This window comes from Streptosporangium heterodermiicola, from assembly GCF_051390675.1.
In the GTDB taxonomy this organism is placed as follows: Bacteria; Actinomycetota; Actinomycetes; order Streptosporangiales; family Streptosporangiaceae; genus Streptosporangium.
Genome location: NZ_JBPJSR010000019.1, coordinates 1 through 56,106, shown reverse-complemented (window position 1 = coordinate 56,106; position 56,106 = coordinate 1). Strand labels below are relative to the sequence as shown.

Annotated in this window: 52 protein-coding genes and 1 pseudogene (1 of these 53 only partly in view); 27 read left to right on the top strand and 26 right to left on the bottom strand. The window is 71.0% G+C overall.

What is annotated here, in order from left to right:
- Positions 1-613 carry the 5' portion of a cytochrome P450 gene (locus tag ACSC1Q_RS32725; RefSeq protein ID WP_436762564.1) on the bottom strand. Its footprint begins 596 nt before the window's first position, so 613 of the gene's 1,209 nt are visible here — the first part of the coding sequence; the start codon lies at positions 611-613; the stop codon falls past the left edge of the window.
- 104 nt (positions 614-717) lie between these two features.
- Here ACSC1Q_RS32725 and ACSC1Q_RS32720 point away from each other — a divergent pair, with 104 nt between their 5' ends.
- Together ACSC1Q_RS32720 and ACSC1Q_RS32715 are read left to right on the top strand one after the other, a co-directional pair.
- The gene (locus tag ACSC1Q_RS32720; RefSeq protein ID WP_436762563.1) at positions 718-1,341 is read left to right on the top strand and encodes a TetR/AcrR family transcriptional regulator; all 624 of its coding nucleotides are present in this window, start codon (positions 718-720) and stop codon (positions 1,339-1,341) included.
- Between the two features lie 128 nt (positions 1,342-1,469).
- The gene (locus ACSC1Q_RS32715; protein WP_436762562.1) at positions 1,470-2,801 is read left to right on the top strand and encodes an MFS transporter; all 1,332 of its coding nucleotides are present in this window, start codon (positions 1,470-1,472) and stop codon (positions 2,799-2,801) included.
- On the opposite strand, the gene ACSC1Q_RS32710 is transcribed toward ACSC1Q_RS32715, so the two are convergent.
- The 5 genes from ACSC1Q_RS32710 to ACSC1Q_RS32690 form a co-directional block, all read right to left on the bottom strand.
- Entirely contained in the window at positions 2,753-4,159 is a 1,407-nt protein-coding gene (locus ACSC1Q_RS32710; RefSeq protein WP_436762561.1) for a cellulose binding domain-containing protein, read from the bottom strand. The two genes, ACSC1Q_RS32715 and ACSC1Q_RS32710, sit on opposite strands and share 49 nt — an antisense overlap.
- Positions 4,160-4,276: 117 nt before the next feature.
- Positions 4,277-5,572 (bottom strand): beta-N-acetylhexosaminidase, encoded by a 1,296-nt coding sequence (locus ACSC1Q_RS32705; protein ID WP_436762560.1) that lies wholly within the window; start codon positions 5,570-5,572, stop codon positions 4,277-4,279.
- A gap of 176 nt (positions 5,573-5,748) precedes the next feature.
- Positions 5,749-6,609: a carbohydrate ABC transporter permease gene (locus ACSC1Q_RS32700; protein WP_436762559.1), complete on the bottom strand. Its 861-nt coding sequence runs from the start codon at positions 6,607-6,609 to the stop codon at positions 5,749-5,751.
- Positions 6,606-7,652, bottom strand: a complete 1,047-nt coding sequence (locus ACSC1Q_RS32695) for a carbohydrate ABC transporter permease (protein ID WP_436762558.1) — start codon at positions 7,650-7,652, stop codon at positions 6,606-6,608. The genes ACSC1Q_RS32700 and ACSC1Q_RS32695 overlap by 4 nt, the downstream gene beginning before the upstream one ends.
- Positions 7,653-7,839: 187 nt before the next feature.
- Positions 7,840-9,096, bottom strand: coding sequence for an extracellular solute-binding protein (locus ACSC1Q_RS32690; RefSeq protein ID WP_436762648.1), 1,257 nt, complete (start codon positions 9,094-9,096; stop codon positions 7,840-7,842).
- Between the two features lie 167 nt (positions 9,097-9,263).
- Here ACSC1Q_RS32690 and ACSC1Q_RS32685 point away from each other — a divergent pair, with 167 nt between their 5' ends.
- Entirely contained in the window at positions 9,264-9,998 is a 735-nt protein-coding gene (locus tag ACSC1Q_RS32685) for a GntR family transcriptional regulator (RefSeq protein ID WP_436762557.1), read from the top strand.
- Between the two features lie 107 nt (positions 9,999-10,105).
- Here ACSC1Q_RS32685 and ACSC1Q_RS32680 read toward each other — a convergent pair whose 3' ends face one another.
- Positions 10,106-11,323 carry a TolB family protein gene (locus tag ACSC1Q_RS32680; protein ID WP_436762556.1) on the bottom strand — a complete coding sequence of 406 codons (1,218 nt, stop codon included), beginning with the start codon at positions 11,321-11,323 and terminating at the stop codon, positions 10,106-10,108.
- Complete coding sequence (locus ACSC1Q_RS32675; RefSeq protein WP_436762555.1) at positions 11,320-11,820, bottom strand: SigE family RNA polymerase sigma factor; 501 nt, start codon at positions 11,818-11,820, stop codon at positions 11,320-11,322. The genes ACSC1Q_RS32680 and ACSC1Q_RS32675 overlap by 4 nt, the downstream gene beginning before the upstream one ends.
- A 180-nt stretch (positions 11,821-12,000) precedes the next feature.
- Between ACSC1Q_RS32675 and ACSC1Q_RS32670 the strand changes: the two genes are divergently transcribed.
- The gene (locus ACSC1Q_RS32670; protein WP_436762554.1) at positions 12,001-12,687 is read left to right on the top strand and encodes a nucleoside/nucleotide kinase family protein; all 687 of its coding nucleotides are present in this window, start codon (positions 12,001-12,003) and stop codon (positions 12,685-12,687) included.
- A 61-nt stretch (positions 12,688-12,748) separates the two neighbouring features.
- Here the strand turns inward: ACSC1Q_RS32670 and ACSC1Q_RS32665 are convergent, their stop codons facing one another.
- From ACSC1Q_RS32665 to ACSC1Q_RS32655, 3 genes are read right to left on the bottom strand one after another with little or no spacing between them, the layout of a single operon-like run.
- A complete protein-coding gene (locus tag ACSC1Q_RS32665) occupies positions 12,749-16,024 on the bottom strand; it encodes a helicase HerA domain-containing protein (RefSeq protein ID WP_436762553.1) in 3,276 nt (1,091 codons plus the stop codon).
- Complete coding sequence (locus ACSC1Q_RS32660; RefSeq protein ID WP_436762552.1) at positions 16,021-16,710, bottom strand: hypothetical protein; 690 nt, start codon at positions 16,708-16,710, stop codon at positions 16,021-16,023. The genes ACSC1Q_RS32665 and ACSC1Q_RS32660 overlap by 4 nt, the downstream gene beginning before the upstream one ends.
- Positions 16,700-17,809, bottom strand: coding sequence for an endonuclease domain-containing protein (locus ACSC1Q_RS32655; protein ID WP_436762551.1), 1,110 nt, complete (start codon positions 17,807-17,809; stop codon positions 16,700-16,702). The genes ACSC1Q_RS32660 and ACSC1Q_RS32655 overlap by 11 nt, the downstream gene beginning before the upstream one ends.
- A 229-nt stretch (positions 17,810-18,038) precedes the next feature.
- On the opposite strand from ACSC1Q_RS32655, the pseudogene ACSC1Q_RS32650 reads away from it, so the two are divergent.
- The 3 genes and pseudogenes from ACSC1Q_RS32650 to ACSC1Q_RS32640 form a co-directional block, all read left to right on the top strand.
- A pseudogene (locus tag ACSC1Q_RS32650) lies at positions 18,039-18,500 on the top strand (LCP family protein); the annotation flags it as partial.
- 163 nt (positions 18,501-18,663) lie between these two features.
- Positions 18,664-18,903: a hypothetical protein gene (locus ACSC1Q_RS32645; RefSeq protein WP_436762550.1), complete on the top strand. Its 240-nt coding sequence runs from the start codon at positions 18,664-18,666 to the stop codon at positions 18,901-18,903.
- A 406-nt stretch (positions 18,904-19,309) separates the two neighbouring features.
- The gene (locus ACSC1Q_RS32640; RefSeq protein WP_436762549.1) at positions 19,310-20,173 is read left to right on the top strand and encodes a TIGR04282 family arsenosugar biosynthesis glycosyltransferase; all 864 of its coding nucleotides are present in this window, start codon (positions 19,310-19,312) and stop codon (positions 20,171-20,173) included.
- A gap of 130 nt (positions 20,174-20,303) precedes the next feature.
- On the opposite strand, the gene ACSC1Q_RS32635 is transcribed toward ACSC1Q_RS32640, so the two are convergent.
- Entirely contained in the window at positions 20,304-21,590 is a 1,287-nt protein-coding gene (locus ACSC1Q_RS32635) for an endonuclease Q family protein (RefSeq protein ID WP_436762548.1), read from the bottom strand.
- A gap of 111 nt (positions 21,591-21,701) precedes the next feature.
- On the opposite strand from ACSC1Q_RS32635, the gene ACSC1Q_RS32630 reads away from it, so the two are divergent.
- From ACSC1Q_RS32630 to ACSC1Q_RS32590, 9 genes are all read left to right on the top strand, one after another.
- On the top strand, positions 21,702-22,517 hold the full coding sequence (locus tag ACSC1Q_RS32630) for an SAM-dependent methyltransferase (RefSeq protein WP_436762547.1): 816 nt from the start codon (positions 21,702-21,704) through the stop codon (positions 22,515-22,517).
- A 589-nt stretch (positions 22,518-23,106) separates the two neighbouring features.
- A complete protein-coding gene (locus tag ACSC1Q_RS32625) occupies positions 23,107-24,426 on the top strand; it encodes an ABC transporter substrate-binding protein (protein WP_436762546.1) in 1,320 nt (439 codons plus the stop codon).
- Between the two features lie 128 nt (positions 24,427-24,554).
- Entirely contained in the window at positions 24,555-25,544 is a 990-nt protein-coding gene (locus ACSC1Q_RS32620; RefSeq protein ID WP_436762545.1) for a carbohydrate ABC transporter permease, read from the top strand.
- Positions 25,537-26,379, top strand: a complete 843-nt coding sequence (locus tag ACSC1Q_RS32615) for a carbohydrate ABC transporter permease (protein ID WP_436762544.1) — start codon at positions 25,537-25,539, stop codon at positions 26,377-26,379. Before ACSC1Q_RS32620 ends, ACSC1Q_RS32615 begins: the two co-directional genes overlap by 8 nt.
- A gap of 11 nt (positions 26,380-26,390) precedes the next feature.
- Positions 26,391-27,296: a carbohydrate kinase family protein gene (locus tag ACSC1Q_RS32610; protein ID WP_436762543.1), complete on the top strand. Its 906-nt coding sequence runs from the start codon at positions 26,391-26,393 to the stop codon at positions 27,294-27,296.
- 46 nt (positions 27,297-27,342) lie between these two features.
- Entirely contained in the window at positions 27,343-28,281 is a 939-nt protein-coding gene (locus tag ACSC1Q_RS32605) for a hypothetical protein (protein ID WP_436762542.1), read from the top strand.
- Positions 28,278-29,111: a DeoR/GlpR family DNA-binding transcription regulator gene (locus ACSC1Q_RS32600; RefSeq protein ID WP_436762541.1), complete on the top strand. Its 834-nt coding sequence runs from the start codon at positions 28,278-28,280 to the stop codon at positions 29,109-29,111. Before ACSC1Q_RS32605 ends, ACSC1Q_RS32600 begins: the two co-directional genes overlap by 4 nt.
- Positions 29,108-30,277 carry a tartrate dehydrogenase gene (locus ACSC1Q_RS32595; protein ID WP_436762540.1) on the top strand — a complete coding sequence of 390 codons (1,170 nt, stop codon included), beginning with the start codon at positions 29,108-29,110 and terminating at the stop codon, positions 30,275-30,277. Before ACSC1Q_RS32600 ends, ACSC1Q_RS32595 begins: the two co-directional genes overlap by 4 nt.
- Positions 30,278-30,317: 40 nt before the next feature.
- Complete coding sequence (locus ACSC1Q_RS32590; protein WP_436762539.1) at positions 30,318-31,739, top strand: aldehyde dehydrogenase family protein; 1,422 nt, start codon at positions 30,318-30,320, stop codon at positions 31,737-31,739.
- Positions 31,740-31,852: 113 nt separating this feature from the next.
- Here ACSC1Q_RS32590 and ACSC1Q_RS32585 read toward each other — a convergent pair whose 3' ends face one another.
- The 4 genes from ACSC1Q_RS32585 to ACSC1Q_RS32570 form a co-directional block, all read right to left on the bottom strand.
- A complete protein-coding gene (locus ACSC1Q_RS32585) occupies positions 31,853-32,860 on the bottom strand; it encodes a sugar phosphate isomerase/epimerase family protein (protein ID WP_436762538.1) in 1,008 nt (335 codons plus the stop codon).
- A 31-nt stretch (positions 32,861-32,891) separates the two neighbouring features.
- The gene (locus ACSC1Q_RS32580; protein WP_436762537.1) at positions 32,892-33,353 is read right to left on the bottom strand and encodes a VOC family protein; all 462 of its coding nucleotides are present in this window, start codon (positions 33,351-33,353) and stop codon (positions 32,892-32,894) included.
- Positions 33,350-34,078, bottom strand: coding sequence for an orotidine 5'-phosphate decarboxylase / HUMPS family protein (locus tag ACSC1Q_RS32575; RefSeq protein ID WP_436762536.1), 729 nt, complete (start codon positions 34,076-34,078; stop codon positions 33,350-33,352). Before ACSC1Q_RS32575 ends, ACSC1Q_RS32580 begins: the two co-directional genes overlap by 4 nt.
- Before the next feature lie 148 nt (positions 34,079-34,226).
- Positions 34,227-35,204 carry a sugar phosphate isomerase/epimerase family protein gene (locus ACSC1Q_RS32570; RefSeq protein ID WP_436762535.1) on the bottom strand — a complete coding sequence of 326 codons (978 nt, stop codon included), beginning with the start codon at positions 35,202-35,204 and terminating at the stop codon, positions 34,227-34,229.
- A gap of 202 nt (positions 35,205-35,406) precedes the next feature.
- Between ACSC1Q_RS32570 and ACSC1Q_RS32565 the strand changes: the two genes are divergently transcribed.
- Genes ACSC1Q_RS32565 through ACSC1Q_RS32555 form a run of 3 tightly spaced genes read left to right on the top strand, consistent with a single transcriptional unit; the run spans position 35,407 to position 38,876 of the window.
- Positions 35,407-36,570, top strand: a complete 1,164-nt coding sequence (locus ACSC1Q_RS32565) for a zinc-dependent alcohol dehydrogenase (protein WP_436762534.1) — start codon at positions 35,407-35,409, stop codon at positions 36,568-36,570.
- A 12-nt stretch (positions 36,571-36,582) separates the two neighbouring features.
- Positions 36,583-37,797, top strand: coding sequence for a Gfo/Idh/MocA family protein (locus ACSC1Q_RS32560; RefSeq protein WP_436762533.1), 1,215 nt, complete (start codon positions 36,583-36,585; stop codon positions 37,795-37,797).
- Positions 37,794-38,876, top strand: a complete 1,083-nt coding sequence (locus tag ACSC1Q_RS32555; RefSeq protein WP_436762532.1) for a Gfo/Idh/MocA family protein — start codon at positions 37,794-37,796, stop codon at positions 38,874-38,876. Before ACSC1Q_RS32560 ends, ACSC1Q_RS32555 begins: the two co-directional genes overlap by 4 nt.
- A 73-nt stretch (positions 38,877-38,949) precedes the next feature.
- On the opposite strand, the gene ACSC1Q_RS32550 is transcribed toward ACSC1Q_RS32555, so the two are convergent.
- The 3 genes from ACSC1Q_RS32550 to ACSC1Q_RS32540 all read right to left on the bottom strand — a co-directional run bounded on the left by ACSC1Q_RS32550 (position 38,950) and on the right by ACSC1Q_RS32540 (position 42,439).
- The gene (locus ACSC1Q_RS32550; RefSeq protein WP_436762531.1) at positions 38,950-40,056 is read right to left on the bottom strand and encodes a Gfo/Idh/MocA family protein; all 1,107 of its coding nucleotides are present in this window, start codon (positions 40,054-40,056) and stop codon (positions 38,950-38,952) included.
- Positions 40,053-40,802 (bottom strand): sugar phosphate isomerase/epimerase family protein, encoded by a 750-nt coding sequence (locus ACSC1Q_RS32545; protein ID WP_436762530.1) that lies wholly within the window; start codon positions 40,800-40,802, stop codon positions 40,053-40,055. The genes ACSC1Q_RS32550 and ACSC1Q_RS32545 overlap by 4 nt, the downstream gene beginning before the upstream one ends.
- Positions 40,803-41,197: 395 nt before the next feature.
- Positions 41,198-42,439, bottom strand: coding sequence for an NsdA family TPR-like regulatory protein (locus ACSC1Q_RS32540; RefSeq protein WP_436762529.1), 1,242 nt, complete (start codon positions 42,437-42,439; stop codon positions 41,198-41,200).
- A 180-nt stretch (positions 42,440-42,619) separates the two neighbouring features.
- Between ACSC1Q_RS32540 and ACSC1Q_RS32535 the strand changes: the two genes are divergently transcribed.
- From ACSC1Q_RS32535 to ACSC1Q_RS32520, 4 genes are all read left to right on the top strand, one after another.
- Positions 42,620-43,309, top strand: coding sequence for a hypothetical protein (locus ACSC1Q_RS32535; protein ID WP_436762528.1), 690 nt, complete (start codon positions 42,620-42,622; stop codon positions 43,307-43,309).
- Positions 43,306-43,752, top strand: coding sequence for a hypothetical protein (locus ACSC1Q_RS32530; protein ID WP_436762527.1), 447 nt, complete (start codon positions 43,306-43,308; stop codon positions 43,750-43,752). The genes ACSC1Q_RS32535 and ACSC1Q_RS32530 overlap by 4 nt, the downstream gene beginning before the upstream one ends.
- Before the next feature lie 87 nt (positions 43,753-43,839).
- Positions 43,840-44,169 carry a hypothetical protein gene (locus tag ACSC1Q_RS32525; RefSeq protein ID WP_436762526.1) on the top strand — a complete coding sequence of 110 codons (330 nt, stop codon included), beginning with the start codon at positions 43,840-43,842 and terminating at the stop codon, positions 44,167-44,169.
- A 20-nt stretch (positions 44,170-44,189) separates the two neighbouring features.
- A complete protein-coding gene (locus ACSC1Q_RS32520) occupies positions 44,190-44,513 on the top strand; it encodes a hypothetical protein (protein ID WP_436762525.1) in 324 nt (107 codons plus the stop codon).
- Between the two features lie 176 nt (positions 44,514-44,689).
- Here the strand turns inward: ACSC1Q_RS32520 and ACSC1Q_RS32515 are convergent, their stop codons facing one another.
- From ACSC1Q_RS32515 to ACSC1Q_RS32485, 7 genes are all read right to left on the bottom strand, one after another.
- Entirely contained in the window at positions 44,690-45,970 is a 1,281-nt protein-coding gene (locus ACSC1Q_RS32515) for an MFS transporter (RefSeq protein ID WP_436762524.1), read from the bottom strand.
- 100 nt (positions 45,971-46,070) lie between these two features.
- Positions 46,071-46,826, bottom strand: coding sequence for a winged helix-turn-helix domain-containing protein (locus ACSC1Q_RS32510; RefSeq protein ID WP_436762523.1), 756 nt, complete (start codon positions 46,824-46,826; stop codon positions 46,071-46,073).
- Between the two features lie 167 nt (positions 46,827-46,993).
- Entirely contained in the window at positions 46,994-47,428 is a 435-nt protein-coding gene (locus ACSC1Q_RS32505; RefSeq protein WP_436762522.1) for a MarR family winged helix-turn-helix transcriptional regulator, read from the bottom strand.
- Positions 47,425-49,149, bottom strand: coding sequence for an MFS transporter (locus tag ACSC1Q_RS32500; RefSeq protein WP_436762521.1), 1,725 nt, complete (start codon positions 49,147-49,149; stop codon positions 47,425-47,427). The genes ACSC1Q_RS32505 and ACSC1Q_RS32500 overlap by 4 nt, the downstream gene beginning before the upstream one ends.
- Positions 49,150-49,399: 250 nt before the next feature.
- Positions 49,400-49,936, bottom strand: a complete 537-nt coding sequence (locus tag ACSC1Q_RS32495; RefSeq protein WP_436762520.1) for an NUDIX hydrolase family protein — start codon at positions 49,934-49,936, stop codon at positions 49,400-49,402.
- 272 nt (positions 49,937-50,208) lie between these two features.
- Complete coding sequence (locus tag ACSC1Q_RS32490) at positions 50,209-50,727, bottom strand: flavin reductase family protein (protein ID WP_436762519.1); 519 nt, start codon at positions 50,725-50,727, stop codon at positions 50,209-50,211.
- Positions 50,728-50,730: 3 nt separating this feature from the next.
- Positions 50,731-51,771 carry a MupA/Atu3671 family FMN-dependent luciferase-like monooxygenase gene (locus tag ACSC1Q_RS32485; protein ID WP_436762518.1) on the bottom strand — a complete coding sequence of 347 codons (1,041 nt, stop codon included), beginning with the start codon at positions 51,769-51,771 and terminating at the stop codon, positions 50,731-50,733.
- 570 nt (positions 51,772-52,341) lie between these two features.
- On the opposite strand from ACSC1Q_RS32485, the gene ACSC1Q_RS32480 reads away from it, so the two are divergent.
- The 4 genes from ACSC1Q_RS32480 to ACSC1Q_RS32465 form a co-directional block, all read left to right on the top strand.
- Positions 52,342-53,859, top strand: a complete 1,518-nt coding sequence (locus ACSC1Q_RS32480) for an acyl-CoA carboxylase subunit beta (RefSeq protein ID WP_436762647.1) — start codon at positions 52,342-52,344, stop codon at positions 53,857-53,859.
- Complete coding sequence (locus ACSC1Q_RS32475; RefSeq protein WP_436762517.1) at positions 53,859-54,050, top strand: acyl-CoA carboxylase subunit epsilon; 192 nt, start codon at positions 53,859-53,861, stop codon at positions 54,048-54,050. The genes ACSC1Q_RS32480 and ACSC1Q_RS32475 overlap by 1 nt, the downstream gene beginning before the upstream one ends.
- Before the next feature lie 16 nt (positions 54,051-54,066).
- The gene (locus ACSC1Q_RS32470; RefSeq protein WP_436762516.1) at positions 54,067-54,810 is read left to right on the top strand and encodes a thioesterase II family protein; all 744 of its coding nucleotides are present in this window, start codon (positions 54,067-54,069) and stop codon (positions 54,808-54,810) included.
- Positions 54,811-54,846: 36 nt separating this feature from the next.
- Positions 54,847-56,106, top strand: a 1,260-nt coding sequence (locus tag ACSC1Q_RS32465; protein ID WP_436762515.1) for a type I polyketide synthase, incomplete at its 3' end; no start/stop codon positions are given.

Here is a 56,106-nt window from a genome sequence, read left to right as displayed (position 1 = left end):
CGATGAGCCGGAGGAAGAAAGCCCTGAAACTGGTGATCGTCGCGTGGATCTCCTCGACGGAGGACTCCAGGTTCAGCAGCACCGCGGTGGACCGCTGGAACTCGTCGCGGTCGGTGTACGGGACGCCGAGCAGCTCGCAGATCACCAGCGAGGGGATGGGCAGCGCGAACTCCCGTACCAGGTCCTGGGGAGGCCCGGCCTTCTCCATCGCGGCGAGCCGCTCCTTGGTGATCTCCTGGATCCTGGGCTCCAGCTGCTTCATCCGCCGCACCGTGAACTGCGCGGTGAGCGGCTTGCGGTAGCGGGTGTGGTCGGGCGGGTCCATCCGGATGAACAGGCCGGGGTCGGCCGGGCGGCGCATCTCCTGCATCAGCGGGAAGGGCACCGGGACGTTCAGCAGCTCGCGCCGGGAGCTGAACCGGGGGTCGGCCAGGATCGCCCGTACGGCGGAGTAGCCGGTCACCAGCCAGCCCGTGGTGCCGTCCGGGTAGGCCATCGGGGTCACGGGCCGCTCCTCGCGCAACGAGGCCAGGCGCTCGGGTGGTTCGAACGGGCTGGGGCGCCCGAAGGGGAAGGTGACCGCTTCCGGATGGGCCTGGTGGGGCTGTGTCATCTCGCGCTCCTCTGCGGTGATGCGCTCCGTCCCATCCAGAAAACTACATCAGATGCAAAATTACAACACGTGCAAAGTATGACCGGATGGATTAAGCTGCCCGCATGAGTGAGGTCCTGGGGCTGCGCGAACGCAAGAAGATCCGCACCCGGCACGCGCTCATCGCCGCCGCGCTGGAGCTCTTCATGGAGAAGGGCTACGAGGAGACCACCGTCTCGGAGATCGCCACGGCCGCCGACGTCTCGACGCGCACCTTCTTCAGCTACTTCGCGAGCAAGGAGGACGTGATCTTCCACAACTCGCGCGACGGCATCGAGCGCGTGCTGCGGGTGATCGCGGAGGCCCGTCCGGGAGACCGGGCGATCGACCTGCTGACCCGCGCCGTCGCCTCCGGCTTCGCCATGCTCGCCCTCGACGAGCAACTCCAGAGCGAGATAGGCCCGGCCAACTACCTCGTCATGACGGTCCCCTCGCTGCGGGCGCGCGGCCTGCTGCTCCTCTTCGAGAGCCAGCGGGAGCTCGCCGAGGCCCTGCACCGGGCATGCCCGGAGGAGCTGACCCTCGTCGAGGCGTCCGCGCTCGTCGGCGCGGTGGTCGGCGGGGCCAAGCTCGCCGCCTTCGTCAGCATGAGTAACGGCGCCTCACAGGAGGAGATGCTGGCCGCCGGTCGCCAGGCCACCGAGTTCGCCCTCTCGGCCCTTCGCGCCGCCGCCTCACAGCCCTCCTGAACGGGCCCTCCTCTCCACCTCTCCTCCGTTCGTGCTCCGTCGCGTGCGGCCGTGCCGGTCCATACCTCCGGTCGGGCGGTCATCCTGGTATGCCACGGGCGGCGTTTTCGCGTCTACGCTGACGTGACATGGCGACGTCCTCTCCCACCCGGGTCCTGCTGGGAGAGCGGCGCTTCGTCCTGCTCGCCTCGGCTCGGACGATCTCCGTGCTGGGAGACGGTTTCGCCCGGGTGGCCCTGGCGTTCGGCGTGATCGCGATCCCCGGGAGCACCCCCGCGCAGCTGTCGCTGGTGCTGGCCTGTCAGGCCGTGCCGCAGTTGCTGCTCATCCTCGTCGGCGGCGTGCTGGCCGACCGGTTCTCCCGGTCCGGGCTGATGGTGATCGCCGACGTTCTGGGCACCGTCGCGTACGGCGGGCTGGCGGTGATGTTCCTGACCGGTGACACGCCGATCCCCGCGGTGGCGCTGCTGGCGACCCTGGCGGGGGTGGCCACCGCACTGTTCATGCCGGCGATGACCGGGGTGGTGCCGGAGGTCGTCCCCCGGGAGCGGCTGCAGGAGGCCAACGCGCTGCTCGGGGTCGCGAGGAACGGCGCCATGGTGCTGGGGCTGGCGCTGTCCGGTGTCGCCGTCGCACTGGTCGGCGCCGGGTGGGCCCTCGCGCTCAACGCCGTCTCGTTCCTCGCCAGCGCCGCGCTGATCCGCGCCATGCGCCTGCCCCGCCGCCTCCGGGTGTCCATGGGATCCGGCTGGTCCGATCTGCGGCACGGCTGGCGGGAGTTCGTCTCACGGCAGTGGCTGTGGGTCGTGGTGGTGCAGTACGCGTTCGTCGTCGCCGCCGTCGGGGCCAACGTCGGCGTGCTCGGCCCCCTGATCGCCGTACGGGACCTGGACGGGGCGAGTTCCTGGGCGCTGATCGTCGCGGCCCAGGCGCTGGGGACCGTCGCGGGCGCGGGTCTCGCCGCGCGCCTGCGGCCCCGGCGGCCCATGCTCCTCGCCGTCCTGGTCACCTTTCCCACGGCGCTGCCGATGGCGCTCCTCGGGGCCGGGGCGCCGCTGTGGACGATCGTGGCCGCGATGTTCGCCGCCGGTGTGGCCGGGGACGTGTTCGGCGTGCTGTGGACCACCACCATGCAGCGCGAGGTGCCTCCCGACGCGCTCTCCCGCGTCAGCTCCTACGACTGGTTCGGGTCCCTCGCGCTGGCGCCCCTCGGCATCCTCGCGGCCGGTCCCGTCGCCGCCGCGATCGGTCCCGGTACCGCGCTTCTCGGCTGCTCCGGTCTCGTCGTGGCCGCCACGCTCGCGGCGCTGCTCTCCCCTCAGGTTCGCACTCTCCGGGCACCGGCCCCGGAGGAAGTCGTACGGCCCGCGTCTGGGGAGACCGCGGGCCGTACTCACTCACAGGAGGGTGGTCAGGGGTTGGGGACGGTGTCGACCCAGGCGGTCGACGCGGAGCGGTAGTTGTTGACGCGGCTCAGGACGGTGGCCGGGGCCACGACCTCGTTCTTGGAGTGGTAGAACCAGTCGACCTGCTGGACGTAGTTACGCGAGGTCGAGCTGCCGACCAGGCCGCCGCTGATGAACCAGAGGTTGAAGTTCACCGACTGCACCGTCTCCGGGTAGTACTCGCCGCCGTGCTCGGCGAAGAGGGCGCCGTCGATGTAGTACCTGATCTGGCCGCCGGAGACCTGCAGGACCAGGTCGTGCCAGCCCGCGTAGCTCTGCCTGACCTCGGTGTGCACGTTCACCGCCTGCCAGGGCTCGTTGCGGTAGGTCTCCCACGAGGTGGCGTACATGATGTTGGCGGGCTCGCCCCAGCCGCCGTTGGGCAGGTACTCGAAGTCCTGCTCGCTGTAGTTGGGGTCCAGGTCGGCGGCGAGCGGGGTGATCGTGAAGAAGGTCTGCACGATGTGGTCCCCGTCGGGACCGCTCACCGGGGCGTCGGAGAACTTCACCCGGGCGGCGTAGGTTCCCTCCAGGAACTTGCGCTGGTGCAGCACCTCCGACTGCTGGGTGCCCGAGGAGGTGCCGTCGGTCACGGCCTTGAGCTGCAGGGCCTTGTTGGTGCCGGAGACCGTGGGGAAGGTCACGTTCTGCTTGGGCCAGCTGGCGCCGGGCACGCCGGGGCCGCCGCTGTTGGTGCGCACGGTCCAGTTGTGCGCGGAGATGTTCGGGTCGTCGGCGTTGTTGTACGTGAAGTCGTCGAACACCACCCCGCTGCCCCCGGGAGGGTTCGAGATCGTCGGGGTGGGCGTCGGGGTCGGGTCGCCGCCACCGCCCGAGGGCGAGGTGCCCCAGACCAGGGCGCCGTTCTGGTAGACGGTCACCTTGGTCCAGTCGGCGTACGTCGTGCGGGCCGAGCCGAAGGAGTAGTCGTCGCTCTGGGTCAGCCGCTGCCAGTCGGCGCGGTAGAAGCGCAGCTGCAGGTCACCGGTCTGCGCCCCGACCGCGAGGTTCCCGGAGGTGAAGCCCACCTCCAGGTAGCGGTCGGCGGTGGCCGTACCGGGGGAGAGCGTCCCGAAGGTGCCGGTGACCGTGGAGCAGGAGACCACCGCCCACGAGCAGGCGAAACGGTACTGCGGCGATCCGGCGTCCGCCTTGAAGTAGTAGCGGATCCTCACACCGCTCAGCGGCACGGCCGAGGTGCCGCCGTTGACCAGGTTGAACCACGGCTCGACCTGGTCGGCGGTCGCTCCGGTGGCGCTCGTCTTGTACTGGAGCCTGAGGGACTGCTGGGCGCTGGCCGGGTTGGCCGCGACGCCCACCAGCGCGAGCAGCATGGCGGACACGAGCCCGCCGAGTAACAGCTTTCTGCGCACTTTCTTTCCTTTCGTGGTGCTTTCCCGGGGCTTACGGGTTCTGGGGGGATTCACGGGATGAGCGGGCCGCTTCCGGGGCGCTTCGGCGAGCCGCTTTCGGAAAGGTTCGGGGGAGGTTCAGGGAATGAGCGGGCCGCCGCGGACGCCCTGGGCGCTGAGCCGGGCGAGGTGCGGGCCGAGCCGCCGGAGGAAGTCGGGGTAGTCGCCGGGCGAGCCCCAGGCGACCTCGGCGAAGGCGCACATCCTGGGCAGGGCCATGAACTCGACCCGCTCCGGCGTGGGCATGTACTCGGTCCACAGCTGGCACTGCACGCCCCGCGCGGCCGGGTCGGGTGCGAACGCGTAGGTGTCGGCCAGGGTGAGGACGCTCTCCTGGACGGTCGGCCGGTCGGGGTCGGCCGGCTGGTCGTCGAAGGGCGCGGCCGAGGGGCGGTAGTCGAAGTAGGTCCGCGTGTGCGGCGCCAGGATGATGTCGTTGCCGCCGCGCTCGGCCTGCTCGTCGCGCCAGACCATCACGGTCGTGCCGGGAGTGGGCTCGCGGTCGGGCTCGTCCCAGCAGACCAGCTTGCGCGAGTGCTTCTCCAGGTGCGCGGCCATCCGGCCGATGAACCAGGCGCAGGCGTCCTGGGGGCCCGCCAGCCCCAGCTCCGCCAGCCGCCGCCGCGCCCGGGGGTCACGCTCCCACTCGACGGTGGGGCACTCGTCCCCTCCGACGTGCAGGTACGGGCTCGGGAAGAGTTCCATGACCTCGTCGAGCACGTCCTGGAAGAAGCGGACGGTGGACTCCTCAAGGTTGAGGACGTGCTCGCTGATCCCCCACTCCGACCAGACCTCCACCTCGCGGGACGGGTCGTTGCCCAGGTGCGGGTAGGCGGCGACGGCGGCCTGGGCGTGGCCGGGCATCTCGATCTCGGGCACCACGGTGACGAAGCGCTCCGCCGCGTACGCGACGATCTCCCGCACGTCCTCCCGCGTATAGAAGCCGCCGCGCCGCGCGCCGACCTCGGTGAGCAGGGGGTAGCGCTCGATCTCCAGGCGCCATCCCTGGTCGTCGGTGAGGTGCAGGTGCAGCACGTTGAGCTTGTGCTCGGCGAGCAGGTCGACGAGGCGCAGGACGAACGCCTTGGGCATGAAGTGCCGCGCGACGTCCAGCATCACCCCGCGCCAGGCGAACCTCGGCCGGTCCTCGATGGTCCCGTACGGGATCAGCGGCCCCAGCTGGGAGAGGGTCCGCGAGCCGTAGAAGCGCCCGGCCGGGCCTCCGGCGGTGAGCTCGACGCCGGAGGGGGAGGCGTCGAGGCGGTAGCCCTCCTCGCCGAGGGACGGGTCGTCGGGCATCAGCCGCAGGAGGTCCCGCCGGAACGCGACGGAGCCCCCGTCGACGGCCACTTCCCGTGGCCTCGGAATGATCACGTTGCTCTTCCCTTCGCGGCGTCGCGGGAGGCACGCCTGTGGACGGTGAGCCCTCTCGGGAGGGCACGCGTGTGGACGGTGGGTCTTCTCGGGGGGCGTGTGTGGACGTGAACCCTCTCGGGAGGGCACGCCTGTGGACGGGCGGAGGGCATGGTGGTGTCGGGAGGGGGGTCCGCTCAGCCCTTGACGGCGCCGGCGATCATTCCCGAGGTGACCCTGCGCTGCAGGACGAGGAAGATCAGCAGCACCGGCAGCATGAAGAGGGTCGAGGCGGCCATGGTGGCCCCCCAGTCGGTGCCGAAGACGTTGCTGAAGGAGGAGAGCCAGACGGGCAGGGTCCGGTCGTCCTGGTTCTTGATGATCAGCGCGTTGGCGAAGGCGAACTCGTTCCACGCGGTGATGAAGCCGAACAGGGAGGTGGACATCAGGCCCGGGGCGAGCAGCGGCAGGACCACCCGGCGGAAGGCGGCCGCCCGGTCGCACCCGTCCATCAGCGCGGCCTCCTCCAGTTCCGGGGGGATCGCGGCGAGGAACCCGCGCAGGGTCACGATGGTGAACGGCAGCGTCGTCATGAAGTAGATCAGGGTGAGCATCGACAGCTTGTCGAGCATGTTGGTGTCGCGGGCGATGATGAACATCGACACCAGCAGTGCCTCCCAGGGGGCCATCTGGGCGACGAAGACCATCAGGATGAACGCCTTGCGCCCGCGCCAGCGCATCCGGGCCACCGCGAACGCGGCGAGCAGCGCGACCACCAGGGCGAGCAGCACCGCGCTCGCGGTGACGGTGAGACTGTTGCGCCAGAACGTCCAGAAACCGTCCGCGCTCACCGCGGTCGCGAAGTGGTCCAGGGTGGGGTCGGCGGGCCAGAAGGTCGGGGTCTGCGACTGGATGTCCCGGGTGGGCTTGAACGCGGTCAGCACCATCCAGTAGACGGGGAAGACCGAGACGGCCAGCACGGCCAGGGCCGCCAGGTTCAGCGGCGCGCGACGCAGCAGGCGGCCGGGCAGTAAGCGGCCGGGCGTCAGGGTTGTCACAGTTCCTCCCCTTCGTGCTTGAGCATCCGCCGGAGGTGGGTGATCAGCAGGACGATCAGGATCAGCACGGTGAGGGTGGAGATCGCCGAGCCGAGGTCGTACTTGTGGAGCGACTGCGCGACCTGGAACGCGTAGACGGGAAGGGTGGTGGTGGCCTCCCCCGGGCCGCCCTTGCTGATCGCCCAGATCTGGGCGAAGCACTTGAACACCCAGATCACCTCCAGCGAGGTGATCAGGCCGAAGAGCGGTCGCAGGATGGGGAAGGTGACGGCGGTGAAGACCTGCCGGCCGCTCGCGCCGTCGATCCGCGCGGCCTCGTACAGCTCGGAGGGGATGGTGGTCAGGCCCGCGTAGAGGGTGAGGGCGGCGAACGGCACGGACTGCCAGACGACCAGGGCGACCAGGATGGCGAAGGTGGACGTGCCGTCGGCGAACCAGGTGTAGTCCCTGAAGGACTCGAACCCCAGCGTGACCAGCAGCCAGTTGACCACCCCCAGCCGCGACTGGAACAGCCACTGGAAGATCGTGGTGGCGGCGAGGACGGGGGTGGCCCAGGTGAGCACCAGGCCGCCCATCACGGCCAGGCGCATCCCCCGGCCCAGACGGGCGATCATCAGGGCCACCGCGGTGGAGATGACCATGATCAGGACGACGTTGACGGCCGTCCAGACCAGGGTCCTGCGCACCACGGCCCAGAACTCCGCCCCGCCGAGCACCTCCGCGTAGTTGCCCAGGCCGACGAACTCCGCGCCGCCCCGGATGAGCTCACCGGTCCTGAAGTGCTGGAAGGAGATGACGACGCTGCGGATCAGCGGGTAGAGCAGCAGGTAGGCGGTGCCCGCCAGGGTGGGCGCGATCAGCAGGTAGGGCCAGAGACCGGCCAGCCGGGACGGCCGCGCCCCGGATCGGGCTCCCGGTGGTCCTGGCTGTCCGGGGGGTTCAGGTTGTCCGGGATGCTCTGGGTGCTCGGGGGCGGGGGCGTCCCGGTCGCGGGCGCGCCGCCGTGTCGGGCGCCCGGTCGGGGCCTGGGGGGCAGCGGGCATGGCACTCCTCGGAGCGGGCGAGCGGGTACGGGTGGGTGGGTGGGTGGGTGGGGATCCGGTCAGGATTTCTCGCGGGCCGGTACGGGGCCTGGCTTCGTGCGTGCCGGTTCGGCTGTTCGCGGGGCGGCACCGGCTCCCGCGGCCGGTGCGGGGGCCCGCGCCGTGGGCCCGGCGTACCGGGCGGGGGTCAGGACTTGGTGTTGAGGATCTCGGCGATGCCCTGGTCCACCGTGGCGGCCTCGGTGGCGGGGTCGCCCCCGGTGAGCACCCTGGTCAGATACTCCTTGATCAGGTTCTTGGCCTCGACCGCCGCCCAGTTGGGGGAGTTGGGGGTGGCGTGCCCGTTGGCGGCGCCCGCGGCCATCGCGGCCGTCGCCTCGTTGTCGCTCAGCACGCCGGCGAGGGAGACGCGGTTGGGCACGTAGCTCATCTCCTTGGCCATGTCGGTCTGGAACTTCTCGCCCGCGAGCGCCTTGACCACCTCGTACGCCGCCTCGGGGTTCTTCGAGGCCTCGGGGATGACCAGGTCGGAGCCGCCGGTGAACACCGCGCCCGGCCTGTCGGCGGTCTTGCCGGGGATGGGGAAGAACCCGAGCTTGCCCTTGAGGTCCGGGTTCGCCTTCTCGATCGCCACCGCGCCGCCCGGCGCGGAGATGAGCTGGGCGACGTCACCCTTGGCGAAGACGTCGGCCTGCGGCGGTTTGGCCTCGTCGGAGTCCTTGGGACCCTTGCCCAGCGCCTGGAGCTTCCGGTAGAACTCGACCCCGGCCAGCGCCTGGGGGGTGCCGAGGCCGCCCTTCCAGGTGCCGCCCTCGTTGACGGCGAGGTCGCCGCCCTCGTCCCAGACGAACCCCGAGAGGGTGTACCAGTTCTGGCCGGGCAGGTAGATGCCCTGGTCACCGCCCTTGTTGAGCTTGGCCGTGACCTCCAGCCACTCGTCCCTGGTCTTGGGCGGCGAGGTGATCGAGGCCTTGGCGAACAGGTCCTTGTTGTAGATGACCACCCGGTTCGCGGCGTACCAGGGGATGCCGTACTGGCGTCCGTCGATCTTGCCCGGCTCCGCCAGGCCGGGCAGCCAGTCGCCGCCGGCCAGGTCGGTGACCTTGTCGGTGAGGTCCTTCACCCCGCCGCTGGCGGCGTACTCGGCGACCTGGGTGTTTCCGACCTCGATGACGTCCGGGGCGTCGTTGCTGGCCAGGGCGCTGGTGACCCGCTGGCCGATGCCGTCCCACTCCTGGATCTGGATGTCGAGGGCGACGCCGGGGTGGGCCGCCAGGTAGTCGGTGCGGAAGCGGTCGAGCAGGGCGTCGGAGAAGCTGTCGCGCATGACCCACACGGTCAGGTTCGTGGAGCCCTGCCCGGTACCGGCCGAGCCGGGCGAGTCCGCGGAGGGGGACGGCTCGGAGGAGCCGCATGCGGTGAGGCCTGCGGCGAGTGTCAACACTGCCGCGGTGGCGCGGAGGCGGTACCCCATCGGTACTCCCAGAGGTCAGATATTGGTAAGTAATTGGCCTGCTCCGCATAGGGTGGCTCTTACCACTTCTGACGTCAAGACCTGTTTTTTCCAGGACGAGAGGTAACAAATAGGTAAGTTCTTGGTAAGCTGAGGTAGTGACTCTAAACATGAGGTCCGGGCTCAAGCGCGACCGGGTGCGCGATGTCCTGCTCGACTTCATCGCCGACATGAAGCCGGGTGAGGCGATCCCCTCCGAGCGGGATCTCTGCAAGGAGCTCGGGGTCTCCCGGCCCACGGTGCGCGCGGCGATCGACGATCTGGTCATGTCGGGGCTGCTCGTCCGCGAGCACGGGCGCGGCACGTTCACCGGGCCGCACCGGGTCACCCAGGCGCTCGCCTCGACCACCGGCAACTCGTTCTACGCGCCGCCCGCCGAGGGCAACTGGCTCAGCCGGATCCTGGAGTTCGGCTCCACCCCCGCGGGCGCCCGGCTCGCCACCCGGCTCCAGCTCTCCCCCGCCGACCCCGTCCTGCGGGTCGTACGGCTGCGCGTCGTCGACGACGAGCCCATGGCGATCGAGCGCATCCACCTGCCGTACGCCCTGGTCGACGGCCTCGTCCCGGCCGACATGGAGTCGGGCTCGTTCTACCGGCTGCTGCGGGAACGTTTCAACGTCGACGTCCGCGGCGCCGTGCAGACGATAGAGCCCACCGTCACCGACGAGACCGAGGCCGAGCTCCTCCACGTCCCCCAGCACGCCCCGGCCCTGCTCTTCGAGCGCACCACCCGCGACGTCGGCGGCCGGATCGTCGAGTTCACCCGCTCCATCTACCGCGGCGACCGCTACCGGGTGACGTCGGAACTGTCCTTCAACGCCGACTCCGGCTGACCTCCGGCGGGTCCCCGGATCCACCGCGGCGACCGCGCCGACTCCGGCCGGTCCCCGGCCGATCCCCGCCGGGCCGGGCCAGCCCGGACCGATCCCCGGCCCCTCCCTCACTTGATCGCGGCCAGGTCCACGACGTACATCCTCGTCCCGACCTGATAGGCCATCAGCCGGCCCAAGCCGCCGTTGGGGATGCCACTGCCCTGACGCACGCCCAGATCGGCGGACGTGCCGGTGACCCGGTCGTAGAGGGCGACGCCCTCCATGAGAACCCTCTTGTAGAACCGCTCCAGGCCGGGATCGTCGCCCGTCTGGACCTCGGGAGGCAGCGCCCGCTCCCGGGAACCGTCGCGCTCGCGGACGAAGACGCGCGGGCCGGACCCGTCGGCCGGGCCGTGGCCGTAGCACCTGTCGACGCCACACCTGACGCCGTTCTCGCCCGGTTTGATCACGGCGTCACGCCGCTTCCTCGTCTCGACGTCGACCAGCTCGGCGAAGGCGGCCCGCTTGGTGTGACGGCCCGCCCAGGGCCACTTCAGGAGGTGCTGTCCCGCGGTCCCCGGCACCGCCCGCGCCGTGCCGCCACGCAGCGGCACCCGGTACACGCCGCCGCTCTCGCGGGAGAAGGCCACGTCCCGGCCCACCACCTCCAGCGCCCTGATGTGGCCCTTCTTCATGACGTTCTCCAGCGGGACGTCGGCCACCTTCCGAGGGGCGCCGCCGCCGACGGGCACCGCCCAGATCCGGGCGACCCGCTGCCTGCCCGGTTCCTTGTACGACGCCCACCAGACGATTTCTCCGCCGCCTGTGGTGACGTCGTTGGCGTAGAGCGTCGAGTTCCGGGTCGGGATCTCGGTGATCCGCCGGGGCTTGCCGCTCTTCAGGTCGTAGCTCCACAGGAACTGTCTCCTCCCGTCGCTCGCCCCCGTCATGACGAGCAGCGTGCGGTCGTCGAGAAGCGACCGCGGGTAGTAGGCGCGGCCGTCGGGCAGCTTGGCGGGGATCTTGTGCAGGGCCCGCGGCCACACCTTCTCGATGGGCGGCGGCAGCTTCTCCTCCGGTACCGGGGGCGGCTGCGGCGTCGGTCCCTGCGTACCCGTGGCGTTCGCCGCGGGCTGTCGCACGGCCGACGAGCCCAGGGTCCGCACCGCCGTACCCGCCCCACCGGCCACCACGACCACGGCCATCGCCGCGAGCAGCGCGGCGGGCGCCCGCCGGGGGCGGCGGCGTGCCCCGACCGCCGCGGACAGCCTGACCCGCGCCCGCTCGGGCACCTGCTCCGCCGCTCCGGCCAGGACGCGGATCAGCTTGTCTTCGATGTCGGTCATCGCGTGCTCCCGTGGGCCGCCGGTGAGGTGGAGAGGGAGGACCGCAACTTGTCCAGGCCGCGGGAGGCCTGGCTGCGCACGGTCCCCGGGGAGATGCGGAGCACCTCGGCGATCTCGGCGTCGGTCAGCTGCTCGTAGTAGCGGAGCACCAGCACGGCGCGCTGTCTGCGGGGCAGCGCGGCCAGCTCGTGCCAGAGTCCCCGGTCCTCCTCGGAGGGGAAGACCGCCTCCCAGGTCCGCTCGGGAGGCTCCCCGGTGAGATGCTCGCGCCTGCGCCGCCGCCAGATGCTGATGTGCAGCCGCGCCATCGTCGTCCGGGCGTAACCGTGCGCGTCGGTCTTGCATCGCACCCTCGGCCAGGCGTCGCGCAACCGGGCCAGCACCTCCTGCGTGAGATCGGCGGCGTCGTGCGGGTTGCCGGTCAGGACGTACGCGTAGCGGAGCAGCGCCTCACCCCGTTCGGCCACGAAGTCGTCGAAACCGGGTTCGTCGTCCACATGCCGTCCCTTCTCCATCGTCACCGCATAGACGCCGAAGGGCCCGGAAGTGTTGCAGCGCGCCACCTATGCGCACGAACCCCGCTGGATGTCGGCGGGCGGCTCGGCTACGTTCGTTCAGGTGACGATCAGCCCGGCTGTCCCGGTCCGGGGCCGCCCGCCTCTCGCGGGCCGGCCTCGATGACATCCCTCGACGAACTGGTGGTCCGGGCGCGCTCCCTCGTACGAGAGGGACACCGCGCGCTGCTCGGCGTCACCGGAGGCCCGGGGGCGGGCAAGACCACCCTTGCAGAACACCTGGTCCGCCTGCTGCGGCCGTCGCCTCCCGAGGGGCTGCCGGAGCGGGAGTGGGTGGCGTACGTGCCGATGGACGGCTTCCACCTCGCCGACGTCGAGCTCGACCGGCTCGGGCGCCGCGACCGCAAGGGCGCCCCCGACACCTTCGACGCCGCCGGGTACGCGGCCCTCCTGCGCCGCCTGCGCGAGGACGAGGACGACGTGGTCTACGCGCCCGCGTTCGAGCGCGACCTGGAGCAGCCGATCGCGGGCAGCATCCCGGTCCGCCGGGCCGCCAGGCTCGTCGTCACCGAGGGAAACTACCTGCTGCTCGACCAGGGCGACTGGGCCCGCGTGCGGGCCGGGCTGCACGAGGTCTGGTACTGCGACCTCGACCCGGACGAGCGCGTGCGCCGCCTCGTCTCCCGGCACGAGCGCTTCGGCAAGACCCCCGACGCCGCCGTGGCCTGGGCGCTGGGAACCGACCAGCGCAACGCCGACCTCATCGCCACCACCCGCTCCCGCGCCGACCTCGTCGTCCCCGACGCCGTCCTGCGCTCGATCGACGACCGCGAGACGGGACCGGGCTGACGGGGTTCGGCTGACACGGCGAGGCCGGGCCCGGTGAAGCGGGTGCCGACGCGCGGGAAGGCTATCCGGAGTCCCTCATCGGCCTCCCGGCCCTCTCGATGACCTCCTCGGTGCTGAGCGGGTCCTTGGGATGATGGCTCAGGCACATGGGGATCCGCACCTTCGCGAACGCCGCCCCCGCGGTCGCCGCGTAGAACTCACCCGTCCGCAGTCGTGAGATGTCGGTGACGTCGCTCCCCTTGGCCTGGGCCATCTCCCTCGCGGCGGAGATCTGGATCGGGCTGTTCAGCAGGCCGAAGAACTGGGTCGCGGCGTTCCCCGGGATCCGGTTGTGCAGTCCCTTGGGCGCCTGGGTCGCGAACACGAGACCGAGCCCGTACTTGCGGGCCTGGGAGGCCAGGGCCAGCGTGCTCTGCGTGCAGGCCGTCATCGTGCCGGACGGTGCGAACGTCTGGGCCTCGTCCATCACGAACAGTCCGCCCAGCGGCCGGTCACCGGCCGGGTTCTTCTTGATCCAGGCGAACAGGGCCATCTGCAGCTGGTTCACGAAACTCTGCCGCTGGTAGTCCGACTGCAACCCGACGAGGCTGATCACCGAGACGCGGGCCTTCTTTCCCGGGGGCGGGGTCAGCAGGAGCCCGGGGTCCATCGGCACGCCCTCGCCGCCGAACATCGGGTCGTTGACCATGGCCGCGGTCAGGCTCTGGGCCAGGTCGGCCGCGATCCTCTCCGCGTTGTCGAGCTCGCTCACCCCGTCGGGCAGCGCCGACAACATCGCGATGTAACCCCTGAGGCCGCCCGCCCCCCGCCGCCCGTAGTGCCTGAGCGTCTCCCTGAGCACCGCCTGTCCGAGCTGGGCCTTGGCCGTCCTCGCCTCCAGCTTGACCCGCGGCACGATGGACGCGACGGCCACCTCGACGGCCTCGTTGAACTCGTCGGGATTGTCGACGACGCTCGCGAAGTCGGGGAGGGGCTGGAAGCTGAGGGGACGGCCCATGCTGCGGCGCGGCGTCCAGACCACGACATCGGTCCCGGCCAGGTACTCCTCGGCCCTCGCGGCGTCACCGGCGTCCCAGTGCGCCGGCGCGTGCGGCCACGGGTCTCCCAGGCGTGCGAGGTCGTTGTTGGGATCGAGCACGATGGCCGACACGCCCTGGAGCGCGCACTTCTCGACCAGGCGGCGGATGAGCACGGTCTTCCCCGACCCGGATCCGGCGAAGATCGCGGTGTGTTTCCTGAACGACTCCAGGTCGATGTCAAGGGATGTGCCGTCGGCCACCGCCCTGCCGAGCGCGACGGACGGCGCGCGGCTCGCGTCGGGCCTCGTACGTGGCCCCGCGCCCGGTCCCACGGGGTGTTCCTCGGCGTCGGTGTGTCCGTGCCCGGCCTCGACGGGCACGGTGGCGTGCCCCGGCGCCTCGGTTCCTTGGGAGGCGGCGCGGCCGGACGGCTGATCAAAGGTGGCGGGGGGAGGCGGCCCGTCGAGGCCGGGGCCCTGACCGGGAACGGTCCACTCGTCACCCAGTGCCTCGCCGAACATCTTGACGTCACCGGTGGGCTTCCGCGAGACGAGCCACGCCCGCAGGTTCGCCGGATCCTCGGCGAACAGGTCTCGGAGCGCCGCGAGGATCCTGAGATCCTCGTCGTCCACACGGAGCACCCTGCCGCCCGTCCGCTCGAACTCCGCGAGGACCTCGCGGGTGCGCGGCCCCTTCGCCCACTCCGCGTTCCGCAGCACGAACAGCTTCCGCTTCGGGACCTCGGCGTCCAGGCCCGCCGCCACCGAGGCACCGCGCAGGCGGACCAGCGCGGCGTTGCCGTGCGTGGTGGCGATCGCGCGGAAGCACCAGTGCGCCTCGTCCTCGGTGGTCTCGTCCAGGCTGCGCCGCAGGCGCGCGTGCAGGGGAGGCTTCGCGCTCGGTGGGGGGTCCTGGCCGAACACCCGTCCCGCGTCGCCCCGCTCGACGATCCAGGCGTCCAGCCCCGCTGCCAGCAGGGCTGGCATCGTCGTGTCCTCGGTGGTGGAACCGGTCGCCGAGGTCACGTCCGCGCTGTCCCTCAGCTCGGCGAAGCGGACGTCCAGCGCCGCGAGGTCCTGCGGGGATACCGGGGGCCTGTGAACGACGACCGGGCCCGGCGTGGGGGAGGAACGGAGGCTCTCCAGTTCCCTGACCTCGCCGTCGGCCAGGCAGGAGTGGAGGTGCCGGTCGACGATCTTCAGCAACTCCCGGGGGGTGAAGTCGGGGGCGTCCTCGAACGCGGACGGCCGCACCGGCCACGTCGGGTAGGGCAACGTGAAGTCGAGCTCCCGGAACGGCGCCGCGAACCGCCGCTCGACCAGGGCGCGGCCGACCTTGGCGTCGGGGATGGTCATGAGCTGGACCGTCTGCCGGAACCGGTCTCGGACGGTGCCGGTGGCAAGCTTCTCGACGAGGATCCAGGTCGCCGGAAGGCAGGAGACGACCGTCAGCGTCCTGCGGGTGACCTCCCGCAGTGACATCAGCCCGCCCGCGATCTGCTCGACGACGAGGGCCTCGCGCCAGTCCTGCTCCGAATCACTGACACCGGCGAGCGAGGACTGCGCGATGAGCATGTCGATCTGGTCGATCGCGATCACGGAGGGGCCGGTGAGCGCCATGAGCCGCGAGATGTCCCTCACGATCTCCTGCGGCGACTTCTCGCCCCGCCGGAGGCCCCACGAGGCGCGCTCGCCCGGCTCCTCCTCGGGGATGGAGGACAGGTAGGCGAATCCGATGTCCTGTGCCGTCAGGTCGTCGGAGGCGACCAGCACGAGCGCCCGCGCGGTGTTCTGGCTCTCCCGGCCCAACGGCCCGTCGAAGCGGCGCAGCGCCTCGACGAAGGCGTCGAGGGCCTCCCTCGTCAGCGCCGTGTTCCCGGTCACCGCGCGCCGCACCATCCGGGGGACCTCGACCAGCGACGACAGGCGGTCCAGGAAGACCTTGAGCTGGCTCGCCCCATCCTCCTGGGCTTTACGGGAGAGGCTGTCGAGCATCGACACCACGACGCTCTCCCAGAAGCTCCTGGCGTCCAGCAGGCTCACCAGGAAGAAGTATCCGCCCTCCCGCAGCACCCGGTCGCGCGCCCAGCCCAGCAGGTGCGTCTTGCCGGTGCCCCGCTGGCCCTGGACGACCACGCCGATCGGGCTCGCGGCACGGCTCTCCCCGGCCTCGCCCAGCCCGTCGAGCAGGAGCTGGCCGGTGTGGCGGTGCAGGCCCCTCACGTGGAACGGCGAGGTGTTCCACACGTCGTCGGGGACCATCGCCGAGTTCAGCCTGAGCTTGAGCTCCGCCAGTGCTCTGCGCTCGTCGTCCTTCATCGCGCCTCGATCCAGAGGAGGTGCTTCTCCTGCTCGCCGATGGTCACCGCCGCGTCCCTGTCTTCCCTGGAGAGCATCTTCTGGTTGTCCTCGGGGACGATGTTCACGTCCGGCATGCGGTTCATCCGGACGAGAGCCTCATCGACCGTCGCCCTCGCCACCTCGCCCAGGAGCGGGCGGAGCTTCGTGAGGCTCACCCAGGCGCCCGGCTTGGCGGCCAGCTCGCGGTAGGCGGCACGAATCCGCTCCTCGACGTCCGGCGCGGGAGTCGCGGACGACGGCGCGGGGGTGGCGGGGTCCTCCGAGGAGGCCGCGGGTGCCGGGTCGGTGTTCTCCGCGAAGACGTCGGCGAGGCTGCGGTCGGTTCGCTCCATGAATCCCTGCAGCCCGGACAGGACGGCGCGGAGCGCGCTCCCCGCGGAGCCCGAGCGCTGCGGGATGACGACCCCGGCGCGGAGCTCGTCGGTCAGGCAGGCCCACCCGTCGTCGGTCAGCACGTGGAAGAAAGCGCCACGCTTCCCTTTCCGGCTCTCCACCAGCTTCAGGTCGTTCAGGTTCTGACGTGGTTCTCCGGTGAGCGTCAGGCCGTGACGTTCCTGGAGCTCCACATTGGAGATCTCTCGCCCCTCAACCATCAACACCAGGAGCGCGGTGATCTCCGGCAGCGAAAGTGCTTTATCGGGCATGTTTCAGTCCTTCCAACACACCGGGGCGACGGCCCCGGAGAAATCGCCTTATCTGGTGAAGCACGGTTTCCGTATCGGTCGTCACCTGCGCGTTGGTGAAGCGCAGCACCGCGTAGCCGTCGAGCTGGAGCCGTACGTCCCGTTGCCGGTCCGCCGCGTACGCGAGCGCGGAGCGGTGCTCGGGCCCGTCGATCTCGATGACGCACCGCTCGTCCCGCCAGAGCAGGTCCACCCGGATCGGGTTGACGAGCGGGTGCGGCCGGTGTGTCTGGTTCCACGCCCGCCCGGCCGCCCAGTCGCACGCGGCCAGCGCGGTCTCCAGCGTCCGCTCGGCGACGCTCGCCGGATGCGGCCTCCCCGCCACGGGCGGGTACGTGGCCATGGGCGCCGTACGGGCGTCGGGCCGTGGTGCCGGTGGTATCGGCGGTGCCGGTAGGCCGCGTACGAGGTCCGTCACCTCGGCCGGCAGTCGCAGAGGCGTCACGGCGATCCGGTCCACGGTGGTCAACGGGGCGCCGGTGAGCCAGACGCCCAGGTCGCCGTGGTGGGCCAGCCATTCGCATCCCGTGACGAGGGCCTCCTCTGCGGCTGGGGAAAGATCCGCCGGCACGTGTACGAGGACCGCCGCGCGGGATCGGCCGAAGCTGGCGGCGATCACCCGCCCGAGACCGGCGGCCCGTACCTCGGCCGCGAACCAGGGGGAGCGTCGCGCTCCGGCCGGTCGCCCTCGTCGCGCGAGAGGCTCGGCACCGCGAAGCGCGCGCTCGGCGAGGTCGGCCAGGAAGGGGCCGAAGTGCTCGGTCGAGGACGCGGCCCGCAGCGCCAGCACGCGTACGGCGCGCCCGCCCGCGCCCCCGGGGCCGCCGATGTTCTCCGCGCCCGGCAGCCATGCCGGAAACAGGCCGACGGCGGCCTTTTCAAGCTCGCGCAATACCGAGGAGACCATTTCCGTCGCGGATCGGGTGTCGCCCGCGAAGTAGGTGACAATCGCCGGAGCGTCATCGGGAAGCGGGTCGATGGAAAGGGCGACGGCGTCGGCGTCCGCGCCGTGAACGCGCACGACGCGTCCTATCGGCAGCTCCGCCCATGATCCTGCCACGCCACTTCCCTTTTCGCGCGATGAGACCTCGCGAGGTTATAGGCCGGTGCCGGGTAATGCAGGCGCTTTGCCGGAAGCGATAAAATTCGTCCGCTTTTAGTGCCGGGAATTTCGTATTTGAGGGGATTTATCCCTCGGCTTTGCCGGCGGCTGGGCCCGGAGATCGCCGAGGACCTGGTCGGCGAGACGTTCCTGGTCGCCTTCGCCCGCCGGGACCACCGGGTTCAAGGGCATGGTGGACGCGCTCGGCGGGGTGGAGGTCGATCTGCCGCGGCCGGTGGACGACCGCAAGGCGAGGCTGCGGCTGCCCGCGGGAAAGCAGCTTCTCGACGGCGAGCAGGCGCTGGGCTATGTGCGGCTCCGAAACTTCGGCGACGGGACCGACCTGGCGCGAATCAAGCGCCAGCACCGGTTGATGCACACGCTGGTCATGAGGGTGAGAGGTCTGCTGGGCGAGCCGGCGAGGCTCTCCGCCCTCCTCGCCGAGGTGAGGAAGTCCGTCAGGACCGACGCCGGGCTCGACCTGGGGACGATGTACGCCATCGCCCGGAGCATGGCGAAGCTCAAGCCGGGCTCGGTGACGTTCTCCACGGTGCCCACCCGCCCGCATCCCGATGATCCGAACCGTCTCATGTGGGACCGGTCCGCCGCCGAGCTGCTGTTCGCCGGGATCAGGAGGGACGCCGGGTGAGCCAGAGGGCCCTTGCTTTCGGGTGGCAGTGGGAACATAAGTGGACAAAACGGTCGGCCGTGCCGAATGTGGCTCGGTGCGAGTTTTGATGGTCGAGGTGGTTCGTCTTTCCGGAAAAAAGGCGATATCTCCGTCGAATCATCCGCACGTCATGGGAGAACCCATGTCCGTTGCCCGCTGTATCGCCACCGCCGCCCTCGCCGCCCTCGTGGTGGCGCTCGCCGCGCCGGTCGCGTCCGCCGCTCTCATCCCGCCCCGGCCCGCCGTGGCGGCCGACTGCTCCCTCTTCGGGAAGGTGACCGTCAAGAAGGGGGATCGTACGGAGACCTGGACGTGGGGGCCGGGCTACCAGAGCTATCTCAGCAGTGAGAGCAACTCCCGGACGTTCACGGAGAGCATGTGACGTTCACGCAGGCTCCATGAGGGGCCGGCCGGGATGTGCCGTACGCGAGGACGCGTCCATCGGTCGTACGTGGGGCGCGACCGATGGACGCCTTCTCGCCGACGCGGCCCTCCGGCTCAGGTCGGGTGCTGACGGCTCCGGCTGGGCGCTCGCCTCTGGCCGGGGGCTCGCGGTTCCGGCCGGTGAGGTGGGAGCCTTGAGCACCCAGCCACCCAGCCACCTGGATTCCCGGTCAATCTCTGACCATGGGCCTGAAATGGTCATTTCTTGGCAGCGCGTCACCGTCCCTCGGGGGTGAGCCCGTCCGCCGGCCGTAGCGTCGAACGATGGAGATCGACGTGGCGTCGTCCCGCCCGGACGAGAAGGCCGCCCTGACGCGCCGGGTGACGGCCGATCGAGCGGGCGCATGAGCGGCCCGGGGAACGGGCGGTACGGCACCGGCCCGTTCCCGCACACCCGGGACGAACCCTCCCCGCTCTCCCGGAACGAAACACTCCACGGCGAGGCGTCCCAGAGCCAGGCCCAGAGCCGGGCCCGGGAACAGGCCCAGGACCAAAGCCAGAGCCAGAGCCAGAGCCAGGCTCGGGGAGTCTGGGGTGAGTCGTCGCGGCGTGTGCCGTCCCAGGGCGGGCTGCTCAGGGGGCAGGTCGTGGTGATCGCCAGGGAGCCGGTCTCCGGGAAGGTCAGGTCCCGGTTGACCCCGCCCTTCACCGAGGGCGAGGCCGCCGCGCTGGCCGCCGCCGCCCTTGAGGACACGCTGCGCGCGGTCGCCCGAGTCCCGATCGCCCGGCGCGTGCTCGCGCTCGACGGAGCCCCGGGACCCTGGCTCCCGCACGGGTTCACGGTGCTGCCCCAGCGCGGGAACGGGCCGGACGAGCGGCTCGCCGCGGCCTTCGACGACGCCCACCGGCTCCTGCCGGGACCGGTCGTGCTCATCGGCATGGACACCCCGCAGGTCACTCCGGACATGCTGGTCTACGCCCTGTCCCTGCTCGGCGCCTACGACGCGGTGTTCGGCCCGGCGGCGGACGGCGGGTTCTGGCTGCTCGGGCTGCGCGTTCCCGACCCCGCCCTCCTGCTCGGCGTACCGATGTCGGAGCCGACCGCCGGTGAGGTCCAGCTGCGGAGGCTGGGGGAGGCCGGGTTGAGCGTCGCGCTGATGCCCCGCCTCACCGACGTGGACACCGCGGCGGACGCGTTCGTGGTGGCCGCGCAGGCTCCACGGTCCTTCTTCGCCGCCGCCCTCGCCAGGATGAGCGCGCTCCGGTGAACGGGCCGCCGGAAATCCGTACGGGAGCTCGCGAAGCCGGAAAGCCGTACGGAAACCCGCGAAGCCGGAGAGCCGTACGAAGCCTGTGAAGCCCTACGGGAGCCGGGAAAACCGGGAAGCCGTACGAGATCTAGAAAAGTGTCGGAGCGATGTCCTCGCGGGCCCGTTCCAGTTCGCCTGGTTCGAAGAGCCGGATCACGCCGTACGTGCCGTCGTACCCCGGTTCCCGGATCACCTCGCCGCGGCGCAGCCGTCCGACGGCCTCCGCGAGCGGCGGTGAGTGGGCCGCGATGTCGTCGACCGGCGCGTCCTCCAGGATCCTCAGCTCGGGGCCCAGGGCGGAGGTGAGGTCGTCGACCTCCTTGAGGACCTTCTTGCTCTTCGGCCCCACGTCGAGGATCTCGCCCACGATCTCCGGCAGCGGTACGAGGTTGCGGAAGCCCGCGACGCCCTCCGGCCGGAAACCGTCGGGCCGGTCGGCCAGTTCCTGGACCCGGCTCAGCACGCCCACCGTGAGCGGTTTCCCGCACACGGGGCAGATCCCGTCGCGCCCGCGCGTCTCCTCGGGGTCCATCCGGACGTCGCACTTGCGGTGCCCGTCGACGTGGTACTTGCCCTCCTCGGGGAAGAACTCGGTCGTCCCGGCGTACCCGCTCCCGGTCTGGAGCGCCCGCAGGACGGCGAAGTAGTCGAGGTCGGTCTCGAACACCGTGGTCTCGCGGCCGACCATGGGCGGTGAGTGGGCGTCGGAGTGGCTGACCAGCCGGTAGCGGTCGAGGGCGGAGACCCGCCAGTTCATGGCCGGGTCGCTGGACAGGCCGGTCTCCAGCGCGAAGATGTGCCCGGAGAGCTCGCCGTAGCACTCCTCGATCGTGTCGAACCCGGACTTCGAGCCGAAGACGCCGAACCACGGCGTCCAGACGTGGGCGGGCACGAGGTAGGCGCCGTCGCCGCTGCTCAGGGTGATCTCCAGCAGGGCGCGGGAGTCCATGCCGAGGACGGGCCGCCCGTCCGCGCTCAGGTTGCCGATCCGGTCGAGCCTGGCGTTGAACGCCGCGGCCTCGTCGAAGCCCGGCATGTAGACCAGGTGGTGGATCTTGCGGGTGCGCTCGCCGCGCCGGTAGATCGTGGAGACCTCCGTGGACAGCATGAACCGCACCTGGCCGGGGAGCACCCCGGCGGGCGGCGGCCCGAGGGCGTCCAGGCCGATCTCCTCACGCAGCCGGAACAGCCCCGGCTCCGCGGGTACGAGGTTCTCGCGCAGGTGCTCGAACCACGCCGGATGCGTGAAATCGCCGGTGCCCATCAGCGCGATGCCCTTGCGCCGGGCCCACCATGTCAGATGTTCCAGATCGCTGTCTCTGCTGCAGGCACGGGCGTACTTCGAGTGGATGTGCAGGTCAGCATGGAAACGCATCCATAACATTCTGCCACAGGCCAGATACGGAACGGTATTCGCCGATAAAGATCCACGACCTTCTGAATTTCCCATATCGTTCTCGGAAAACGGGGAACGGATGGTGAGGGCATGACCAGGCACGAGGATGTCCCGGTGGGCATCGATCCGAGCGTCCCGAGCGTCGCTCGGATGTACGACTACTATCTCGGAGGCAAGGACAACTTCGCCTCCGACCGCGAGGCCGCCGAACAGTTCATCCGGGTGATGCCCGGCATCCGGGAGATGGCCCGGGACAACCGGGCGTTCCTGTCGCGGGTCGTCGAGCTTCTCGCGCGCCAGGGCGTACGGCAGTTCCTCGACATCGGGTCCGGGCTGCCGACGCGCGACAACGTGCACCAGGTCGCCCATCGCGTCGCGCCGGAGAGCCGGGTGGTCTACGTCGACAACGACCCCATCGTCCTGACGCACGGCCGCGCGCTCCTGGAGGACAACCCCTTCACCTCGGTCGTCCAGGCCGACATGCGGGAACCCGAGGAGCTCCTGGCGCATCCGCAGATCGAGGGCGTCATCGACTTCACCCGGCCCGTCGCCGTGTTGATGATCTCGATGCTGCACTTCATCCCCGACGACGCCCTGGTCACCCGCATCATGTCCGCGATCCGCGAACGGCTCGTTCCGGGCGGCCACCTGGTCGTTACGCACGCCTTCGCGGGCGAGGTCAGCGCGGAGGTGCACGAGGCCGGGCAGAAGGTCTACCGGTCGACCAGCGCGGGGGCCCTCACCTCGCGCGGCCCGGAACAGCTGACCGAGCTGATGAGCGGAATGGGGATGGATCTGCTGGAGCCGGGGGTCGTGCCGGTGGAGGCGTGGCGGCCCGAGTACGACGAGGACGTCACCGTCGACTTCACCAGGCCCGGCATCCTCGGAGTCGTCGGACGACTCTGACCGCCCCCGCCACCCCCGCCACCCCGGCCCCGCCACCACCCCGGTCCCGGCCTCGCCCGCACCCGGCCGCGCCGTCCCCGGACCCGTCGGCTCCGCTCCGGCCTTGCCGCTGCCCGCGCTCGACGGCGTCGTGGTCCGGCGGAGGTGCGTGAACCTCGATGGTCCCGTCACGGCCACGGCCCTTCTCACTTCCGCGAGCCGGGTACGCGTGAGATAGACGAAACACTCGCCCGCCGCGCCCGGGGTGGTCGATCCCGCCCGCGCTCCCGGCCTCGACCGTGGTTTCCGGTTTCGTCCGCGCCCCTCGGGACCCCTCGGCGCCCCTTCCGCCGGCCTCTCCGCGGCTCCCGGATCCTGCCTTTGGCCTCGGGTCCCGGTTCTGGTGCCGGCGTGTGTCCGATGTTCCCGGTCGCCACGACTTCGCGCAACAGGTGGTCGTCTGGGAACAGGGCAGGGGTCAGACGTCTCGATAGTGGTCGGTAGATCTCAAAATATGTTCCATTGACACCAACTGTAACCTGATGTTCAAATGGCACCACTCAAAGGCAAGGTAAGCCCCCCGCTTGCCATTCTCATCAGGAGCGGCGCGATGAAGTCCCAACCCCTCGCAGCTGGCGTCTCCGCACTACTTCTTGCCGTCGCCCTGACCGCCTGCTCCGGCGGGAGTTCCGAAACGGACAGCGCGGCCGGTGCGGGTGGTGCCCCCGTCACACTTACGTACTGGGCGAGCAACCAGGGCGCGAGCCTGGAGAACGACAAGGAGATCCTGACGCCGGAGCTGGCCAAGTTCACCCAGCAGACCGGGATCAAGGTCAACCTGGAGGTCGTGCCGTGGAGCGACCTCACCAACAACACCCTCGCCGCGGCGGTGAGCGGGCAGGGGCCCGATGTCCTCAACATCGGTAACACCAACGCGACGACGTTCCAGTCGACCGGTGCCTTCCACCCCTTCGACGACGCCGCGCTGCAGAAGATCGGCGGCAAGGACCGCTTCGTCGACAGCGCCTTCGCCACGGCCGGGCCGCCCGGCGCGGCCCCGACCTCGATCCCGCTGTACAGCCAGGTGTACGCGCTGTACTACAACAAGAAGATCTTCGCCGACGCAGGGTTGCAGCCCCCCGCCACCTGGGAGGAGCTGGTCTCGACCGCCCAGAAGCTGACCGACCCCGCGAAGAAGAAGTACGGCATCGTCATCCCCGGCGGCACCGTCAACGTGAGCATGCACTTCTCCTACATCTTCAGCGAGCAGTACGGCGGCTCGGCGTTCGACCAGGCGGGCAAGCCGACCTTCACCTCCCCGGGGATGGTCAACGGCGTCAAACAGTACGTCGACCTGATCAGCAAGCACCGCGTCGTGAACCCGAGCGCCGCGCAGTACACCGACTCCGCGCAGGCCGCCGGGGATTTCGCCCGGGGTGACGCGGCCATGTACATGGCGCAGACCTCCGGGATCAACGTCCTGAAGCAGAACGGCATGGAGCCCGACCAGTACGGCATCGTGCCGATCCCGGCACCCGCGAGCGGCACCAAGATCTCCAGCTTCGTCGCCGGAACCAACCTCTCGGTCTTCAAGAACACCAAGCACCTCGACGCGGCGCTGCAGTTCGTGAAGTTCATGACCAGCGACGAGGAGCAGCAGATCCTCAACAAGGCGTACACCACCCAGCCCGCCGTCAAGGGCGCGTCCGCCGCGTTCACCGACGACAAGGAGAAGCTGGACGCCTTCACGAAGATCCTGGCGGAGCAGGCGAAGCCGCTGCCGCTCGTGCCGGGGATCCAGGCGTTCCAGGCCAACGTGGGCGGAGAGGTCGTCTCGCTCATCGCGAAGGCGGCGACCGGGGCCACCGTCGGTGACGCCGAGATCAAGACCGCCCTGGAGCAGGCCCAGCAGAAGATGGGCACCAGCTAACCGGTCGGGCCCCGTCCCCGCCGATCCCCGCCGACCGGCGGGACCCCCGTTGACCGACCGAACCACGGGTTGACATCGTCCCACGTCAGCCCAGCATCCGGGACGATGTCCAACCCGAGGAGAACGAGATGGCAGTGACGTTCCCCAGGAGGCCCGCGCAGGGGCCACCGGGCGAGCAGGAGCCGGACGCCGACCAGCCGAAGCGTACAAGAAGGTTCACCTGGGCGCAGGCCGCGCCCTACCTGCTGATCCTCCCGGCGGTCGCGTTCGAACTGCTCGTCCACGTCATCCCGATGATCGTCGGGATCTTCATGAGCTTCATCCGGCTCACCCAGCTCTACATCACCAACTGGTCGGCGGCGCCGTTCGCCGGCGCGGGCAACTACGGCGTCGCGCTGGACTTCTCCGGCCCGCTCGGGTGGCAACTGCTGCGGTCCTTCGGGATCACCCTCGGCTTCACGGTGCTCGTCGTCGGCGTCTCGTTCGTCTTCGGGATGTCGGCGGCGCTCGTGCTGCACCGCCTGGGACGCGGACGCGGTTTCCTGCGCACCCTGTTCCTCATCCCGTACGCGCTGCCCGCCTACGCCGGCATCATCATCTGGAAGTTCATCCTCCAGCGGGACAACGGGCTGCTCAACCAGCTGCTGGTCGACGGCCTGCACCTCGCCAGTGAACGGCCGTTCTGGCTCATCGGCGGCAACGCGTTCGTCTCGGTCGTCGTGGTGTCGATCTGGCAGCAGTGGCCCTTCGCGTTCCTGATGTCGATGGCCGGCATGCAGGTGATTCCCGAGGAGCTCTACCAGGCCGCCGCGATCGACGGCGCGAGCACCTGGCAGCAGGTCCGCCACATCACGCTGCGCATGATGCGCCCCATCAACGCCGTCCTGTTACTGCTGCTGTTCCTGTGGACGTTCCGCGAGTTCAACACCCCGTACGTGCTGTTCGGGCCGACACCGCCGGAGTCCGCGGACCTGCTGACCGTGCACATCTACTCAAGTTCGTTCATCACCTGGAACTTCGGCCTGGGCTCGGCGATGTCGGTGTTGCTGATGCTCTTCCTCGTCGTCGTCGCCAGTCTGTGGGCACTGTGGAACAGGAGAGTGAACCGCGATGCGTGAGCAACTGTCGTTCCGCGTCTTCCGCTGGGTGGTGCTGGTCCCCCTCGCCGTGTTCACGGCCGTCCCGCTCTACGTGATGATCACCTCGTCGCTCAAGCCGCTGCGGGACGTGCAGGGCGAGTTCCAGTGGTGGCCGACGAACCTGACGTTCGAGCCCTTCGTCGACATGTGGACGACCGTCCCGCTGGCCGAGTACTTCGTGAACAGCCTGCTGGTCACCAGCGTCGCGACACTGTTCAGCGTCGTCATCGCGATCTTCGCGTCGTACGCCATCTCGCGTTACCGGTTCCGGGGCAGGGGCGCCTTCTCCGGGGTGGTCCTGTCGACGCAGATGTTTCCCGGCGTGCTGTTCCTGCTGCCGCTGTTCATCATTTTCGTCAACATCGACAGGAGCCTCGGGTTCGCGTTCCTCTATCAGACCAGAATCGGGCTGATCGTCACCTACCTGACGTTCACCCTGCCATTCTCGATCTGGATGCTGGCCAGTTACATGGACGGCATACCGCGCGCCCTGGACGAGGCCGCGAAGGTGGACGGCACCACGGCGCTCGGCGCGCTCTTCCGGGTGATCCTGCCCGCCGCGCGACCCGGCATCATCGCGGTCGCCGTCTATTCCTTCATGACCGGATGGGGGGAGATCCTTTTCGCCTCGCAGCTGACCAACAGCGCCACCCGTACCCTCTCCGTGGGCATGCAGAGTTACGCCACCGAAACGAATGTCTACTGGAATCAGGTCATGGCCGCGGCCCTTGTGGTGAGCGTGCCGATCGTCGCCGGATTCCTGATCCTTCAGCGATATCTGGTCACCGGCCTCACGGCCGGAGCGGTAAAGTAAGGGCGCGGGAAATGACATTGGATGTCATCTGCGTCGGAGTTGTCACCATCGACACGATCGCCATGGTCGAGCGCATGCCCGCCGAAGACGACCGTGTGCTCGGCGAGCCCTTCGTGGTCGCCGGGGGCGGTCCCGCCGCGACCGCGGCGGTCACCCTCGCCCGGCTGGGCGCCTCGGTCGGTTTCTGCGGCGTGGTCGGCGACGACGACGCCGGCGAGCTCAGCAGGCGGCTCCTGGACGAGGAGGGGGTCGACACCCGCTGGCTGCGGACGCGCCCCGGCGTACGGACGCCGCAGAGCGTGATCGTGGTGTCCCGCGCGTCCGGCTCCCGTTCCATCGTCACGTCGCCGTCGACGCCACCCGACCCCGGTTCCGTACCGATACGCGCCTCCCGATGGCTGCACGTCGACCAGACCGGATACGGCAGCGCGCGCGCCGCGCTGCGGGGCGAGCCGGACGCGGCCTCGCTGAGCGTCGACGGCGGAAATCCGATCCCCGGGCTCGACCTCGAAGACGTCGCACTGTACGCGCCGACCGTCGGCTCGCTGCGTGACGCCTTCCCGGCCGAGGACGTGCCCGGGAGTCTGCGGGCCGCCGCCGCGGCGGGTGCCCGCCGGGTGGTGGCGACCGCGGGTGACGAGGGCTGCCAGGTGCTCGTGGACGGCCAGGTCGTGCACGTTCCCCCGGTGACCGTCGACCCGGTGTCCACCATGGGAGCGGGCGACGTCTTCCACGGCGCCCTGCTGGCGGGGCTGGTCGAGGGCATGTCCCCGGTGGAGGCCGCCTGGCGGGCCAACGTGGTGGCGGCGCTTTCATGTCGTTCCCTCGACGGCAGAAGCGGCATCCCCGATGCCGCCGAGACCGGAAAATACCTATCCGCGGTGCGACCCGCACCGCGGATTGATGAATACAGGTGAACGGAGAGAGATGTCTGGGAACCGTGTGGCCCCGGATGGTCAAGCGATGGACGAGCTGGTGGCGCCGCTGAGATCGGCCGAGGGCGGTTTCGCCATGCTCGCGCTGGACCAACGGGAGTCACTGCGCCAGATGTTCCCGCTCGTGGACGGCGACGAGGTCGGCGACGACGCGCTGCGCCACTTCAAAGACATGGCGACACGGGTGCTGTCGCCGCTGGCCTCCGCGGTCCTGCTCGACCGCCCCTACGCGGTCACTGACGCCCGGCCCGGCGGCCTCGCCCCCTCGACGAGCCTGATCCTCGCCGCGGACGTCCTGGACCAGCCGAAGGGGCAGGGGGTGATCACCACGACCCTCGACCCCGCCGTCACCCCCGAGTTCATCGGGCGGGTCGGAGCCGCCGCGGTGAAGTTCCTGGTCATCTGGCGCCCCGACGAGAGCGAGGAGGAAAGGACACGGCTGGTCCTGTCGTTCCTGGACGTCGCCCGCGCCGCGGGGGTGCCCAGCCTGGTGGAGGCCGTCGTGCGGCCCGCGACCGGCGGGGAGTGGGACGGCCCCGACGCCCGCCACGAGGCCATCCTCCAGGCGGCGCGCGAGGTCTCGACCCTCGGCGGGACGATCTACAAGGCGGAGATGCCCGGCTACCTGCCGGGGGACGTCTCGCGCGTCAGGGACCACGCCGAGCGCATGTCCGGCATCGTTCCCGTCCCCTGGGTCGTGCTGTCCAACGGCGTCGACCAGCCCGACTTCGCGCCGGGCGTCCGGGAGGCGTGTCTCGGCGGCGCCGAGGGGTTCCTCGCCGGACGCGCCATCTGGGGAGACACGGTCGCCGACCCCGACACGCTCGGCGCGCTGAGCCGGAGGTCGGTGGAGAGGCTGCGCGCGCTCACCGCCATCGTCGCCGAGACCTCGCGGCCGAGGCATTCGCGAGCCGGGGTCCTCCCGCTTCCGGGGCCGGACGTGGAAGCGGAGGGGGTACGGAGATGACCGAGGAGAACTTCAGGTACACCTCGGCGCCGGAACGCCGCGAGCGGCTGGTGCAGTTCATCTCCGAACAGGGCTACTGCACGATCACGGAGCTGTCGAACGCCTTCGCCGTCTCCGAGATGACGATCCGGCGCGACGTGCTGCGGCTGGCCGAGCAGGGCAAGGTGCGGGCGTTCCGAGGCGGTGTCGGCTCGCTGTCCAAGCAGGATATGGAGGGCAGCGACTACCGCCTGCGGGACATGAAGATGGCCGACGCCAAGCGGGCCATCGCCCTCAAGGCGATCGACATGGTGGGCATCGGCTCGGTGGTGGCCATCGACGCCGGGACGACGGGCCACCAGGTGGCCGAACTGCTGCCCCCCGACCGCAACGTCACGGTCGTCACCCACTCCTTCCCCGTGGTGTCCAGCCTGATCGGCCGTACCGGCACGGAGGTGATGTGCCTGGGCGGCCTGCTGCACCCGGAGTCGCTGTCCTTCGACGGCCCGGCCGCCCTCGCGGCCATCTCCAACCTCCGGGTGGAGACGTTCTTCCTCGCCGCGAGCGGCATCGGGGAGCGGGGCGCCTTCTGCGGCAACGGCTTCGACGCCATCACCAAGCGCGCGCTGATCGAGGTCGCGGAGCGTGTGGTGCTGCTCGCGGACTCCTCCAAGTTCTACGCCTCGGCGATGGTGAAGATCTGTGACTGGGAGGTCATCGACCGGATCATCGTCGACGACGGCATCTCCGAGAGTCAGCGGCACATGCTCGAACAGCAGGACGTGGACGTGGTGACGGTGACGCCGCGGGACGTCGGCACCGTCGGCTCCACCGCGGACGCCGCCTCGTGAGCGGTACGAGCGGTGCGAGCCGCCACCGCGTCGCGGTCATCGCGGGCGACGGCATCGGCCAGGAGGTGGTGCCGGCCGCCATCGACTGCCTCGACCTGGTGGCCGGCCTGCACGGGCTCGACCTCGACTGGCACTACCTGGGCTGGGGCTCCGACCACTACCGCGCCCACGGCCGGATGCTCCCGGTGGACGGGCTGGACATCCTGGCCGAGCACGACGCCATCTTCCTCGGCGCGGTCGGAGTTCCGGATATCCCGGACGTGGAGACCCTGTGGGGCCTGCTGATCCCGATCCGCCGCCGCTTCGAGCAGTACGTCAACCTCCGCCCGGTGAGGACCCTGCCGGGTGTGCCCTCACCCCTCGCCGACTCCGGCCCGATCGACCTGGTCGTCGTCCGCGAGAACAACGAGGGCGAGTACTCGGAGGTCGGCGGGCGCGTGTACCGAGGCCTGCCCGAGGAGTTCGCGGTACAGGAGTCGGTGTTCACCCGGCGCGGCGTGGAACGGGTGGCACGGTACGCCGCGCGGCTCGCCGCGAGCCGGGGCGGGCGACTCACCTCGGCCACCAAGAGCAACGGGATCGTGCACACGATGCCGTTCTGGGACGAGGTCGTCCGGGAGGTGCTCGCCGGGTTCCCCGACGTCGGGCTGCGGAGCGAGCTGATCGACGCGCTCGCCGCGAGCCTGGTGCTGCACCCGGGTCGCTACGACGTGATCGTGGCGTCCAACCTGTTCGGCGACATCCTCTCCGACCTGGCCGGTGCGATCACCGGGTCCATCGGGGTCGCGCCCAGCGCCAACCTGAATCCCGAGGGCCGCCACCCGTCGATGTTCGAGCCCGTCCACGGGTCGGCGCCGGACATCGCGGGGCAGGGCGTGGCCAACCCCGTCGGCCAGATCTGGAGCGGGGCGATGATGCTGGACGCCCTGGGCCACCCCGCCGCGGCCGCGCACCTGGTGGCCGCCTTCGAGGCCGCCCTGGCGGAGGGGATCCGTACCCGCGACCTGGGCGGGCGGGCGTCGACGACCGCGTTCACCGAGGCGGTGCGCGGACACATCGAGGACATCGGGCGGACCGGGGAACACGCCGGCACCGGACGACCGGACGGGAGCCGGAGCATGAGGGACGCGTCGGCGTCGGACGACCGGACGGGAGCCGGAGCATGAGGGACACGTCGGCATCGGAGACACGGACGGGAGCCGGAACGTGGTGAGCCGCGACCAGTCGCTGTACATCGACGGGGCCTGGGTCGGCGGCGCGGGCTCGCGCCCGGTCCGGGACCGCTGGACGGGCGAGCGGATCGGCACGGTCGCGGTGGGCCTGGGCGAGCACGCCGTCCGCGCCGTCGACGCGGCCGAGGCGGCCATGGCACGGGGACTGCCGGTGCCGGAACGCGCCCGCGTGCTGGCGACCGCCGCGCGGCTCCTCGGGGAGCGCGGCGAGGAGTTCGCCTGGTCCGTCACCGCGGAGACCGGGAAGCCGATCACCGCGGCGCGCGGCGAGGTGGGCCGCGCCGTGCAGACCCTCGGCTGGGCGGCCGAGGAGACCAGGCGGCTGACCGGTGAGACGGTCCGGCTGGACGCCGTCGAGTCGGGCGCGGGCACCATCGCGCTCACGGTGCCCGAGGCGCGCGGCGTCGTCGCGGCCGTCACCCCGTTCAACTTCCCGCTCAACCTGGTGCTGCACAAGGTCGCGCCGGCGCTCGCGGCGGGATGCGCCGTGGTGCTCAAGCCGTCCGACAAGGCGGTGCTGGTCGCGGGCCTGCTGGTGGAGGTGTTCGCGGAGGCGGGCCTTCCCGCCGGATGGCTCAACCTGGTGACCGGCACCCCCGCCGACGTCGTCGAACCGTGGATCGACGACCCCCGGGTGGCGGTGATCAGCTTCACCGGGTCGAGCCGGGTGGGCTGGGACCTCAAGGCGAGGTCGCCCCGCAAGCTGCACGTGCTGGAGCTGGGTTCGAACACCGCCATGGTCGTCACCGGCAACGCCGACCTGGAGCGCGCCGCCGACGACGCGGTGACCTCCGCCCTGGCCAACTCGGGACAGGCCTGCGTCTCGCTGCAGCGGGTGTACGTGACCCGCGAGGTGGCCGACCGGTTCACCGCCCTGCTGGCCGAGGCGTTCAGGACGGTCGGGTACGGCGATCCGCGGGACGACGCCACCGTGGTCGGGCCGCTCGTCACCACCGAGGCGACGACGGGCCTGAAGCGCTCGATCGACGCCGCGGTGGCCGGCGGCGCGCGGCTGCTCGCGGGCGGCGACGTGGTCGGCGGGGTGCTGGAGCCCACGCTGCTGGCCGAGGTCGACCCGGACAGCGCGCTGGTCTGCGAGGAGGCGTTCGGCCCGGTGGCGAGCGTGCTCGTCGTCGACGACCTGGACGAGGCGATCCGCGGCGTGAACTCCTCGCGGTACGCGCTGAACTCGTCGATCTACACCGGCGACCTCGGCGAGGCCATGGAGTACGCGGCCCGCGCGCAGGCGGGCAGTGTGCTGGTGAACATGCCCCCGTCCTACCGCGCCGACCACATGCCCTACGGGGGCGTCAAGGACTCCGGGCAGGGCACCGAGGGCGTCAGGTACGCGGTCCACGAGCTGCTGCATCACAAGCTGGTGGTCCTCAAGCCCTAGCGGGAAGGGGCGCTCGGATCACGGTTCCGGCGGGGGAGGCACGGTCCCCGGCCGGGACCGTGCCTTTTCCGGCACATCGGGTCTTTCCCAGCACGTCGGGTCTTTCCGGCACGTCAGGTCTGAGTGAAGGCCGTGTCGAAACGGGCGTGGGGCCGCTCCCAGAGCAGTGACCGCACGAGTTCGAGCGCCCGGGGCGCGCCGTGCGTCCGGCTCATCCCCGCGTCCTCCCACTCGATGGATATCGGCCCGTCGTACCCGATCGACTCCAGGGCGCGGAAGGCGTCCTCGAAGGGCACGTCGCCGTGGCCCGCGGAGACGAAGTCCCAGCCGCGCCGGGGGTCCCCCCAGGGAAGGTGCGAACCGAGACGGCCCGCCCGGCCGTCCTTCGCGCGGATCCTGGTGTCCTTGCAGTCGACGTGGTAGATCCGGTCGGCGAAGTCGACGATGAAGTTGGCCGGGTTGATGTCCTGCCACATCATGTGACTCGGATCCCAGTTGATCCCGAACGCGTCCCTGCGGTCGATGGCCTCCAGGGTCCGGGCCGTCGTCCAGTAGTCGTAGGCGATCTCGCTCGGGTGGACCTCCAGGGCGAACCGCACCCCTTCCGCGTCGAAGACGTCCATGATCGGGTTCCATCGGGCGGCGAAGTCGGCGTAGCCGTCGTCGATCACCTCCTGGGGCACCGGCGGGTACATCGCGACGTACCGCCAGATCTTCGAGCCGGTGAACCCGGTGACCACCGAGGCGCCGAGTTTGCGTGCCAGGATCGCGGTCTTCTTGACCTGCTCGGACGCGCGGGCGCGGACCCCGTCCGGGTCGCCGTCTCCCCAGGTGCGCGATCCGGCGATCGACCGGTGGCGGAAGTCGAGCGGGTCGTCGCAGACCACCTGGCCCTGGGCGTGGTTCGACAGCGCCCAGACGCCGAGCCCATGGCGGTCCAGGATCTCCCGCCGGGAGTCGAGGTAGCCCTCGTCCTCAAGCGCCCGGTCCACGTCCAGGTGCTGTGACTTGCAGGCGATCTCCAGGCCGTCGAACCCCCACTCGGAGGCCAGCCGGGCCACCTCCTCGAAGGGCAGGTCTGCCCACTGCGCGGTGAACAGCGTTACGGGACGGGTTGACATGGGGTCTCCTTCACCCGGGGGCCGGATCCGGTCAGGGATCGGCCTGCAGGAATTCGAGCTGGTTGCCGAAGCAGTCGTAGGTGTGGAAACGGCGATGCCCGGGGAAGCGGTCGTCGGTCTCGACGGCGGCCCCGTGCCCGGCCAGCCGGGCGGCGAGCGCGTCCAGGTCGTCGACCAGGATCGCCGGATGGCCGAGCCGGTTCGGCCGGAAGTCCTCGTCGGGCAGGCCGTGGATCTCCACGCCGCCGGTGCCGAACCAGCAGCCGACCGGCCGCATGGTCGCCGGTTTCGGCACCTCCGCCATGCCGAGCACGCCGCCGTAGAAGGCGCGGGCACGGTCCTCCTCGCCGACCGGCATGGTGAAGGTGGCGTGGTGCAGGCGCCGGAAGACGACGGGGTGCCCGACGTCCCGGCCGGTCGCGCCTTCGTCGGGCCGTCGCGTGTCCGGGCTGGTCGCGCCTTCGTCGGTGTGGCGCCCGGCCCGGCCGGTCATGCCGTGACCGGGGCGGCGTGCACGCGGGCGATCGCGTCCCCGAGGATCCGGGGCAGGTCCCGCTCCGGGATGGTGAACGACGTCTCGTCGTCGATGGCCAGCGGGGCGCCGAACACCACGACGCCCGCGCCGATGGCCGGGCAGCCGACCGCCTGCTCGATGGACAGCCCCCCGACCGCCTGCACCGGGACGGTGGTCGCGGCGACGATGCCGGGCAGGTCAGTGAGCGGGGACAGGTTCAGCTCCCGGTGCGCGCTGCGGTGGTCGTGGCCGATGTGGTGGATGACCATGCCGACCCCGAGGTCCTCCAGCCGCCTCGCCTCGGCCACCCGGTCGCCGGCCCCCATGTCGTCGCCCATCACCAGGACGCCGAACTCCTCGCCCGCCTCGCAGACGCGCCGCACCGTCGCGTCGTGGGCGCGGCCCATCACGACCACGGCGTCGGCGCCGGCCTCGGCGTACATGCGGGCCTCGCCGTACCCGCCGTCCATGACCTTCAGGTCGGCCACCAGCGGGTGGTCCGGATACTCCGCGCGCAGGGTGCGCACGGCACGGAGACCCTCGGCCATCACCAGGGGGGTGCCGACCTCCAGCCAGTCGGCCCCGGCCTCGACCGCGATGGCGGCCATGCGCAGCGCGTCGTCGAGGGTCTTCAGATCGAGTGAGACCTGAACGATGCCGTGAGTCAGATCGGATCGCCGCAGACCTCGGATCGACGGGCTCATGTCGTGTTCCTCCTGCTTCGGGGGTGTGCCCCGTCTCTGGTTCCGGGTGTTCGTCGTTGGGTGAACCCGCGCCCGGCGGTCCGCTCGGCGTACGCCGGGTGGTCCGGCCGTGCGCGCGGGGTGGTCCGTCCCGCGTACGGCCGCTGGGTCAGCCGGTGTGCCCGGCCGCGCTTCCGGCGGCGCTTCTGGCCGCGCTCCTGGCCGCGTCGTGGCTGCGCACCCGCACCGCCGTCGAGCCGCCGAACCAGCGGTCGCGGGCCGCGCGGAGGAAGTCGGCCGAGGCGCGCAGCTCGTCGAGGCCGTTGACCCCGTCCTCGATGCTGATCCAGCCGTCGTAACCGGCCTCCACCAGGATCGGGAAGATGCGGTCGTAGTCGTTGAGCCCCTGCCCGATGACGCCGTGCCTCAGGGCCGGTGAGTATCCGATGGTGCCGTCCGCCTGGCGCAGGTCGTCCAGGGTCGTCCCGGTCTGGAGATAGCGGTCGGACGCCTGCATGGTGACCACCCGGCCGACCACGCGCCGCAGGAACTCGGCCGAGTCGACGCCCGCGACGATCGCGTTGGAGGGGTCGTACTGCACCCCGAAGTTGACGCGGTCGGAGATGCTCTCGACCAGCGCGAGGAAGACCTCGGGCGACTGTGCCAGCTCCGGGTAGGTCCAGGTGGTGGCCTTGTAGTGGTTCTCGATGGCCAGGGTGACGCCCAGCTCGGCGGCGAGCGGGAGGAGGGTCTCGATCGCCTCGGCCGCCCACCTGACGCCCTGCTCGACGGGAACCTGCGGGTAGGCCTGCCCGCTGAGCACCCGGCAGGTGGCCCCGGGGCCGCCGAGCACGGCGGTGACGCGGATGAACTCGGCCTGGCGGTCGATCTCCCGCGCGCGGACGCCGGGGTCGGGATGGGTGAAGTCGGGGGAGGCGCACATCATCGGCATCTGGAATCCGGCGTCCGCGAGAGCGTCGCCGACCCGCCGGAGCTCGTCCTCGGCGGTGGACCAGAGGAAGCCGGTGTGGAGTTCGAGCCCGTCGACGCCGAGCGTGCGGGCCTCGTCGATCCACTCGAAGACGGACTTGGTGCGCCGGATCACCATCTCTTCCAGGTAGCCCTTCGGGAACGCTGCGATCCTCACGTCCGCTCCTCACCCGACTCAGCCCGTGAATCGATACGTTAGCACCAAAGTGTGGGAGATAGCATACAGACTTTGAGCGGATTCTGAACTACTGTTGGGGTAGAGCGAGCATTTCTTGCGCCCGCCAGCACGCCGGGAGGTCGTCCCGGGTGCTCCGGAGGCCCCCGCTCGGTCGAGAAAACTACGAGCTGGAGGAACGCTGTTGAAAGCGTTGGTCAAGTACGCGGACGCCGGCGGCGCGCTGGAGGTGCGCGACGTCCCCGAACCGGTGGCCGTGCCGGGAACGGTCCTCGTCCGGGTGCACACGGTCGGCGTGTGCGGATCCGACATCCACATGTGGCACAACACGCAGAGCAAGAGTTCCAAGGGCGTGCTGCCCATCACCCTCGGGCACGAGTCGGCCGGCGTCATCGCCGCCGTCGGTGACGGCGTGACCGGCTGGTCCGCCGGGGACCGCGTGGTCTGCGAGACCGCGGCGTCGATCTGCGGCGTGTGCGGCCTGTGCCGCGCCGGACGCTACAACCTGTGCCCGTGGCGCGAGGGCTACGGGCTCAAGCGCGACGGGGCGATGGCCGAGTATCTGGTGGCCGAGCCCCGCGTGCTGCACAGGATCCCGGACAACGTCGGCTTCGAGACCGCGTCGATGACCGAGCCCTACGCGGTCGCGTACAACGCGGTGGTGGAGCGCGCGCAGGTGAGTCCCGGTGACCTGGTGGTCGTCCAGGGGGCCGGGACGATCGGGATCCTCGCCCTCCAGATGGCCGTCCTCCGCGGCGCCGCCACCACGGTCGTGCTCGGCACCGACATCGACACCCACCGGCTGGACAAGGCCAGGCAGCTCGGCGCCGACCACACCGTCGACATCTCCCGGCAGGACCCGGCCGAGGTGATCGCGCGGCTGCACGACGGCCTCGGCGCGGACCTGGTGGTCGACGCGACCGGGGTGAGCGCCGCGTTGCGGCAGAGCATGGAGCTCGTCCGCCCCGCGGGGGCGATCGCGAAGGTCGGCTGGGGGCCGCAGCCGCTCGGTTTCACCCTGGACCCGCTGGTCAAGAAGGCCGTGACGCTCTACGGGTGCTACTCGCACACCTGGAGCACCTGGGAGAACGTGCTTCGCCTGTTCAGCCAGGGCAAGGTCCGCCCGGAGCGGATCCTCGGCGGGGTGTACGCCATCGAGGAGTGGGAGGAGGCGTTCTCCGCGATGCAGCGGGGGGACAACGTCAAGTCCGCGCTGCGGATGCCCTTCGGGTTCGAGAGCGACGACTCCCGGGCCGACGACTTCCGGGCCGACGACTCCCGGGCCGATGACTTCCGGGCCGATGACTTCCGGACCAGCGGGTTCCGGACCAGCGAAACGACGAGCTGAAAGGCCAACGGCGTGTCCCCCTCACCCATCCGTCTGGGAGTCCTCGGGCTCGGCGCGGTCGCCCAGGCGGTGCACCTGCCGCTCCTGGCGAAGCGGCCGGAGCTGTACACCGTCGCCGGAATCTGTGACCTCTCCCCCGAGGTCACCGACGCCATGGGGCGGCGGTACGGCATCCCCCGGTCCCGGCGGTTCTCCCACCTCGACGACCTGCTCGACGCCGGTGGCCTCGACGCCCTGATGATCCTCTCCCGGGGCTCCCACACCTCGGCGGTGCGCGCGGCCTTCGCCCGGCGGCTGCCGGTGTTCTGCGAGAAGCCGCTCGCCTACACCACGGCCGAGGTCGACGAGCTGATCGCCGCCGAACCCGACCTCGGGCATCCGGCGATCCTGCTCGGCTACATGAAGCAGTACGACCCCGCGGTCGTCGAGGCGGCGCGCCTGCTGGAGGACGTCGACGACATCCGCGTCGTCGAGGCGAGCGTGCTGCACCCCACCGGGGCCTCCCAGCTGGCCCTCGCCCGGCTGGTCGGGCCGAGCGGGCCACCGCCGCCGCGCGTACAGGCCGAGGCCGACGCCGAGGACCTCGCGCTGTGGCGTACCGCGTTGGGCGACGCCGACGAGGCGCTGTGGCGCACCTACCGGGGCGCGCTGGTCAGCAGCCTGGCGCACGATCTGTCGATCATGAGGAGCTTCGGCTCGCCACCCGCCACCGTCGACTTCGCCGACATCTGGCGGCAGAGCTCCAAATACGCCCTGCGGGACGTGGGGCGCGACAGGAAGTCCTTCGGCGAGCACCCCCCGTCGATCTCCGCCACGGGCACCCTCGCCGGTGGCGGCCGGTTCGGCCTGTCCTGGCACTACCTGCCCGACTTCCCGGCCTACCGGGAGACGGTACGGGTGGTGCACGGCCGGGGCACGGTGGAGCTGACCTTCCCCTCCCCGTACCTCCTGCACGCGCCCACGGAGCTCGTCGTCACCTCCCTCGACGGCGACGCGGAGCGAAGGGTGCTGCGCCGCAGCGTGACCGAGGCGTTCGAGACCCAGCTGGAGGCGTTCCACGCCATGGTCCGCGAGGGGGTCGAGCCCCGGTCGGGGCTGGACGCGGGCAGGGCCGACATCCTCGACTGCCAGCGGATCGTGGCGAACTACGCCGCCCGGACCGGGACCCCGGTGGGCGGCGAGGTGGGCCGGCTCGCCGGCGAGCGGGCGGGGGTGCCGAGCCGGTGACGGCATCCGAGACGGCTACATCCGAGACGGCGGCGACATCCCGTCCGGGGGCGTCCGCACCGATCCGTACCGCGATCGTCGGGTACGGCCTGGCGGGCAGCGTCTTCCACGCGCCGCTGATCGGCGCCGACCCCGCGTACGCCCTGCGTGGCATCGTCACCGGCGATCCGGGGAGGGCGAGCGCGGCGGCCGGACGCCACCCCGGCGTCCGCGTCCTGCCCAGCGTCGAGCGGCTGCTCGCGGAGGACGAGTACGACCTCGTGGTGATCGCCTCGCCGACGCCGAGCCACGTGGAGCTCGCGGAGCGGACGCTGGAGCTGGGCCTGGCGACCGTGGTCGACAAGCCGCTCGCCGTCAGGGCCGCCGACGCGGAACGGCTCATCGCGCTCGCGGACAGCCGTGGGGCACCCCTGACCGTGTTCCAGAACCGGCGGTGGGACGGCGACTTCCTGACCGTCCGGCGGCTCGTCGAGGAGGGCGCGCTCGGGGAGGTACGGCGCTTCGAGTCCCGGTTCGAATGGCTCAACCCCCGGCCCCGGCCCGCCTGGAAGAGCGGCACCACCGGCCGCGACGGCGGCGGCATCGCCTACGACCTGGGCTCGCACCTCATCGACCAGGCCGTGCGGCTGTTCGGGCCGGTTGACGAGGTGTACGGCGAGCTGGACCGCCGCAGGGAGGGCGCCGTCAACGACGACGACAGCTTCATCGCCCTCACCCACACCTCGGGCGTCCGGTCACACCTGTCGATGAGCAGCCTGGTCGCGCGGCGCGGGTTCCGCTTCCGGGTGCTCGGCTCGGCGTCCGCGTACACCAAGTGGGGGCTCGACCCGCAGGAGTCGCAGCTCGCGGCGGGGATGTCTCCCCTGGACGAGGGCTTCGGCGTCGAGCCGGTCGCGTCCTACGGGCGGCTGGGGCGCGACGAGGACGACGCGCCGGTGCCGACCGAGCGCGGCGGCTACCGGCGGTTCTACGCGACGCTGGCCGAGGCGCTGGCCGGTCGCGGCCCGCTCCCGGTGGACCCGAGGGACGCGCTCACGGCCATCCGCGTCATCGAGACGCTGCACGCCCAGCGAGACTGACTCCGGTACGGGACGGAGAACACGGACGGCGCCCGCCATCTGGCGGGCGCCGTCCGTGTTTCCCTCGACCCTGTCAGAGCGTCCGGGCGTAGGGGTCCCAGTCCTCGGCGACCGGCTCCGTCGCCGGGGCCGAACTCCGCACGGGCACGGCCTCCCCGCGCTCGATCGACTCCGAGACCGCGGCCATCGTGTCCAGCACGTGGTAGGCCAGGTGGCCGGAGGCCCGGTGCGGCACCCCGGCCCGTACGGCGCGGGCGATGTCCAGCGTGCCGAGGCCGCGGCCTCCCACCGGGCCCAGGGCCGGTACGGTCGTCCAGTCGTCGTCACCGGCGCGCCGGATGTGGAGATCCCCGTCGAAGTGGTTCGGGTCCGGGACGGACAGTGTCGCCTCGGAACCCACGATCTCCACATGACCCACCCGGCGATGCGGGGAGTCCCAGCTCAGCACGGTCGTCGCGGCCTGCCCGGCCTCGAACTCGGCGAGGACGGCGACGTGCGTCGGGACCCGCACGGTGATCTCCTGCCCGGCCTTGGGCCCGACCCGCAGGACGCGCCGGGGCCGCGCGATCCGCCCGGTCGCCACCACCGAGCGGAACGAGCCGAGGAACTGGGCCAGCGCGGTCAGGTAGTAGGGCCCCATGTCCCACAGCGGGCCCGCGCCGCGCGAGAGCAGCACCTCCAGGTTGCGGTGGTCGTCCACCGGCCCCGGCACCTCGAACAGGGTGAGCCCGGTCAGCGGCACGCCGATGTCGCCCCGCTCGATCATCCGCCTGGCCGTCTGCAGCCCGGCGCCGAGGAAGGTGTCGGGCGCCCCGCCGACGCGGAGCCCGGCGCCCTCCGCCGTCTCCAGCAGCCGCAGCCCGGCGGCACGGTCCAGGGAGAACGGCTTCTCGGTCCACACGTGCTTGCCCGCGCCGAGTGCCGCCAGGGACACCTCGGTGTGCGCGGCCGGGATCGTCAGGTTGACGATGATCTCCACGTCGGGGTGCTCCAGCGCCCGCTCCGGGAGACCCGACTCCGGCACCCCGTACGCCGCGGCCTGCTCGGCGGCGCGGTCCGGGTAGAGGTCCGTGACGATGCGGACGTCCAGGTCGGGGAAGCGGGTGAGGTTCTCCAGATACTGCTCGCTGATCTTCCCGGCGCCGATGACGCCGACCCCCATCGGGCCGGAGCCGCTCACGCCTCGACCTTCGGGTTCAGATAGGCGAAGCTCGCGGCGATCGCCTCGAAGACGTCCCCGTCGTAGTCGTCGAACTCGACCGCCCCGGCCTCCAGGTGCGGCACCGCGGCGAGGATCTCCGGCCAGGGCAGCGTGCCCTGGCCCGCCGGGAGCTGCTGGGTGTTGTCCCGGCTGACGGGGCCGTCCTTCAGGTGCAGGAAGCGCACGCGGTCGCTCACGCGGCCCAGCAGGGCCAGCACGTCCTCGCCCCCCACCGCGACCCAGTAGGCGTCGACCTCCAGCACCACCTCGGGACGGAGCCGGTCGGCCAGGGCCTCCAGGGCGGTGCGGCCGCCGAACCGCCGTTCGAGCTCCCACCAGTGGTTGTGGTACCCGACCCGCAGGCCGTAGTCGGCGGCCTTCACCGCCGCGGCGTTCAGATGACCGGCGATGCGGGTGACGTCGTCGTCGGTGGTCCAGAACTCCTCCGGGATGAACGTGTCCACCACCGTGTTCGCGCCCAGCCTGTTCGCCGCCGAGAAGATCGCGTCCAGGTCGACGTCGACCAGGGACGAGGTCATCGTGGGGGAGACCAGGCCGTTGGCGGTGACCGCGTCGAGGAACTCCGGACCGCGGGAGTACAGCCTGTACGAGGACTCGATCTGCCGGTAGCCGATCGCGGCGACCCTGGCGAGCGTGCCCGGCAGGTCCTCGTCGATGGCATGCCGGACGCTGTAGAGCTGGAGGGACAGCGATCGGAGGGGCACGGTGAATCCTTCGCCGGTTGAGGCGTACCGTCCACCCGTCATGCTCGATACCGATCATCGGTGGGCCACGTACGCCAATATTTGGTAGTAAAGTAACGAATATATGTGAACTGCACATCATGTCAAGGGTGTTACGCGCGTGCTTCCGGGTGCTTACCGCACAACCCGACGTCGTGCGGGAAGTGATGGGTCCACCACCTCGCGGTAGGCGGGCGGGGACATCCGCGTCGACGCGCTCGCGCCCGGCGCCCTCGACGCCTCGACACTCACTCGGCCGGCGAGGCGTCGTCGCACTTGGCGACGACCTTCCTTCTCGGGCGTACGCCGCCATACCCGCCCGCCCGTGACCATGGGCGGACTGGCCGGTGACCTGGAGTCCCAGTAAGCTCCCGGCATCACGCCACTTTCGGCAGCGCCTCGCCTAGGTCCATCACGGCCTGCACGTCGGGCCAGGTAGTGACCAGGTGGCCATGGAGCCGACTCAGGTCTGCCGCGAGCCGGGCCGAAGAGGTCGCGTGCGCGATGGTGACAGCCCGCATCGCGACCGCGGACGCCTCCTCGGGCTCACTTTCTGCGGCATGGGTGAGCGCGAGCTGGTAGATGTAGTTGGCCGCCCATTCAGATCCCTGCAGGTCAACCGCGAGCGCGCCGAGCCCTTGCTTGAGCAGGTCAGCGGCCTGCCCGTTCCGACCGAGGTAGCGGTAGGCGAGACCGCGCTGCAGCGTCAGGTAGGTGGGCGAGTAGAAGTAGATCCACGGCGGCTCGCGGTCGGGTCGCTCTGCGGACTTCAGTGCCAGTTCCACGGCCCGATCCAACAGTCGATCGGTTTCATCCGCCTCGCCCGCCAGAGCGTGTCCCCGAGCTTCCTGCTGAGCCGCCAGGGCGCGTAGTCCGGAACTCGCGGCGGAGTCTCGCTGAGCGGCCTGCGACAGGCCGATCAGCGGACCAACCTTGCGGCTGAGCCACGCGAGATGCCCCTTCATCGACAGGGCCGTGGCGACCATGTCAGGGGCTCCCACTTCAGTTCCGTATTCGAGCACCCGATCGTAGAAGACGTTTGCCTCCCTCGCGCGGCCCGTGTTGGCGTGCAGCCAGCCGGAAAACTGCGCGTACTGCGCAGCCATGTCCAGCATGGGGGTGCGTAGCTTCCCGCGAGCTTCAGCGAGCAGGTCCTCAACGGTCGCCAGTTCCGCCCGGACGGGGACAATGAGGCATTCGGAGCCGAGTGCATCCTCTACTCGGCGCTGCTCGGCGAGGATGACGCCCAACGAGCCGATGACGGCGGTATCGAGGCGTCGAGGTTGACGGGCGGCGTGAACCAGCCTGTCCTCGTCTTCCGGATCAAACTGCTCGCTGTATTCCACTCCCTCGTAACGGGGAGCCGCAGGAGAGTCGCTGAACAGGCTTGCCTCGTCGAAGCCGAAGACCAGGGCGAGCAACTGCGGGTATGGAGAACGAGGTCGAGCCCTGCCCGCCTCCCAGTCCCTGAGCATCCGGGTCAGGGATTCCCTGGCCGGCAGGCGGATACCGGCATGCTCACGAGCCGCCTCGGTGAGGCGCCGGGCCACTTCTTTCTGCGTCCAGCATTCGCCATGGCGTGCGGCCTTCAAGCGCGCGGCCCAGGTCGGCAAACCCATGATCACCTCGCGGACGTGGGAGGACTCCGCTTTCCTCCTCCATCCTCCTCTATCGGATAGCGAATGCGCCGCGTTCTCATGGACCCGTCGTGTCGGTGACATGGCATCCACAAAAGGCGGAGCCCGCCACGGCATCGCGCGCCGGGACGGGCCCCTTGATCAGGAAGGCTCTCCTGACCCGTGAACAACCTTAATGCTCCGGTTCTCGACCGGACTACGGCGAGTGGCTGTGGCTGCTTCGCCGACGCCCCGCCCCTGCCGATGGGCTGCGCCGACTGCGGGCACGCCCCCTACGCGCACGGCTGCCCCGGCCGGGCCGCCGACCACGAGTACGCGCAGCCGTCGGCCGAGCTGATGGACGTGCGCCTTCAGGCCCGCCGCCTCGGCGTCCCGCTGCCCGCCTTCGTGTCGTCCGTCGATCAGGCGCCCGCCGAGGTCATCTCCCCGATGCCCGCGCGGGGCCGCCCCGAGCCGCCCGTCCCGGTCGTGCCCGAAGCGCCGACGCCGCCCAGGCGCACGCCCCGCCCCGTCCGTCCGGCGACACGGCCCGCCGCCACCGCACCGCCCCGACGCGACGAGGTCCGGCGCCCCGTGTCCCGGCGGGTCGAACCCCGCGAAGACCGCGCGGCCCGCCTGGCGCTCGCCCGTGACCCGCGCTCCCGGCGCCGGGCCCGCGTCGCGGCCCGCGCGCACGCGCACGACGCCCCACCTCCGAGCACGGGCCCGAGGTCGGCCACCTGGCCGCCGCTCACCCTCCTCGACCACCGGACCCTCCGGCCGGGGCCCGCCGTCGCCTCCGGCCAGGGCTACCCCCTGGACGTCCCCGCGTCCCGGCGGCACCAGCCCCATCGGTGGGAGGTCGCGGCGTGAACGCGACCCCGCCGCAGGGCGACACCCCCATGAGCAGGCGCGGCGGTGGACCACCTTCCCAGACGTACGCCGCCGCGCCGTCGACCACCGAACCGTCGTCCGCCGTGCGGCGGGCCGGGGACCTGGCCACCGTTCTGGGTGGGGTCTACGGCATCCGGGCCGACGTCCACGAACTCGCCTCCGGCAACGCCATCGTGTCCGTCTTCCTCGGACTCCTGGCCTACACCGACGGCGAGAAGTACTGGTGGACCGGCCCCGAGCTCAGCGGCTCCGGTGCACCCGTGCTCAGCTCCGCGCTGACGCTGCCCGCCGCCGCCGAACAGCTCGCCGGGCACTACGCGATCCTGCGCGCCCGCCCGGCTACCGGTGTGCCGATGGGCGAGCTGCCGCTGCCGGCCGACGCGCTCCTGCCCGACGACGCCGGCGATGTCGTCCCGCGCTGACGCCGACGTGGCACACGCCGCCCGACAGGGGCGGGTCCCGGGGCCGCGCCCCCCATCGAAGCCCCCCATCGAACGAAAGGAGCGACCGTGAACCTGCCCTTCGGCACGCCGGGAGGTGACCGGTTCGGCGCGGCCACCTGGCGGCCCGGCGCCGTCACCGCGCTCAAGCACCTGCGGACCGAGCCGCACACCCACCGGATCTACCCGGAGATCGCCTACGACAAGGGCGAACCCCGCCTCATCGTCAGCCCCAGGCTGACCGTGTGGGCCGACCGCCAGGGCGAGTTCTTCACATGGGGCGCCGTCTACCTGGAGGAGTCCGCCGAGTCCGCTCGGGCCGACGACGTGCCGCAGGTCGCACGCCGACTCGCCGAACGGTTCGGCGAGCACTACACCGAGCCGACCACGACCCCATGAGCGGCGCGAGGGAGCGCGCGATGGCGACCACCCCCGGCACTCCGAGCGGCGAGCCGGCCGCCCGTGGCGAATGGCCCTGCCCCGGGGTCAGCGCGCACCCGGTACGCGTCGTTCCGAAGCGTCAGGCGCTCGGCTGGGATTCGGTACCGCAAGGCCGCTACCGCGTCGTGGAACACACATGCTCCTGCCGGACGGTCTTCTACGAGCTGATCTCCTGCGGTGGCACCTACATGATTCACCGGGTGATCCAGAGCGGGCCACCGGAGCACGCCTTCACCGGACGCTGGACGCTCCGCGAAGCGCGGGAAATGTGGCAACGGTTGTTGAACGGGCAGGCACGATAGCCGAACACGAGGAAGGCCCCGGCTCTCCGAGGAGGCACTGCCCACCGCCACCACACGATCAGTGGGGGCTCCTCTCCACCCGGCCGGGCGTTCCCACCCGGCGGGGGCGGCCCGCCTTCCGTTCGTGGACGGAACCACCCGGCTGGGCGAGCGGTCGTGAGGCTCCGTGACACCCGTCACCGCGCCCTCCCCGGCGTCTCGGTGACGGCCCGCCCAGGAGCACGGGGATACAGCGACGCCGAGACGAGCAGGACGAGGGCCGCGATCGCCCAGGCGACGGCCGTACCGGCCCGGTCGGCCAGCCATCCGACGGCCAGTGAGGAGACCAGCGCGCCGAACTGGAGCTGCAGGGAGTCGACGGACATGAGCGTCGCCCGCCGGGTGGAGGTGACGCGCCGGTGCATCATCTCCGCCCGGAGCAGGCCGGTCACGGAGAGCCCGGCGAACAGCACGACGTAGGCCGCCGCCGCGGCCACGACGCCGGGCACGCCGGACAGCGCCACGGAGGCGGCGAGCCCGCCCAGCGCCCCGGAGGTGACCACGGTCGCGGCCGTCGCGGCACGGGCCGAGGTGCCGAACAGCCGGGCGGTGGCGGGACCGAGCGCGTGGCCCATCGCGTTGGCGGCGAAGCCGAGGGCCGCGACGACCGCGTACACCGTGCCGCCGCTCTCCGCGCCACCGGTCAGGGCGGCCAGCCGCCCGGGGGTCAGCAACTCGATCGCGTTGATCGCGACGCCGATCGCGAAGGCGACGAGCAGGAGCCTGCTCAGGCCGCGGTCGCGAAGCGCGAGCCGCAGGCCGGTGCCGATCGTGGCGGGCACGTCCCGCAGCACCCCGGTGAACGTGGGGCGCGGGCGCGGCGCCTCCGGCATCGCGACGAGCGCCGCCACCAGCAGGACGGCGTACGCCGCCGCACCCGCCAGCACGGGAGCCGCCAGGGGGGTGATGACGTGCTCGGGTACGGCGAGCGGGGCGAACCCCCCGGCCAGCACCCCGGCGCAGAGCGCGACCGAGCCCATGGCCTCACCGTGCGCCAGGCCGGGCTTGAGGTCCGCGTCCGGTCCGCGCGTCGCGTGCAGCGTGTCGACGTACCAGGCCTGGGCCGGGCCGCTGGACAGGGCTCTCGCCATGCCCTTGAGGAGCGCGGCGAGCAGGAACTGCCAGGTCGTGGTGGCGAGGGCCAGCACGGTCAGGCCCGCCAGGCCGAACGCGGCGGAGGCGGCGAGCACGACCCGGCGGCCCAGCACGTCGGCGAGCCCGCCGGTGGGCAGCTCCAGCGCGATACAGGTGGCCGAGTAGGCGGCGACCACCAGGCCGACCATGGCGAGATCGAGTCCCCGCCCGGTCATGAGCAGAACCATCGGGGCCAGGGCCAGACCGGGAGGCAACCAGGTCAGGAAGGAGATCAGCGCGAAGCGTCGCCGCGCGGACCGGGGGGAGGGGAGGGTCATCGGCATCCGCCTGTTCGTGGGGTTCCGAGACGGGAGCCGCCGATCGATGTCGACGGGAGCCGCCGGCGTCACACGCGACGGCCGGTTCTCGCGGACATCACCCGGCTCAGGGCGGCTCGCGCGGTGGCCGTTCGGCTTCCGCCGGGTCGTGAGGTGCTTGTTCGGGTCCCGCCGGGTCGTGGGGTGTTTGTCCGGGGGCCGCTGGTTCGCCGGGTGGTCGTCCGGCCTTCGCCGGCTCGCGCGGTGCCTGTTCGGTTCTCGCCGGTTCGCGCGGCGGTGTCATCGGCCCCAGCGGTCCGCCGGAGGGGCGGTGGGGGAAGACCCCGAGGTGGACGTTGACCGGCTCGGCCGAGGGGTCGCCCGCGTCTCGTCCGGCCAGTTCCCTGGCCAGCTCCATCGCGCGGCGGTGGAACTCCGCGACGGAGGCCGGGGTGAGCCGCACGGTCTCGTCGCTCATCCCGGCGGCGTCGATCCACTCGGCACCCCAGGCGTCCATCTCCCGCTCGAACGACGCGTGGTCGCGGGCGAGGATGTCGAGCTGGCGGCGGCGCATCGCGGCGGCCGCCTCCCGGCCCTCCGGCGTGCCGACCAGCTCGGCGTTGCTCCACGCCGTGTAGCGGTGGCGGGCCCGCCAGCGGCGCTCCCGGGCGTCGCGCCGCTCGGGGTCCTCCTCGATGAACCCGTATCTGGCCAGCTCGCGCAGGTGGTAACTGGTCGAGCCCGAACTCTCGCCGACCTTCCTGGCCAGCTCGGTCGCCGTCGCGGGCCCCTCGACGCGGAGCAGGCCGAGCAGGTGGCCGCGCAGCGGATGGGCCACGGCCTTCAGGACGCGCGGATCGGTGATGCGATACCTCTCGCTCATGTCGCTCCTCTCGCGCGTACGAGACCGAAGCCCACGAGCGCGCCCCGGGCCGCTGTCCGGAGCCTAACTTCGCAAAGGTATCTTTGCAAATATTCTTTTGCGATCCTCGGGGACGCGTGACCACCGAAACCCCCGATAGCCCGATAGCCCCCGTGGGATCTGACGGGTCAGCACTCCTCGGCGACCATGCTCTCCAGGACGGGCAGCGCGACGGCGAGCGCCGCGCGCTGCTCCGGGCTGAGCCGGGCGAGCCGCGCGCCGAGCAGCGCCGCGCGCCGAGAACGCACCTCGGCGAGCACCCGAACCCCCTCGGGCGACAGCGCCACCCGGACGGAGCGCGCGTCCTCGGCGTCGATCGTCCGGACGATCAGCCCCCGGTGGCCGAGCGCCACGAGGACGCGGCTCATGGTCGGCGCGGTGACGGCCTCGCGCTGGGCCAGCTCGCCCAGGCGCAGCGGGCCGTGATTCTCGATCGAGACCAGGGTGGACAGCTGCAGAGGGGGGACGTCGTTGGTGGCGATCCGGACGCGCCGGTGCAGCCGGCCGACGGCGAGGCTCAGCCGGCTCGCGAGGTGCGCCTCGCCGGGCGCCGTCTCACTCATCGCCCCTCCCGTTCCTCGTGGATGTAGAGATCACCGCGGAACAGCGAGACCACGGCCCCCGCGACCGCCAGGACGGCGGCGAGGACGAAGACCACGACCAGGCCCTCGCGGAACGGCCCGGACAGCAGCGTCGGCAGGAAGGTCCTGCTGGTCAGCGTCGCCACGGTCGAGGCGGGCAGCTCGTGCAGAACCCCGGCCGCGTTCAGCAGCGAGGAGAGCGGGTTGCTGCCGAGGAACGCGGCGAACATCATCCCGACCGGGGGTATGGCGGAGACCACGGTCACCGCGTGCGCCGGCACGCCCTGGACGGCCAGGCCCGCGTGCAGCGCGCCGGGCAGCGACCGGGACAGCCCGGCGACCAGGAGCGAGAAGAACACGCCGATGGACAGCACCATGCCGGCGTTCTGGAAGGTGGCCCTGATGCCGGAGGCCACGCCGCGCTGGTCGGCGGGCACCGAGTTCATCACCGCCGTGGTGTTCGGCGCCGAGAACAGCCCGGAACCGATGCCGTTGAGCAGCAGCAGGAGCGCGAAGGCCGGATAGCCGAAGACGACCGGCAGCGCCAGCATGCCCAGGAAGGTCACGGCCATCAGGAGGAGACCGCCGGTGGCCAGGAGCCTCGCCCCGTACCGGTCGGACAGGTAGCCGGAGACCGGGCCCGCGACGAGGAACCCGAGGGTGAGCGGGCCCAGGTAGACGCCCGCCCACAGCGGGGTCTCCGCGAAGTCGTAACCGTGCAGGGGCAGCCAGATGCCCTGAAGCCAGATGATCAGGATGAACTGCAGCCCGCCGCGGGCTGTCGCGTTGAGCAGCGCGGCCGCGTTCCCGGCCCAGAACGCCTGGATCCGGAAGAGCCCGAGGTGGAACATCGGCTGCGCCACCCGCGCCTCCACCGCGCAGAACACGGCCAGCAGGGCGAGGCCGCCGATCAGCCCCGCGACGACCAGCGGGTTGGTCCAGCCCTCGGTGTGGCCGCCGTAGGGCTGGATGCCGTACGTGATCGCGGCGAGCAACGCGGTCAGGCCGAGGGCGAAGGTCAGGTTGCCCCACCAGTCGATCCGCAGGTCGTGACGGCGCGCCGCCGTCTCGTGCAGGTTGCGGTACGCCCACCAGGTGCCCACCAGGCCGATGGCCGCGCTGACCCAGAAGATCGACTGCCAGTGCCACGCGGACAGCAGCCCGCCGGCCACCAGCCCGACGAAGGTGCCGGCGAGCCCGGCGACCTGGTTGACGCCCAGCGCCGTGCCGCGCTGGCGGGCCGGGAACGCGTCCGTGATGATCGCCGTGGAGTTCGCCATCAGCATGGCGCCGCCGACCCCCTGCACCAGCCGCCAGCCGATCAGCCACAGCGCGCCCGCCCGGCCGCCCGCCGGGATCAGCGCGAGCGCCACCGAGGCGACCGTGAACACGGCGAAACCGGCACTGTAGACACGCACCCGGCCGTACATGTCTCCCAGCCGCCCCAGCGTGACCACCAGCACCGCCGTCACCAGCATGTATCCCATGAGCATCCACAGCAGGTAGCTCACGTTCTCCGGCGCCAGCGGGTCGAGCCGGATGCTGGTGAAGATGGCCGGCAGCGAGATGATCAGGATGGAGGCGTTCACCGTGGCCATGAGCATGCCCAGCGTCGTGTTGGACAGCACCGACCACTTGTAGGGAAGGCGCCCGCGTGGGCGGGACGGTGGCCGGGCCGGAACGACGGTGACAAGGGTGCGCATACGCCCTCCAGATTGGCGAATCTGGCGGAAAGTTAGTTGACGCACGCTAAGTATACGCGCCGCGGCTCCCGCCACCGGTGCCGCACCGCAGGTCAGAGGGGGTACGCGTCAGCACGACGGGGTTCTCCGGCTGCGGGAACCGGCCGTGGAAACCGGCCGTGGGAACCGATCACGGAAACCGGGCGCGGGGGGGTGGCCGTGGAAACCGGCCGTGGGATGCCGCCGTGGCCGGTACCGTGCCGCCCGGACGTCAGGAAAGGCAGCCGACGTGCGCGAGGGCCTGCTTCAGCAGGACACCCTGCCCGCCGAGCATCTCCTGCTGCACCAGCGGTGACGAGGCCTCCTCGGGGGTGAACCAGACGAGGTCGAGGGCGTCCTGGCGGGGGCGGCAGTCGCCCGCGACCGGGACGACGTAGGCGAGGGACACCGCGTGCTGCCGGGGATCGTGGTAGGGGGTGACGCCCTGGGTCGGGAAGTACTCGGCGATGGTGAACGGCTGCGGCGAGGCGGGGACGCGGGGCAGCGCCGTCGGGCCGAGGTCCTTCTCCAGATGGCGCATGAGCGCGTCACGGACGCGCTCGTGGTGGAGCACGCGGCCGGAGACGAGGGCGCGGCTGACCGCCCCGTCGGCTCCGATGCGCAGCAGCAGGCCGATACGCGTGACCACTCCCGTCTCGTCGACCCGTACCGGTACGGCGTCGATGTAGAGGATCGGCATCCGCGCGCGGGTCGACTCCAGTTCTTCGGGAGAGAGCCAGCCGGGCGTGGTTTCGGTCATTTCGGTCATTGACCGATCGTACGTCGCGGTCGGCTCGGAAACGCGTCGCCTCCCCGCGTCGCTTTCCCGCATCGCCTCCCCGCGTTGGCTTCCCGTGTCGGTTCCCCGCGCCGCCTTCCTGTGTTGGCTTCCCGCGCCGCCTTCCCGCGTCGGCCCCTGGGCCGATCTCCCGCCGGCGGGAACGACCCCCGGGGGACCGCCCGCCGGCCGTGAACGCGGCACACGGTAAAAGCCCAGGTCCGGATATGGGCCTGGGCTTTGTACGGGGTAGGGGGCAGGGATCACGAGATCGTCTGGAGGGTCCGGCAGGGCGTCGCCAGGGCGTCGGCGCACACCCGGTGCAGCTGCCCCTGGTGGAAGACCAGGGGGTCCCCGTCGTCGTCGTTCGTGGCCAGCGAGATCACCCTGGCGAGGATCAGCTCGTGGTCCCCCACGAGGTGGCTCGTCTCCAGGACGCAGTCGATCCACGCGAGCGCGCCGTCGATCTCCAGGTGGCCGCCCTCCTTCGCGGACCAGCCGACGCCGGAGAACCGGTCGGCGCCCCTGGTCGCGAACGACCGGCACACCGCCTCCTGCCTGACGCTCAGCAGGCTGATGGTGAAGGCGCCCGCGGCCCTGATCCGCGGCCACGTGGTCGAGGTGTGCGCGGCGCAGAAGGACACGATCGGCGGGTCGAGGGAGACGGAGGTGAAGGAGTTGACGGTGAAACCGCACGGCTCGCCGTCCGACATCGCGGCGATCACCACCACCCCGGTCGGGTACCGGCCGAGCACGCGTCGCATTCTCAGGCTATCGATCATCACTCACCTCGCTTCCCACGTCCGCTTGAGCCGGTCGAGATGGTCGAGGCCGCCGAGCACGGTGTCCGTGTCGGGGACGAAGTCGATGAGACAGCCGATCTCGTCGACGCCGACCCCCTCCAGGGAGCGCAGCAGGGCCATGCCGTCGTCGACCGTGCCGAAGAGGCCGCCGGTGTCGAAGTAGCGGTCGAAGGAGACCTCCAGGAGGTACTCGATGTCCTCGGGGTCCATCGACTCCGGGTCCAGGCCGGGGATCAGCTCCTCGGCCGCCTTCATGACCAGCCCGATCGAGCTGCGGAGATAGTCGGTGAACGGCTGGTGGACCACCTCGCGCACGCGGGCCCGGTCCTCGCCGAGGAAGGTGTGCAGCATCAGCACGACATGGCCGGTGCCGCCGTGGTTCCTGGCGAAGTGCTCGCGGTAGTCGGCGACCTTGTGCGCCAGCTCGTCCAGGCTCTGGCCGAGCAGGTGCGTGAGGATGCCGACGCCGAGCTCGCCCGCCTGGCGGAACGTCCCGGGGTTGCCCGAGCTGGTGAGCCAGGTCGGCAGTTCCGGCTGGATCGGGGCCGGATGGGTCCGGACCTTGATCGGCTCACCGGCGCCGTCGCTCAGCTCCACCGACTCCTGCCGCCACAGGCGCCGCACGGTGTCGACCGTCTCGGTCGTCACCCGCCTGCGGTCGCCGTAGGTCTCCGGCCGGAGCGCGAAGTCGTTCAGATGCCAGCCGGTCGCGAACGCGACGCCGGCGCGGCCGCCGGACAGGTTGTCCACGACCGCCCATTCCTCGGCGATGCGCGCCGGGTGGTGCAGCGGCGCCACGACGCTCCCGGCGCGGATCGCGACGTGCTCCGTCACGGCCGCGATGGCCGCGCCGACGACGGCGGGGTTGGGGTAGCGGCCGCCGAACTCGTGGAAGTGCCGTTCCGGCGTCCACACCGCGGAGAAACCGTGGGTGTCGGCGAATCGGGCCCCCTCCAGCAACAGCCGGTACTGATCGGTTCCTGCCCTTGCCTCGTCAGCGAAATAGAAAAGGCCAAAGTCCAACGGTTTCTCCTAACGTGCTGAGGGCTCGCATGGAGCACACGCTCATATACGGCCAAGCGTCACCAGTATTCGCAGGAGGGGAGAGGCCGAGTAACCCCTAGAATCCACTAGACGGGTGGTGGCGTACGCGGGGGTTCCCGATCTCCCCTCGCGCGGACGGCCGGTGGAGACCCTTTTCCGGGCACGCGCCCTCGCGACCGGTGCCGCGCGAAACGCCCAGGTGAACGTGTGTCATGGCCGCCTAGGTCCCGGCCCTCGGACCGCCGGCCCGGGTTCATCCGCCGACGAGACGCATGCCGCCCGGCGCCGGACCCTTACCTCGCGAGCCGTCCTAGGGGATTTCGTAGGGGAATACCGGTTGGATCTTTAGGGGCGAGTCTCGGTAGCTGCGCCGCCATCCCATGGGCTGGAATGAGGCGTGAATGAGGCGGGGCATCCGTTCACGCAATGAATGGCGCATTGTCGAATATCCCTGCTTATTGCCGAGAGGATATACGCGACGTGACTCTTACCACAGAACGCGGCCTGGAAACACCTCTCTCGCTGCGGGAGAGGGTCGCCGAACTCGGAATGCTCAAGGACCAGGCGCGCGGCGGTGACGTCCAGTCGGCCACGGAGCAGCAGCGGGCCAAGGGCAAGCTCACCGTCGACGAGCGGCTGGAACTTCTCTTCGACCCCGGCAGCTTCACCGAGATCGAGCAGCTGCGCAGGCACCGCGCGAGCGGTTTCGGCATGGAGAACCGGCGGCCGTACACCGACGGCGTCGTGACCGGGTGGGGCACCGTGCACGGCCGCACCGTCTTCGCCTACGCCCACGACTTCCGGATCTTCGGCGGCTCGCTCGGCGAGGCGCACGCCCAGAAGATCCACAAACTGATGGACCTCGCGACGGCGACGGGCGCGCCGCTCGTCAGCCTCAGCGACGGGGCCGGCGCCAGGATCCAGGAGGGCGTGACCGCCCTGGCCGGATACGGCGGCATCTTCCAGCGCAACGTACGGGCCTCCGGGGTCATCCCGCAGATCAGCGTGATGCTCGGCCCGTGCGCGGGCGGCGCCACCTACTCGCCGGCGCTCACCGACTTCACGTTCATGGTCGACGGCATCTCGCAGATGTACATCACCGGCCCCAGCGTGGTCGAGGCCGTGACCGGCGAGAAGATCAGCCACGACGGGCTCGGCGGCGCCCAGGTGCACGGAACGCTCTCGGGAGCCGCCGGATTCGTCTACGACAACGAGGCGGACTGTCTTGAGGAGGTCCGCTACCTGCTCTCCCTCCTGCCGGCCAACAACCGCGAGGCGCCGCCCGTCCTGCCGACGGCCGATCCGGCCGACCGGCGCTGCGACGCCCTCCTCGACATCGTGCCCGTCGAGCTCAGCAGGTCGTACGACATCCGCGAGGTCATCAGGGAGATCGTCGATCTCGGTGACTTCTTCGAGGTGCACACCCTGTGGGCGACCAACGTCATCTGCGCCCTGGCCAGGATCGACGGCCACGTGGTGGGGATCGTGGCCAACCAGCCCTCCTCGCTGGCCGGCGCGCTGGACATCGACGCCTCGGAGAAGGCGGCGCGGTTCGTCCAGTTCTGCGACGCGTTCAGCGTCCCGCTGGTCACCCTGGTCGACGTGCCCGGCTTCCTGCCGGGCAAGGACCAGGAGCACGCGGGCATCATCCGGCACGGGGCGAAGCTGCTGTACGCGTACTGCAACGCCACCGTTCCCCGCATCCAGGTCATCCTGCGCAAGGCGTACGGCGGGGCCTACATCGTGATGGACTCCCGCTCCATCGGCGCGGACCTGTCCTTCGCCTGGCCGACGAACGAGATCGCCGTCATGGGCGCCGAGGGCGCGGCGAACGTCGTGTTCCGCAAGGAGATCGCCGCGGCCGACGACCCCGAGCTGACGCGCGCCGAGATGATCAAGGAGTACCGGCAGGAGCTCATGCACGCCTACTACGCCGCGGAACGCGGCCTGGTGGACGACGTGATCGACCCGGCCGAGACCAGGGCGGTCCTGGCCAGGTCGCTCGCCATGCTCCGCGCGAAGAACGCGAAGGTCCCGTACCGCAAGCACGGAAACCTGCCGATGTGATGGCCGGCGACGACGTCATGTTCCGGTTCGTACGCGGTGAGCCCGACCAGGAAGAGGTGGCCGCGGTGCTGGCGGCCCTGTCGCGCACCGCCGCGATCCGGCCTCGGGACGACGACGACGCCTCCGCCCGTCTCCCTTCCTGGCATGAGCCGGGGGTCTTCGAGGCGCCGAATTCATGGTCCTCCCGGTGAACCAGAAGGAGTGCAAGTGATCACCGAAACCGGAACGTGGCTGCGGTCGTTCCAGGCCGCGCCGCCGTCCGCCACCCGCCTGATCTGCTTCCCGCACGCGGGCGGCTCGGCCTCGTACTTCCACCCCGTCGCCAGACAGCTCTCCTCGCGGCTCGACGTGCTGGCCGTCCAGTACCCGGGCAGGCAGGAACGCCGCCACGAGCCGTGCGTCGACGACATCGCGACGCTCGCGGACCGGCTGACCGAGGAGATCGTCCCGCTCGCCGACCGGCCGATGGCCTTCTTCGGCCACAGCATGGGCGCCGTGGTCGCGTTCGAGGTGTCCAGGAGGCTGCTGACGCACGGCGTCTCACCGCTGATCCTGTTCGCGTCGGGCCGGCGCGCGCCCTCCTGCACGCGCCACGAGACGGTGCACAAGGAGGGCGACCAGGCGCTCCTGGCCGAGGTGCGGCGACTCGGCGGGACCGACCTGCGCATGCTGAACGACCCCGAGGTCGTGAGCATGATCCTGCCCTCGCTGCGCGGCGACTACAAGGCGATCATGACCTATCGATGCCAGCCCGGAATCAAGATCGACGCGCCCGTCATCGCGCTCGTCGGTGACGACGACCCCCATGTCTCGCTGGACGAGGCGATCCGCTGGAAGGAACACACCAGCGGCGCCTTCGACATGCGGGTCTTCCGTGGCGGCCACTTCTACCTGAACTCCCACGCCCCAGCGGTGATGCGGACGATCACCGAAAGCATCCCGAGCGCGTAGTCCCACTTTCGATAGCGCGAAGAGTACGAGGCGAGCATGACTGCGAACGACACCAAACTCATCGAGGCCCTGCGTTCCTCGCTGAAGGAGACCGAACGGCTGCGCGCGCAGAATCGTTCTCTCACCGACGCGGCGCGCGAGCCGATCGCGATCGTGGGGATGGCCTGCCGGTTCCCCGGTGGGGTGTCCTCGCCCGAGGGCCTGTGGGACCTGGTGGCCGCCGGTGCCGACGCGATCGGCGAGTTCCCGACCAACCGTGGCTGGGACCTGGAGCGGCTCTACGACACCGACCCCGACAACCGGGGCACCTCGTACTCGCGCTCCGGCGGGTTCCTGCACGACGCCGGCGAGTTCGACGCGGGCTTCTTCGGCATCTCGCCGCGCGAGGCTTTGGCGATGGACCCGCAGCAGCGGCTGCTGCTGGAGGCGTCCTGGGAGGCGGTCGAGCGGGCGGGCCTTGACCCGGTGGGGTTGCGTGGCAGCCGTACGGGTGTCTTCGCGGGTGTGATGTACCACGACTACGCGCCCCAGCTCTCCGACGTGCCGGGCGAGCTGGAAGGCCTGATGGGCACCGGCAACTCGGGCAGCATCGCCTCGGGGCGGGTGTCGTACACGTTCGGGTTCGAGGGCCCGGCCGTCACGGTTGACACGGCGTGCTCGTCGTCGCTGGTCGCGCTGCACCTGGCCGTGCAGGCGCTGCGGTCGGGCGAGTGCGACCTGGCGCTCGCGGGCGGGGCGACCGTGATGGCGACCCCGGCGACGTTCGTGGAGTTCTCGCGGCAGCGTGGCCTGTCGGTGGACGGGCGCTGCAAGGCGTTCTCCGCGTCGGCGGACGGCACCGGCTGGGCCGAGGGCGTCGGCGTGCTGCTCGTCGAGCGGCTGTCGGACGCGCGGCGCAACGGTCACCGGGTGCTGGCCGTGGTGCGGGGCAGCGCGGTCAACCAGGACGGTGCCAGCAACGGGCTGACGGCCCCGAACGGCCCCTCGCAGCAGCGGGTGATCCGCCAGGCCCTGTCCAACGCGGGTCTGTCGGCTGTGGACGTGGACGTGGTCGAGGCGCACGGCACGGGTACCCGGCTGGGCGACCCGATCGAGGCGCAGGCGCTGATCGCCACCTACGGCCAGGACCGGTCGGAGGGGCAGCCGTTGTGGCTGGGGTCCTTGAAGTCGAACATCGGCCACACCCAGGCCGCCGCCGGTGTCGGTGGTGTGATCAAGATGGTGATGGCGATGCGGCACGGGACGCTGCCTCGGACGCTGCACGTGGATTCGCCGTCACCGCACGTGGACTGGTCA

Coding starts and splice junctions, on each gene's coding strand:
- ACSC1Q_RS32680 (WP_436762556.1), bottom strand. CDS start 11,323: ATGACCGACATCGAAGACAAGCTGATCCGCGTCCTGGCCGGAGCGGCG.
- ACSC1Q_RS32660 (WP_436762552.1), bottom strand. CDS start 16,710: ATGCCCGATAAAGCACTTTCGCTGCCGGAGATCACCGCGCTCCTGGTG.
- ACSC1Q_RS32610 (WP_436762543.1), top strand. CDS start 26,391: ATGACATTGGATGTCATCTGCGTCGGAGTTGTCACCATCGACACGATC.
- ACSC1Q_RS32605 (WP_436762542.1), top strand. CDS start 27,343: ATGGACGAGCTGGTGGCGCCGCTGAGATCGGCCGAGGGCGGTTTCGCC.
- ACSC1Q_RS32630 (WP_436762547.1), top strand. CDS start 21,702: ATGACCAGGCACGAGGATGTCCCGGTGGGCATCGATCCGAGCGTCCCG.
- ACSC1Q_RS32505 (WP_436762522.1), bottom strand. CDS start 47,428: ATGAGTGAGACGGCGCCCGGCGAGGCGCACCTCGCGAGCCGGCTGAGC.
- ACSC1Q_RS32510 (WP_436762523.1), bottom strand. CDS start 46,826: ATGAGCGAGAGGTATCGCATCACCGATCCGCGCGTCCTGAAGGCCGTG.
- ACSC1Q_RS32490 (WP_436762519.1), bottom strand. CDS start 50,727: ATGATCGATAGCCTGAGAATGCGACGCGTGCTCGGCCGGTACCCGACC.
- ACSC1Q_RS32480 (WP_436762647.1), top strand. CDS start 52,342: ATGCTCAAGGACCAGGCGCGCGGCGGTGACGTCCAGTCGGCCACGGAG.
- ACSC1Q_RS32520 (WP_436762525.1), top strand. CDS start 44,190: ATGGCGACCACCCCCGGCACTCCGAGCGGCGAGCCGGCCGCCCGTGGC.
- ACSC1Q_RS32720 (WP_436762563.1), top strand. CDS start 718: ATGAGTGAGGTCCTGGGGCTGCGCGAACGCAAGAAGATCCGCACCCGG.
- ACSC1Q_RS32585 (WP_436762538.1), bottom strand. CDS start 32,860: ATGTCAACCCGTCCCGTAACGCTGTTCACCGCGCAGTGGGCAGACCTG.
- ACSC1Q_RS32670 (WP_436762554.1), top strand. CDS start 12,001: ATGACATCCCTCGACGAACTGGTGGTCCGGGCGCGCTCCCTCGTACGA.
- ACSC1Q_RS32615 (WP_436762544.1), top strand. CDS start 25,537: ATGCGTGAGCAACTGTCGTTCCGCGTCTTCCGCTGGGTGGTGCTGGTC.
- ACSC1Q_RS32475 (WP_436762517.1), top strand. CDS start 53,859: ATGGCCGGCGACGACGTCATGTTCCGGTTCGTACGCGGTGAGCCCGAC.
- ACSC1Q_RS32640 (WP_436762549.1), top strand. CDS start 19,310: ATGAGCGGCCCGGGGAACGGGCGGTACGGCACCGGCCCGTTCCCGCAC.
- ACSC1Q_RS32665 (WP_436762553.1), bottom strand. CDS start 16,024: ATGAAGGACGACGAGCGCAGAGCACTGGCGGAGCTCAAGCTCAGGCTG.
- ACSC1Q_RS32600 (WP_436762541.1), top strand. CDS start 28,278: ATGACCGAGGAGAACTTCAGGTACACCTCGGCGCCGGAACGCCGCGAG.
- ACSC1Q_RS32635 (WP_436762548.1), bottom strand. CDS start 21,590: ATGCGTTTCCATGCTGACCTGCACATCCACTCGAAGTACGCCCGTGCC.
- ACSC1Q_RS32500 (WP_436762521.1), bottom strand. CDS start 49,149: ATGCGCACCCTTGTCACCGTCGTTCCGGCCCGGCCACCGTCCCGCCCA.
- ACSC1Q_RS32495 (WP_436762520.1), bottom strand. CDS start 49,936: ATGACCGAAATGACCGAAACCACGCCCGGCTGGCTCTCTCCCGAAGAA.
- ACSC1Q_RS32580 (WP_436762537.1), bottom strand. CDS start 33,353: ATGACCGGCCGGGCCGGGCGCCACACCGACGAAGGCGCGACCAGCCCG.
- ACSC1Q_RS32695 (WP_436762558.1), bottom strand. CDS start 7,652: ATGCCCGCTGCCCCCCAGGCCCCGACCGGGCGCCCGACACGGCGGCGC.
- ACSC1Q_RS32625 (WP_436762546.1), top strand. CDS start 23,107: ATGAAGTCCCAACCCCTCGCAGCTGGCGTCTCCGCACTACTTCTTGCC.
- ACSC1Q_RS32515 (WP_436762524.1), bottom strand. CDS start 45,970: ATGCCGATGACCCTCCCCTCCCCCCGGTCCGCGCGGCGACGCTTCGCG.
- ACSC1Q_RS32620 (WP_436762545.1), top strand. CDS start 24,555: ATGGCAGTGACGTTCCCCAGGAGGCCCGCGCAGGGGCCACCGGGCGAG.
- ACSC1Q_RS32645 (WP_436762550.1), top strand. CDS start 18,664: ATGTCCGTTGCCCGCTGTATCGCCACCGCCGCCCTCGCCGCCCTCGTG.
- ACSC1Q_RS32715 (WP_436762562.1), top strand. CDS start 1,470: ATGGCGACGTCCTCTCCCACCCGGGTCCTGCTGGGAGAGCGGCGCTTC.
- ACSC1Q_RS32575 (WP_436762536.1), bottom strand. CDS start 34,078: ATGAGCCCGTCGATCCGAGGTCTGCGGCGATCCGATCTGACTCACGGC.
- ACSC1Q_RS32540 (WP_436762529.1), bottom strand. CDS start 42,439: ATGGGTTTGCCGACCTGGGCCGCGCGCTTGAAGGCCGCACGCCATGGC.